The 57,548-nt window shown below is 58.2% G+C and carries 54 protein-coding genes (1 of these 54 running past the window's edge); 39 read left to right on the top strand and 15 right to left on the bottom strand.

Going from position 1 to position 57,548, the window contains the following annotated elements; all coding sequences use genetic code 11:
• From E6W33_RS00270 to E6W33_RS00240, 7 genes are all read left to right on the top strand, one after another.
• A protein-coding gene (locus tag E6W33_RS00270) for a sigma-54 dependent transcriptional regulator (RefSeq protein ID WP_136413168.1) crosses the window boundary here: on the top strand, positions 1-192 show its final stretch. Its footprint begins 1,254 nt before the window's first position; the window shows 192 of its 1,446 coding nt (coding positions 1,255-1,446); its start codon lies beyond the left edge, outside the window; its stop codon occupies positions 190-192.
• Positions 189-785, top strand: coding sequence for a 1,6-anhydro-N-acetylmuramyl-L-alanine amidase AmpD (gene ampD, locus E6W33_RS00265; RefSeq protein WP_136413167.1), 597 nt, complete (start codon positions 189-191; stop codon positions 783-785). Before E6W33_RS00270 ends, ampD begins: the two co-directional genes overlap by 4 nt.
• A gap of 360 nt (positions 786-1,145) precedes the next feature.
• Entirely contained in the window at positions 1,146-4,055 is a 2,910-nt protein-coding gene (locus E6W33_RS00260) for a ribonucleoside-diphosphate reductase subunit alpha (RefSeq protein ID WP_136413166.1), read from the top strand.
• A 119-nt stretch (positions 4,056-4,174) separates the two neighbouring features.
• The gene (locus E6W33_RS00255; RefSeq protein ID WP_136413165.1) at positions 4,175-5,374 is read left to right on the top strand and encodes a ribonucleotide-diphosphate reductase subunit beta; all 1,200 of its coding nucleotides are present in this window, start codon (positions 4,175-4,177) and stop codon (positions 5,372-5,374) included.
• A gap of 521 nt (positions 5,375-5,895) precedes the next feature.
• Positions 5,896-6,483: a histone H1-like DNA-binding protein gene (locus tag E6W33_RS00250; protein WP_136413164.1), complete on the top strand. Its 588-nt coding sequence runs from the start codon at positions 5,896-5,898 to the stop codon at positions 6,481-6,483.
• Between the two features lie 95 nt (positions 6,484-6,578).
• The gene (locus tag E6W33_RS00245) at positions 6,579-7,121 is read left to right on the top strand and encodes a YggT family protein (protein ID WP_136413163.1); all 543 of its coding nucleotides are present in this window, start codon (positions 6,579-6,581) and stop codon (positions 7,119-7,121) included.
• Positions 7,118-7,426 (top strand): DUF167 domain-containing protein, encoded by a 309-nt coding sequence (locus E6W33_RS00240; RefSeq protein ID WP_136413162.1) that lies wholly within the window; start codon positions 7,118-7,120, stop codon positions 7,424-7,426. The genes E6W33_RS00245 and E6W33_RS00240 overlap by 4 nt, the downstream gene beginning before the upstream one ends.
• Before the next feature lie 8 nt (positions 7,427-7,434).
• Here the strand turns inward: E6W33_RS00240 and E6W33_RS00235 are convergent, their stop codons facing one another.
• The 9 genes from E6W33_RS00235 to E6W33_RS00195 form a co-directional block, all read right to left on the bottom strand.
• The gene (locus tag E6W33_RS00235) at positions 7,435-7,884 is read right to left on the bottom strand and encodes a glycine zipper 2TM domain-containing protein (protein ID WP_136413161.1); all 450 of its coding nucleotides are present in this window, start codon (positions 7,882-7,884) and stop codon (positions 7,435-7,437) included.
• A 50-nt stretch (positions 7,885-7,934) separates the two neighbouring features.
• Positions 7,935-8,867 carry a carbohydrate kinase family protein gene (locus E6W33_RS00230; RefSeq protein ID WP_136413160.1) on the bottom strand — a complete coding sequence of 311 codons (933 nt, stop codon included), beginning with the start codon at positions 8,865-8,867 and terminating at the stop codon, positions 7,935-7,937.
• Positions 8,868-8,945: 78 nt separating this feature from the next.
• Positions 8,946-10,064 carry a DUF3426 domain-containing protein gene (locus E6W33_RS00225; RefSeq protein ID WP_136413159.1) on the bottom strand — a complete coding sequence of 373 codons (1,119 nt, stop codon included), beginning with the start codon at positions 10,062-10,064 and terminating at the stop codon, positions 8,946-8,948.
• A gap of 6 nt (positions 10,065-10,070) precedes the next feature.
• The gene (gene prmA / locus E6W33_RS00220) at positions 10,071-10,982 is read right to left on the bottom strand and encodes a 50S ribosomal protein L11 methyltransferase (protein ID WP_136413158.1); all 912 of its coding nucleotides are present in this window, start codon (positions 10,980-10,982) and stop codon (positions 10,071-10,073) included.
• A 13-nt stretch (positions 10,983-10,995) separates the two neighbouring features.
• Positions 10,996-12,375, bottom strand: a complete 1,380-nt coding sequence (gene accC / locus E6W33_RS00215; protein ID WP_136413157.1) for an acetyl-CoA carboxylase biotin carboxylase subunit — start codon at positions 12,373-12,375, stop codon at positions 10,996-10,998.
• A gap of 78 nt (positions 12,376-12,453) precedes the next feature.
• A complete protein-coding gene (gene accB / locus E6W33_RS00210; protein WP_136413156.1) occupies positions 12,454-12,921 on the bottom strand; it encodes an acetyl-CoA carboxylase biotin carboxyl carrier protein in 468 nt (155 codons plus the stop codon).
• Positions 12,922-13,002: 81 nt separating this feature from the next.
• Positions 13,003-13,440 carry a type II 3-dehydroquinate dehydratase gene (gene aroQ / locus E6W33_RS00205; RefSeq protein ID WP_136413155.1) on the bottom strand — a complete coding sequence of 146 codons (438 nt, stop codon included), beginning with the start codon at positions 13,438-13,440 and terminating at the stop codon, positions 13,003-13,005.
• 84 nt (positions 13,441-13,524) lie between these two features.
• Entirely contained in the window at positions 13,525-14,046 is a 522-nt protein-coding gene (locus E6W33_RS00200) for a TlpA disulfide reductase family protein (RefSeq protein ID WP_136413154.1), read from the bottom strand.
• Positions 14,043-14,654 carry a hypothetical protein gene (locus E6W33_RS00195; protein ID WP_136413153.1) on the bottom strand — a complete coding sequence of 204 codons (612 nt, stop codon included), beginning with the start codon at positions 14,652-14,654 and terminating at the stop codon, positions 14,043-14,045. The genes E6W33_RS00200 and E6W33_RS00195 overlap by 4 nt, the downstream gene beginning before the upstream one ends.
• A gap of 227 nt (positions 14,655-14,881) precedes the next feature.
• Between E6W33_RS00195 and mpl the strand changes: the two genes are divergently transcribed.
• The 9 genes from mpl (at position 14,882) to corA (ending at position 23,663) form a co-directional block, all read left to right on the top strand.
• Positions 14,882-16,258: a UDP-N-acetylmuramate:L-alanyl-gamma-D-glutamyl-meso-diaminopimelate ligase gene (gene mpl, locus E6W33_RS00190; RefSeq protein WP_136413152.1), complete on the top strand. Its 1,377-nt coding sequence runs from the start codon at positions 14,882-14,884 to the stop codon at positions 16,256-16,258.
• Positions 16,255-16,839, top strand: coding sequence for a YqiA/YcfP family alpha/beta fold hydrolase (locus E6W33_RS00185; protein ID WP_136413151.1), 585 nt, complete (start codon positions 16,255-16,257; stop codon positions 16,837-16,839). The genes mpl and E6W33_RS00185 overlap by 4 nt, the downstream gene beginning before the upstream one ends.
• On the top strand, positions 16,836-17,405 hold the full coding sequence (locus tag E6W33_RS00180) for a chorismate lyase (protein WP_247869471.1): 570 nt from the start codon (positions 16,836-16,838) through the stop codon (positions 17,403-17,405). The genes E6W33_RS00185 and E6W33_RS00180 overlap by 4 nt, the downstream gene beginning before the upstream one ends.
• Before the next feature lie 55 nt (positions 17,406-17,460).
• The gene (locus E6W33_RS00175; RefSeq protein ID WP_136413150.1) at positions 17,461-19,449 is read left to right on the top strand and encodes an RNB domain-containing ribonuclease; all 1,989 of its coding nucleotides are present in this window, start codon (positions 17,461-17,463) and stop codon (positions 19,447-19,449) included.
• Between the two features lie 73 nt (positions 19,450-19,522).
• Positions 19,523-20,413, top strand: coding sequence for a TonB C-terminal domain-containing protein (locus tag E6W33_RS00170; protein WP_136414309.1), 891 nt, complete (start codon positions 19,523-19,525; stop codon positions 20,411-20,413).
• Positions 20,410-21,231 carry a shikimate dehydrogenase gene (aroE, locus tag E6W33_RS00165; RefSeq protein WP_136413149.1) on the top strand — a complete coding sequence of 274 codons (822 nt, stop codon included), beginning with the start codon at positions 20,410-20,412 and terminating at the stop codon, positions 21,229-21,231. Before E6W33_RS00170 ends, aroE begins: the two co-directional genes overlap by 4 nt.
• Positions 21,232-21,235: 4 nt before the next feature.
• Positions 21,236-21,931, top strand: a complete 696-nt coding sequence (gene mtgA / locus E6W33_RS00160) for a monofunctional biosynthetic peptidoglycan transglycosylase (protein WP_136413148.1) — start codon at positions 21,236-21,238, stop codon at positions 21,929-21,931.
• Positions 21,932-21,948: 17 nt separating this feature from the next.
• A complete protein-coding gene (locus tag E6W33_RS00155; protein ID WP_136413147.1) occupies positions 21,949-22,362 on the top strand; it encodes a hypothetical protein in 414 nt (137 codons plus the stop codon).
• Between the two features lie 335 nt (positions 22,363-22,697).
• Positions 22,698-23,663, top strand: coding sequence for a magnesium/cobalt transporter CorA (gene corA / locus E6W33_RS00150; protein ID WP_136413146.1), 966 nt, complete (start codon positions 22,698-22,700; stop codon positions 23,661-23,663).
• A gap of 39 nt (positions 23,664-23,702) precedes the next feature.
• Here the strand turns inward: corA and E6W33_RS00145 are convergent, their stop codons facing one another.
• The 3 genes from E6W33_RS00145 to E6W33_RS00135 form a co-directional block, all read right to left on the bottom strand.
• Complete coding sequence (locus E6W33_RS00145; RefSeq protein ID WP_136413145.1) at positions 23,703-24,980, bottom strand: divalent metal cation transporter; 1,278 nt, start codon at positions 24,978-24,980, stop codon at positions 23,703-23,705.
• Between the two features lie 170 nt (positions 24,981-25,150).
• On the bottom strand, positions 25,151-26,434 hold the full coding sequence (gene hemL, locus E6W33_RS00140; protein WP_136413144.1) for a glutamate-1-semialdehyde 2,1-aminomutase: 1,284 nt from the start codon (positions 26,432-26,434) through the stop codon (positions 25,151-25,153).
• 18 nt (positions 26,435-26,452) lie between these two features.
• On the bottom strand, positions 26,453-27,283 hold the full coding sequence (locus E6W33_RS00135) for a hydroxymethylpyrimidine/phosphomethylpyrimidine kinase (RefSeq protein WP_136413143.1): 831 nt from the start codon (positions 27,281-27,283) through the stop codon (positions 26,453-26,455).
• A gap of 57 nt (positions 27,284-27,340) precedes the next feature.
• Between E6W33_RS00135 and E6W33_RS00130 the strand changes: the two genes are divergently transcribed.
• The 6 genes from E6W33_RS00130 (at position 27,341) to E6W33_RS00105 (ending at position 37,593) form a co-directional block, all read left to right on the top strand.
• On the top strand, positions 27,341-27,535 hold the full coding sequence (locus E6W33_RS00130; protein ID WP_168798473.1) for a rubredoxin: 195 nt from the start codon (positions 27,341-27,343) through the stop codon (positions 27,533-27,535).
• A gap of 164 nt (positions 27,536-27,699) precedes the next feature.
• Complete coding sequence (locus E6W33_RS00125) at positions 27,700-28,101, top strand: response regulator (RefSeq protein ID WP_136413142.1); 402 nt, start codon at positions 27,700-27,702, stop codon at positions 28,099-28,101.
• A 23-nt stretch (positions 28,102-28,124) separates the two neighbouring features.
• Positions 28,125-28,490 carry a response regulator gene (locus E6W33_RS00120; RefSeq protein ID WP_136413141.1) on the top strand — a complete coding sequence of 122 codons (366 nt, stop codon included), beginning with the start codon at positions 28,125-28,127 and terminating at the stop codon, positions 28,488-28,490.
• A 9-nt stretch (positions 28,491-28,499) separates the two neighbouring features.
• Positions 28,500-29,075, top strand: coding sequence for a chemotaxis protein CheW (locus tag E6W33_RS00115; RefSeq protein ID WP_136413140.1), 576 nt, complete (start codon positions 28,500-28,502; stop codon positions 29,073-29,075).
• 54 nt (positions 29,076-29,129) lie between these two features.
• Positions 29,130-31,457, top strand: coding sequence for a methyl-accepting chemotaxis protein (locus E6W33_RS00110; protein ID WP_136413139.1), 2,328 nt, complete (start codon positions 29,130-29,132; stop codon positions 31,455-31,457).
• A gap of 100 nt (positions 31,458-31,557) precedes the next feature.
• Positions 31,558-37,593: an Hpt domain-containing protein gene (locus E6W33_RS00105; protein ID WP_136413138.1), complete on the top strand. Its 6,036-nt coding sequence runs from the start codon at positions 31,558-31,560 to the stop codon at positions 37,591-37,593.
• Between the two features lie 83 nt (positions 37,594-37,676).
• Here the strand turns inward: E6W33_RS00105 and E6W33_RS00100 are convergent, their stop codons facing one another.
• Entirely contained in the window at positions 37,677-39,137 is a 1,461-nt protein-coding gene (locus E6W33_RS00100) for a deoxyribodipyrimidine photo-lyase (RefSeq protein WP_136413137.1), read from the bottom strand.
• Positions 39,138-39,223: 86 nt separating this feature from the next.
• Between E6W33_RS00100 and E6W33_RS00095 the strand changes: the two genes are divergently transcribed.
• From E6W33_RS00095 to E6W33_RS00070, 6 genes are read left to right on the top strand one after another with little or no spacing between them, the layout of a single operon-like run.
• The gene (locus tag E6W33_RS00095) at positions 39,224-39,889 is read left to right on the top strand and encodes a YqgE/AlgH family protein (protein ID WP_136413136.1); all 666 of its coding nucleotides are present in this window, start codon (positions 39,224-39,226) and stop codon (positions 39,887-39,889) included.
• On the top strand, positions 39,882-40,274 hold the full coding sequence (gene ruvX / locus E6W33_RS00090; protein ID WP_136413135.1) for a Holliday junction resolvase RuvX: 393 nt from the start codon (positions 39,882-39,884) through the stop codon (positions 40,272-40,274). Before E6W33_RS00095 ends, ruvX begins: the two co-directional genes overlap by 8 nt.
• Positions 40,261-40,767, top strand: a complete 507-nt coding sequence (gene pyrR, locus E6W33_RS00085) for a bifunctional pyr operon transcriptional regulator/uracil phosphoribosyltransferase PyrR (RefSeq protein ID WP_136413134.1) — start codon at positions 40,261-40,263, stop codon at positions 40,765-40,767. Before ruvX ends, pyrR begins: the two co-directional genes overlap by 14 nt.
• A complete protein-coding gene (locus E6W33_RS00080) occupies positions 40,760-41,719 on the top strand; it encodes an aspartate carbamoyltransferase catalytic subunit (protein WP_136413133.1) in 960 nt (319 codons plus the stop codon). Before pyrR ends, E6W33_RS00080 begins: the two co-directional genes overlap by 8 nt.
• 3 nt (positions 41,720-41,722) lie before the next feature.
• On the top strand, positions 41,723-43,009 hold the full coding sequence (locus E6W33_RS00075) for a dihydroorotase (protein ID WP_136413132.1): 1,287 nt from the start codon (positions 41,723-41,725) through the stop codon (positions 43,007-43,009).
• Between the two features lie 11 nt (positions 43,010-43,020).
• Positions 43,021-43,788 (top strand): lysophospholipid acyltransferase family protein, encoded by a 768-nt coding sequence (locus E6W33_RS00070; RefSeq protein ID WP_136413131.1) that lies wholly within the window; start codon positions 43,021-43,023, stop codon positions 43,786-43,788.
• Here the strand turns inward: E6W33_RS00070 and E6W33_RS00065 are convergent.
• Positions 43,767-44,591 carry a symmetrical bis(5'-nucleosyl)-tetraphosphatase gene (locus E6W33_RS00065; RefSeq protein WP_136413130.1) on the bottom strand — a complete coding sequence of 275 codons (825 nt, stop codon included), beginning with the start codon at positions 44,589-44,591 and terminating at the stop codon, positions 43,767-43,769. The genes E6W33_RS00070 and E6W33_RS00065 overlap by 22 nt on opposite strands.
• 229 nt (positions 44,592-44,820) lie before the next feature.
• Here E6W33_RS00065 and rfbB point away from each other — a divergent pair, with 229 nt between their 5' ends.
• The 10 genes from rfbB (at position 44,821) to E6W33_RS00015 (ending at position 54,845) form a co-directional block, all read left to right on the top strand.
• Positions 44,821-45,894 carry a dTDP-glucose 4,6-dehydratase gene (gene rfbB, locus E6W33_RS00060; protein ID WP_136413129.1) on the top strand — a complete coding sequence of 358 codons (1,074 nt, stop codon included), beginning with the start codon at positions 44,821-44,823 and terminating at the stop codon, positions 45,892-45,894.
• Entirely contained in the window at positions 45,891-46,778 is an 888-nt protein-coding gene (gene rfbA / locus E6W33_RS00055) for a glucose-1-phosphate thymidylyltransferase RfbA (RefSeq protein WP_136413128.1), read from the top strand. Before rfbB ends, rfbA begins: the two co-directional genes overlap by 4 nt.
• A complete protein-coding gene (gene rfbC / locus E6W33_RS00050; RefSeq protein ID WP_211097217.1) occupies positions 46,775-47,329 on the top strand; it encodes a dTDP-4-dehydrorhamnose 3,5-epimerase in 555 nt (184 codons plus the stop codon). Before rfbA ends, rfbC begins: the two co-directional genes overlap by 4 nt.
• Complete coding sequence (rfbD, locus tag E6W33_RS00045; RefSeq protein ID WP_136413126.1) at positions 47,326-48,207, top strand: dTDP-4-dehydrorhamnose reductase; 882 nt, start codon at positions 47,326-47,328, stop codon at positions 48,205-48,207. The genes rfbC and rfbD overlap by 4 nt, the downstream gene beginning before the upstream one ends.
• A gap of 79 nt (positions 48,208-48,286) precedes the next feature.
• The gene (locus E6W33_RS00040; protein WP_136413125.1) at positions 48,287-49,696 is read left to right on the top strand and encodes a mannose-1-phosphate guanylyltransferase/mannose-6-phosphate isomerase; all 1,410 of its coding nucleotides are present in this window, start codon (positions 48,287-48,289) and stop codon (positions 49,694-49,696) included.
• Positions 49,697-49,707: 11 nt separating this feature from the next.
• Positions 49,708-50,493: an ABC transporter permease gene (locus E6W33_RS00035; protein WP_168798472.1), complete on the top strand. Its 786-nt coding sequence runs from the start codon at positions 49,708-49,710 to the stop codon at positions 50,491-50,493.
• A gap of 115 nt (positions 50,494-50,608) precedes the next feature.
• Positions 50,609-51,652: a GDP-mannose 4,6-dehydratase gene (gene gmd, locus E6W33_RS00030; protein ID WP_136413123.1), complete on the top strand. Its 1,044-nt coding sequence runs from the start codon at positions 50,609-50,611 to the stop codon at positions 51,650-51,652.
• Entirely contained in the window at positions 51,636-52,556 is a 921-nt protein-coding gene (locus E6W33_RS00025; protein WP_247869470.1) for a GDP-mannose 4,6-dehydratase, read from the top strand. Before gmd ends, E6W33_RS00025 begins: the two co-directional genes overlap by 17 nt.
• Complete coding sequence (locus E6W33_RS00020; RefSeq protein ID WP_136413122.1) at positions 52,553-53,695, top strand: glycosyltransferase family 1 protein; 1,143 nt, start codon at positions 52,553-52,555, stop codon at positions 53,693-53,695. Before E6W33_RS00025 ends, E6W33_RS00020 begins: the two co-directional genes overlap by 4 nt.
• Position 53,696: 1 nt before the next feature.
• A complete protein-coding gene (locus E6W33_RS00015) occupies positions 53,697-54,845 on the top strand; it encodes a glycosyltransferase family 4 protein (protein WP_282183671.1) in 1,149 nt (382 codons plus the stop codon).
• Positions 54,846-54,862: 17 nt separating this feature from the next.
• On the opposite strand, the gene galE is transcribed toward E6W33_RS00015, so the two are convergent.
• Complete coding sequence (galE, locus tag E6W33_RS00010) at positions 54,863-55,888, bottom strand: UDP-glucose 4-epimerase GalE (RefSeq protein WP_136413121.1); 1,026 nt, start codon at positions 55,886-55,888, stop codon at positions 54,863-54,865.
• Between the two features lie 435 nt (positions 55,889-56,323).
• On the opposite strand from galE, the gene E6W33_RS00005 reads away from it, so the two are divergent.
• Entirely contained in the window at positions 56,324-57,418 is a 1,095-nt protein-coding gene (locus tag E6W33_RS00005) for a glycosyltransferase (RefSeq protein ID WP_136413120.1), read from the top strand.
• Positions 57,419-57,548: the final 130 nt, after the last annotated feature.

Below are 57,548 nucleotides of genomic sequence, written 5' to 3'. Positions count from 1 at the left end.
GCGCTTCCTGTCGAAGTCGAGCTGCCATGTTCACTGCCAGAGCATCTCGATCATGTCGAGCGCGAGATCATTCGTCGGGCACTGGCAAGAACCCATTTCAACCGGACGCAGGCGGCTGAATTGCTCGGCATCAGCTTCCGCCAGCTGCGTTATCGCATGCAGCGACTATCCATTCACGAACCGGATTCATGAACCGATTCCAGATAGGCGAGGACGGTTGGAGCAGTGGCGTGCAGCGCCTGCCGTCGCCCAACTTCGATGCACGCTCCGCCGATGCCACGATCGATCTGCTGGTGATTCACAACATCAGCCTTCCGCCCGGCCAGTTCGGCGGAACGTACATCGCCGATCTTTTCACCAACCGGCTCGACTGCGATGCACATCCGTATTTCGACCAGCTGCGCACCCTGCGTGTTTCCTCCCATTTCCTGATCCGGCGCGACGGCACGGTGATGCAGTTTGTCTCCGCCAACGAGCGTGCATGGCATGCGGGTGCGTCGTCGTTTTGCGGGCGAGAGCGCTGCAATGATTTTTCGATAGGCATCGAACTGGAAGGCACCGATTTTGAACCGTTCGAAGGCGCGCAATACGATGCCTTGGCCGAGCTCACCCACGCGCTGCGAGCCCGCTATCCTCTCACCGATGTTGCCGGTCATGAACACATCGCACCCGGCCGCAAGACGGACCCTGGTCCGTTCTTCGACTGGGATGGCTACCGCAAGTGCTTGATTCAAAAAGAACCACATTCGTTGGCGCTGCACACACTTCGGTTTCTGCACGGATAAAAGAAAAAGTCAACGCAGAAATTGCTAAAAAAATTAATGCAGATCAAGTAAAAAAGATATTGCATCCTCCCGGACCTGACACTAGAATTAGTCTCAATCGCAGCGCATGCCACTACATATAGTGGTGCTGCGATTTCCCATTGATGGGCTGTTCAGGTTGTTCCTCGATATACAGATTGTGATGGTGGGCGAGCCGTGAACAGCTCTCCCTATTGGATGGGCATTGCGCGGCGCACTCGGATTCACCGAAACGCCGCCGTACACCGTCCGCGTCAATTCGCGAACCCCGGTTTTCCTGGGCGTTCTAATTTAATAACCATAAGCAGCAACGCTGCCAGCAATACAGTCTTAGGAGGCTAGATGCATACTACTCAAGAGGTTTCCCACAAGTCCCCCGGCGAACTCGGCCTGGTCTCCCCGCAAATCAGCACGTCTTCTTCCTCCTCGAATCTGTCTGTCAGTCTTGGCGATTACAAGGTCATCCGTCGCAACGGCGCGGTTGTCGGATTCGAGCCTTCGAAGATTTCCATCGCGGTGACCAAGGCATTCCTCGCCGTGAACGGCGGGCAGGGTGCCGCATCCGCACGCGTGCGTGAACTGGTCGAGCAACTGACCTCCAATGTGGTGTCCGCCCTGGTGCGTCGCCAGCCGGCCGGCGGCACCTTCCATATCGAAGACGTGCAGGACCAGGTTGAACTGGCGCTGATGCGCTCGGGCGAACATGACGTCGCCCGCGCCTATGTGCTGTATCGCGCGAAGCGCATGGAAGAGCGTGCGCAGCAGCAAGCCGCCAAACCCTCCGATATGCCGCAGCTGCATGTCACCGAAGACGGCCAGCGTCGTCCGCTCGATCTCAATCAGGTGCGCAACCTGATTACCGCTGCCTGCGTCGGCCTGGAAAAGCATGTCGATGCGGAAGCGATCCTTGCTGAAACCGTGAAAAACCTGTACGACGGCGTGCCGGTCGAAGAGCTGCACAAGTCCGCCATCCTGGCTGCCCGCGCGCTGATGGAAAAGGACCCGGCCTACAGCAAGGTCACCGCTCGCCTGCTGATGCATACTATCCGCAAGGAAGTGTTCGGCCAGGAAGTGGCGCAGGCTGATGCCGCTGCACACTATATTGATTACTTTCCGAAATACATCAAGAAGGGCATCGAAGCCGACCTGCTCGATGCCAAGCTGGCCCAGTTCGACCTACGACAACTGGCCGACGCGCTCAAGCCGGAACGCGATCTGCAATTCGGCTACCTCGGCCTGCAGACGCTGTACGACCGCTACTTCCTGCACATCGACGGCACCCGCATTGAAATGCCACAAGCCTTCTACATGCGCGTGGCGATGGGCCTGGCACTGAACGAGATCGACCGCGAAGCGCGCGCCATCGAGTTCTACAACCTGCTGTCGTCCTTTGACTTCATGAGCTCGACGCCGACCCTGTTCAATTCCGGCACCCAGCGCTCGCAGCTGTCCTCTTGCTACCTGACCACGGTGTCGGATGACCTGGACGGCATCTACGAAGCCATCAAGGAAAACGCGCTGCTGGCCAAGTTCGCCGGCGGCCTGGGTAACGACTGGACCCCGGTGCGCGCGCTGGGTGCCCACATCAAGGGCACCAACGGCAAATCGCAGGGCGTGGTTCCCTTCCTCAAGGTTGTGAATGACACCGCCGTCGCCGTCAACCAGGGCGGCAAGCGCAAGGGCGCAGTCTGTGCCTACCTGGAAACCTGGCACATGGACATCGAGGAATTCCTCGACCTGCGCAAGAACACCGGCGACGACCGCCGCCGCACACATGACATGAACACCGCGAACTGGATTCCCGACCTGTTCATGAAGCGCGTGATGGAAAAGGGTGAGTGGACGCTGTTCTCCCCGAGCGACGTGCCGGACCTGCACGACAAAGTCGGCCGCGCCTTCGAGGAAGCCTACACCGGCTATGAAGCCAAGGCTGCCCGCGGCGAACTGAAGCTGTTCAAGAAGATCCAGGCGCTCGACCTGTGGCGCAAGATGCTGTCCATGCTGTTCGAAACCGGCCATCCGTGGATCACCTTCAAGGATCCGTGCAACATCCGTTCCCCGCAGCAGCATGTCGGCGTCGTCCACAGCTCCAACCTGTGCACCGAGATCACGCTGAACACCAACGACTCCGAAATCGCGGTCTGCAATTTGGGTTCGGTCAACCTGCCGGCCCATATGAAGGATGGCAAACTCGACCACGCCAAGCTGCAGCGCACCATCCGTACCGCGATGCGCATGCTGGACAACGTGATCGACATCAATTATTACGCCGTGAAGAAGGCGCGCGACTCCAACCTGCGCCACCGTCCGGTCGGCCTGGGCATCATGGGTTTCCAGGACTGCCTGCACATGACGCGCGTTCCATACGGCTCCATGGAAGCGGTCGAGTTCGCCGACCGTTCGATGGAAGCGGTGTGCTACTTCGCCTACTGGGCCTCGACCGAACTGGCGGAAGAGCGCGGCCGTTACAGCTCCTACCGCGGCTCGCTGTGGGATCGCGGCATCCTGCCGCAGGACTCGCTCAAGCTGCTGGCGGAGGAGCGCGGCGGCTACCTGGAAGTCGACACCAGCGAAACCATGGACTGGCCGGCCCTGCGCGAGCGCATCAAGCAGCACGGCATGCGCAATTCGAACTGCGTGGCCATTGCACCGACCGCGACGATCTCCAACATCATCGATGTGTCGGCCTGCATCGAGCCGACCTATCAGAACCTGTACGTCAAGTCGAACCTGTCTGGCGAATTTACCGAGATCAACGAGAATCTGGTGCGTGAATTGAAGGCGCGTGGTCTGTGGGACGAGGTCATGGTCGCCGACCTGAAGTACTTTGACGGCAGCCTGGCCAAGATCGACCGCATCCCGCAGGACCTGCGCGATATCTACGCAACCGCCTTCGAGGTCGATCCGAAGTGGCTGGTGGAAGCGGCGTCGCGTCGTCAAAAATGGATTGATCAAGCGCAATCGCTCAACATTTACATGGCGGGTGCATCCGGCAAGAAGCTGGACGAGACCTACAAGCTGGCCTGGCTGCGCGGCCTGAAGACCACTTACTACCTGCGTACCATCGGCGCCACGCATGCCGAGAAGTCGACCTCCAAGGCTGGTGCACTGAATGCCGTGTCGGCAAATGGCGGGGTCGGCAGCATGGCGTCGGCTGCTCCGGCAGCAGCGTCAGCAGATGATGTCGCCGGCCCGGCTTGCATGCTGCGTCCGGGCGATCCCGGCTTCGAAGAGTGCGAGGCCTGCCAGTAACACGACACGCGATCGGTACGGCACGTGGCCATACCGATCGCCGACGACATGCGAGGCGCTGCCGCGCCGACTTGAACATCACGCAACTGCAACTACAATACTCGTAAGGAAGATCAGCCATGCTAAGTTGGGATGACGAAGTAACCCCTGTCGCAAAACCTGCCCAAGCTCCGCAACCGCAATTGCAGCCGGCGCTGGCCGCCGTGACGCCGTCGGCTTCGCGCACTCCCCAATTCAACGACATCGCGTTCGATCCCGCGCTGGTCAGCAAGCCGCAAGCCGCCTCGCCGGAAGCAGCAGCGCGCCGCGTGAACGCCGCCGACAAGCGCATCATCAACGGCCAGACCGACGTCAACCAGCTTGTTCCGTTCAAATACAAATGGGCGTGGGACAAATACCTGGCCGGTTGCGCCAACCATTGGATGCCGCAGGAAATCAACATGCAGCGCGACATCGAGCTGTGGAAGAACCCGAACGGCCTGACCGAGGACGAACGTCGCATCATCAAGCGCAACCTCGGCTTCTTTGTGACCGCCGATTCTCTTGCCGCCAATAACATCGTGCTTGGCACCTACCGCCACATTACCGCGCCGGAGTGCCGCCAGTACCTGCTGCGCCAGGCATTCGAAGAAGCGATTCACACCCATGCCTACCAGTACATCGTGGAATCGCTCGGACTCGACGAAGCCGAGATCTTCAACGCCTATCAGGAAATCGCGTCCATCCGCGACAAGGACGAGTTCCTGATTCCGTTCATCGACGTACTCACCAACCCGGAATTCAAGACCGGCACGATCGAAGCCGATCAGACGCTGCTGCGCTCGCTGATCGTGTTCGCCTGTCTGATGGAGGGATTGTTCTTCTATGTCGGCTTCACGCAGATCCTCGCGCTCGGTCGCCAGAACAAGATGATGGGAGCGGCGGAGCAGTATCAATACATCTTGCGCGACGAGTCGATGCACTGCAATTTCGGGATCGATCTGATCAACACGATCAAGCTCGAGAATCCGCATTTGTGGACTGCTGCATTTCGTGACGAGATCAAATCGTTGTTTTTACGTGCAGTGGAGTTGGAATATCGCTACGCAGAGGATACAATGCCGCGTGGAGTGCTCGGTTTGAATGCGCCGATGTTTAAAGGGTACTTGCGATTCATCGCAAATCGTCGCGCGCAGCAGATCGGTCTCGATCCGATGTTCCCGCAGGAAGAAAACCCTTTCCCGTGGATGAGCGAGATGATCGACCTGAAAAAAGAGCGCAACTTCTTCGAGACACGCGTGATCGAATACCAAACCGGCGGTGCGCTGAGCTGGGAATAAAAGAAGCAAAAAAGCTCAAAGCGATTAGCGAGGTGGGGAGAGACGGCAGTCAGCACATATCGACCCGATAGGCTGCTGCAAACTGAAGGGCTATAACCAAGTTTAATGAACAGTAGACGAACGCATCGATCTTCTACGTTATTTCCGCTGACCCCGACTCAGTCGGGCAAGGCAGCGTTTGCTCTGAAAAACCTGTTGGTTTTTGACAAACTGTATTCCGACGCCGGCATTGTTGCCGGCGTTTTTTTTGGCTACGACTGCCGCAGCGCCATTTGAGCGCGTGGCTTGCACCTCCCTCACCGCCGACGCGCGGCGGTGATTTGCAGAAGAGAGGCGTAGCTGATTGAGGCTGAAGTGCTGCATGAATGAGGTGATGCAGCAGTTCAGCTGGTGCCGAATTCATTAGCGCAAACAGAAGCTTGCTTGTGCCGATGAATAATCCGCCAGGCCCATCGCGATGGACCGGGCGGGTTTCCAAAACCTCGAAGTTTGAACTTTCTCATCACGTGAAGGAGAAACAAATGGCAACAGCAAAGAAAGCAGCAGCGAAGAAACCCGCTGCAAAGAAAGCCCCGGCGAAGAAGCCGGCAGCCGCCAAGAAGCCGGTAGCGAAGAAAGCAGCAGCCGCCAAGAAGCCGGTAGCGAAGAAAGCAGCAGCCGCCAAGAAGCCGGTAGCGAAGAAGGCAGCAGCCGCCAAGAAGCCGGTAGCGAAGAAGGCAGTAGCCGCCAAGAAGCCGGTAGCGAAGAAAGCAGCAGCCGCCAAGAAGCCGGTAGCGAAGAAGGCAGCAGCTGCCAAGAAGCCGGTAGCGAAGAAAGCAGCAGCTGCCAAGAAGCCGGTAGCGAAGAAAGCAGCAGCCGCCAAGAAGCCGGCAGCCAAGAAAGCAGCAGCTCCTAAGAAAGCAGCAGCTCCTAAGAAAGCAGCTGCCAAGAAGGCCGCCAAGCCTGCAGCGAAAAAAGCTGCGGCTCCCAAGAAGGCTGCCCCGAAAAAAGCAGCAGCTAAGAAGCCGGCTGCCAAGCCTGCTGCTAAGCCTGCCGCTGCAGCGCCTGCTGTGAAGACTGTGCTGAACCCGGCAGCGGCCTGGCCGTTCCCGACCGGCACTCGTCCGTAATAGCCGAGCTCGCTTGGATGCCTGATTAAGTTCAGGCAAAATGCCCGTTGTGTGGCCTTGGTCGCGCGACGGGCTTTTTCTTTGGAGATCACATAGTGCTGAATAGCATTCTTACTTTGATTGTCGATAGTATTGCCGGCGTGCTGGGCGGTGTGCTGTTGTTGCGATTCTGGATGCAGGTGGTGCGGGTGCGACCTCCGTTGGCACTCGGCCAGTTCATCTTTCAGTTGACGGACTGGCTGGTGCGCCCATTGCGTCGCGTGTTGCCGGGCGTTGGTGGATATGATTGGGCCAGCCTGATTGGGGCATGCCTGGTCATTATTCTCGCGGTAGCAATCGACCTGGTGTTGTTCTCGCGCTTTTCTCCGCAGTTTCTTGTCCTGCTGTCGCTTCTGCGCTTTGTCGAATGGGTGTTTTACGGCTTCATGGGCCTCATCATCGTTGAAGCGATTTTTAGCTGGGTGAATCCGCATGCGCCGTTGGCGCCATTCATCGGCGCGCTCAACGAACCCTTGTTGCGGCCGCTGCGCAGAGTAATCCCGCTGGCCGGCAGTATCGATTTGTCGCCGCTGGTGGCGCTGGTGCTGTTGCGCATCGGCTTGATGCTGGTAACCACCATGCTGGGTTCTCTCGCATGAGCAAGGACTGGTGTTGCGCTGTCGCGAAGGGCGTGCGGATTACGGTGCAAATCACCCCGAATGCGAAGAAAAGCGAAGTGATTGGTGTGCTTGACGATGCCTTGAAGATTCGCCTGCAAGCGCAGCCGATCGAAGGCAAGGCTAATGAAGCACTGATCCGTTACCTCGCCGATACCCTGGATGTGCCGAAGAGTGCGATCTCCATCACGCACGGTCAGACAAGCAAGCGCAAGATCATCGAGATTTCGAATCCGAAAGTGGCGGTGGATGATGTGCGGCGCACTCTCTCGCCGGTCGACGGATAAGCCCGCCGCTAGTGCGTAATGCGGGTGATGCCACGGTTGGTCGTGACCTTCACGGTATCGCCAACCCGGAAGCTTTCATCCGGGGCGACTTGATAGGTGCGGATCGCTCCGTCTGCGAAGCGCAGCGTCAATTCAATGCTGGAACGGCTGGCATTGCTTTGTTCCATATGTTGACCGGCCAGACTTCCGCCGACCGCCCCGGCAACGGTCGCCACCGCATTTCCGTTGCCGCCGCCAATGGCGTTGCCGGTCACGCCTCCGAGTATGGCGCCGACGAACGATCCCAGACCCGTGCTGTGCCCGTCGTGAACCGTAATATCGCGTACGTTCATGACCTCTGCTGTTTGCACCACGGTCGTTCCTTCGGTCGACAGCTTGTCTGATTGCGGCCGCTCAGATGCGCAGCCGACCAGTAGCGTTGCCGCCATCAATGCAGAAATCGGAGCGCCAGCGCGCATAACATCCTCCACGGAAAAGGATCGTTGCCGCAACACGGCGTCGGGTATTCTCAAAAACGATAGCCGAATGCCTTATGGAAGCGCTCTTCGATTTCTTCGCGGGAAGGGTGATGGTTTTGCCCACCCTCATGCGCGATCTTGATTGCGCCCATCAAACTTGCGAGCCGGCCGGTCGTGGTCCAGTCCATGCCATGCGTCAAACCATAAAGCAAGCCAGCGCGGAACGCATCACCGCATCCGGTGGGATCAACCACTTTGTCGGCCGTCACGCAGGGAATGTCGATTTGCTTTCCGTCGGTATAGATCTCCGCGCCTTGCTCGCCGCGCGTCACGATCAATGCCGATACGCGCTTGCCGATTTGCTCCAGCGGCAGCTTGGTTCGCTCGGTCAGCAATTCGGCTTCATAATCATTGACAGCTACATAGGTTGCCAGTTCAATAAAGTGCTCCAGCTCCGGGCCACTGAACATCGGCAGTCCCTGGCCTGGGTCGAATATGAAGGGAATATTCAGGTCGACGCAGTCGATCGCATGCTGCAGCATCCCGTCCCGGCCGTCCGGAGCGACAATTGCCAGTTTTACGGGGCCTGCATCGGTAACCTTGTTGTGATGCGAGAGCGCCATTGCCCCGGGGTGGAATGCCGTGATCTGGTTGCTGTTGGCGTCGGTGGTGATGAAGGCTTGCGCGGTGTACGAACTTTCAATGGTGCGCACGCAGCGTCGCGAGATCTGCAGGCGATCGAGGCGATCCAGGTAAGGACCGCCGTCCATGCCAATCGTCGCCATGATGAGTGGATCGCCCTCCAGCAATTTCAGGTTGTACGCGATGTTTCCCGCGCAGCCGCCAAACTCGCGCCGGATTTCAGGCACCAGGAAGGCGACGTTGATCTTGTGCAGCTGGTCGGCGAGAAGTGCTTCGGAAAAGCGACCGCCGAACAGCATGATGGTGTCGAAAGCGAGCGAACCGCAGATGAGGGATGTCATGGATGGCTGCCAGATAGATAAAGAAGGAATTGTAAGGGGAGTCTGGGTGAACGAAGCAGAACGCTGCCTTCCAGCGCGTCAAGGATAAAACAGATACAAGCGGTAGCCTGACGGTTTCAGTTGCGATACTTCAAAAAACAGTTTGATCGGCTGTTCCGATTTGGGAGCGAAGCCCTTTTGCCCATCCTGAATAGCCGACAGGTAGTCGCGCGGCACAAATATGCGGCGCGCAATGGGTTTGTCGTTGCTGTCGTTGAGCGTCAGCTCGATATTCGGCCAGGCTTGCGCGGTCGCTCCATGATTTCGGAGCAGAGCAGTCAGGGTAAAGATATTGCTATCGGTGCTGATGGTCTGCAATTCGCTGGATTCAATCGAGACATATTCGATTTGCGCCGGTAAGCCGACCCGGCAACCGATGTAAGCGCATGCTTCCGCCAGAACCGGTTTTGTCTGCGGAAACCAGGCTGCGATCCGGTCGCGGAATACATAAGCGCTTTGGGCGAGCAATCCGATCAGCAATAGCACCGAACCGCCCGACATGACCACCCGCAGCAGGCGGCCGATGCGCTGCTTGCGTCGACCCTGTTTGACGAAGCTTGGCTCTTCGTATTCGGCGGTATCAGCGGCGTCCAGTTCGTCGGTTTCGACTGATTCGGATTCCGCTTTGTTGCGCCAAGGTTTGCTCTGGAGGTCGTCGATTGCGCGCTCCACCGCGTCCGGTTCGTCCCGGGCAGCCGGCTTGCTGCTTTCATCCCTGATCGGACGCACCTGCTCGTGGGTGAAATCCATCAGCGTCATGCGCAGCAAGGGATCCTGTGGCGTCGTATTACCGCCCTCGGCCGCTTGCGTGCCCTGTTCCTCCGATACGGCGGGCTCTGCCGGCATCTCGTCCGGTGCTTGGGCTGATTCTTCGGGCGAAGGTGCTTCCTTTTCCGCCTCCGGCGCCGGCAGGTTTGCAGTGGAAGCCTCGCTCGGCGGTAGCGCCTGCGGTGCGGGCTCGGATTGTGACCCTTGGAGTGCCGGCGTGGGTATCTGCGCGCTCGGCGGCTCAAGATCATCGGGCCGCAGCAGGTTCTCGATACCGTTGAAGATCTGTTTGCAGGCACCGCAGCGCACCAGTCCGGCGCGCAGCTTCAGTTGATCATGCGCGACCCGAAATGTCGTATGGCAATGCGGACATTGGGTTGCGAGTGCCATTGTGGTTTACGCGGTGCCGTCGGATTGGCCGGACAAGGCTACCCAGCCTTCATGTTCCGCCCACACCGACATCTTCATGAATGGCGCGTACGCGGCTGCCACCTCGTCGGCCTGGCGGGCCAGAATTCCGGACAGCACCAGTTTGCCTCCGGCGGCGACGCGCGAGGTAAGCATCGGTGCCATCAGCTTCAGCGGGCTCGAAAGGATATTGGCGACCACGATATCAAAGCGTTGCGGATGGGAAGAGGTGGCAAATTCTTCGGGCAGATAATAGTCGATTTCGCAGTGATTGCGTTCGCTGTTGTAGCGGGCGGACTCGATCGCCTGAGGATCGATATCGACACCGATGACCTGCGCTGCACCGAGTTTTTTCGCGACCATCGCGAGGATGCCCGAACCACAACCATAGTCGAGCACCGTCAGTCCCTGTGGCGCATGCGCCTCCAGCCATTCCATGCACAGCCGGGTCGTCGGATGGCTGCCGGTGCCGAAGGCGAGACCCGGGTCCAGTTCAAGAACCAGGCCGTTCGGGTCCGGCGCGTCATGCCAGCTCGGCACGACCCAGATGTTCTTGCCGATATGGATCGGCTCGAACTGCGATTGCGTCAGGCGCACCCAGTCCTGCTCTGCGACCGGCCGCAATGAATAGTTTGGCGTTGCAATGCCGCACGCGGCAGCAGCTTGGGAGACGATGGACGCGTGATCCGCATCTTCGTCCGCAAGCGCCACGACGCGACTGCGCTCCCAGGCGGCCTCCGCGGGTTCCATCCCGGGCTCGCCGAACAGCGGGCGTTCGGCTTCGGTGCCTTCGTCCGCGTCTTCTACCGACACCGATAGTGCGCCCGCATCCATTAATGCATCGGACAGGGCTTCGGCCTGGTCGCGCGCGACTTCGATGACGATTTCGGTCCAGCTCATGGGAATACCTTGTTTACTTGGCTGTCTTGCCGGTTGCCTTTTGCAAGTCCGGCTTGTCTGCCAGCTTTTGTTCCAGATAATGGATATTCGTGCCGCCTTCGATGAAACGCGCGTCGACCATCAACTCGCGATGCAAGGCGATGTTGGTCTGAATGCCTTCGACCACCATTTCCGACAGCGCAATCTGCATCCGGCGGATGGCCTGGTCGCGCGTGGCACCATAGGAGATCACCTTGCCCACCATCGAATCATAGGTCGGCGGCACGAAATATCCTGCATAGGCGTGGGAATCGACACGAATGCCGGGGCCGCCCGGCGCATGCCACGCGATGATCCTTCCCGGGGACGGAGTGAACTTGAACGGATCTTCCGCATTGATGCGGCATTCGATCGCGTGTCCGGAAAGTTCGATGTCTCGCTGGCGGAAGCGCAGCTTTTCGCCGGCCGCGACACGGATCTGTTCCTGCACCAAGTCGACGCCGGTGATCATTTCGGTCACCGGATGCTCCACCTGGATACGCGTATTCATTTCGATGAAATAGAATTCGCCGTTTTCGTACAGGAATTCAAACGTGCCGGCGCCGCGGTAACCGATCTTGCGGCAAGCTTCCGCGCAGCGGTCGCCAATGCGCTCGATCAACTTGCGTGGAATGCCCGGCGCCGGTGCTTCTTCGATCACTTTCTGGTGGCGGCGCTGCATGGAGCAGTCGCGCTCGCCCAGCCAGACCGCGTTCTTGAACTCGTCGGCGAGCACCTGGATTTCCACGTGGCGCGGATTTTCCAGGTACTTCTCCATATAGACTTCCGGATTGCCGAATGCCGAGCCGGCTTCCGTTTTGGTCATGGTGACCGCGTTCAGCAGAGCCGCCTCGGTGTGCACGACGCGCATGCCGCGCCCGCCACCGCCGCCGGCTGCCTTGATAATGACCGGGTAGCCGATCTTGCGTGCGATGCGAATGACTTCCTTTGGGTCTTCCGGCAACGCGCCTTCGGAACCGGGCACGCAGGGCACGCCGGCCTTGATCATTGCCTGCTTGGCGGAAACCTTGTCGCCCATCAGGCGAATCGATTCCGGACGCGGTCCGATGAACACGAAGCCGGATTTCTCGACGCGCTCGGCGAAGTCAGCGTTCTCGGAGAGGAAGCCATAGCCAGGATGAATCGCCTCCGCGTCGGTCACTTCCGCCGCGCTGATAATGGCGGGCATGTTGAGGTAGCTTTGTGACGATGGGGCTGGGCCGATGCAGACCGACTCGTCAGCCAGCTTGACGTACTTTGCTTCGCGGTCGGCTTCCGAGTGCACGACCACGGTTTTGATGCCCATTTCGCGGCAGGCGCGCTGGACACGCAGCGCGATTTCACCACGATTGGCAATGAGAATTTTTTCGAACATAGTGGAAGGAGTGATTCGTTAAGGGGCAGCGTTACCGGAAGTGCGCGGCACACTGGATAGCGGCCGAACGCGCAGCGCTTAACCGATCACGAACAACGGTTGGCCGAATTCCACCGGCTGGCCGTTTTCCACCAGGATTTGCTTGATCACGCCGGATGCGTCGGCGTCGATCTCATTGAGCAGTTTCATTGCTTCGATGATGCACAGCGTATCACCTTCCTTGACGGTCGATCCGATCTCGACGAAGGGAGGGTTGCCGGGGGCCGAAGCGCGATAGAAGGTGCCGACCATCGGGGACTTGACGATATGGCCTTCCGGCACGGCCGGTGCTGCTGCAACCGGTGCACTGGCCGCTTGCGGCACGGAGGCGGACGGTGCCGAAACGGTTTGCGGCATCGAATGCGGCTGCATCATCACGACCTGGCTTTGCGGCGCTCCGGAGGATTTGACGATACGGACTTTGCTTTCGCCTTCAGTGACTTCAAGTTCGGCGATATCTGATTCGGCAACTAGGTCGATCAGCGTTTTGAGTTTTCGTAGATCCATATGAAATCCCTCAGATTTATGTATTTATTGCAATCGGAATTCGCCGCAATTATAAGTGGGTTCGCGGCAGAACGATAAAAATTACAACTTTTTGAGCGCGTAATCGATCGCTGCGCCATATCCTTCGACTCCCAGTCCGCAGATCACGCCGATGGCGATTCCGGACAGGTAGGAATGATGGCGAAACGCTTCGCGCTTGTGGATATTGGAGATATGTACTTCGATAAACGGAATGGCCACGCCTGCCAATGCATCGCGCAAGGCGACACTGGTATGTGTGAATCCACCCGGATTGATGATGATCGCATCCACGCCCTCGGTTTTGGCGGCTTGAATGCGGTCGATCAGAGCACCTTCATGGTTGCTCTGAAAGCAGCTCAGCGTCGCACCAGCAGCGCCTGCCTGCGCAGTCGCCGCGCGCTCGACATCGGTGAGCGTCGTTGATCCATACACCTCCGGTTCACGTGTGCCCAGCAGATTCAGGTTCGGGCCATTGACCAGAAGAAGTTTTTTTGCCATGGAGATACAACTCCGTTTGACGAGGATGCCGCATTTTGCCGCCAAATGATGCTGATTGGCAAGGGGAAAGATTTTTCGAAACAACTAGAGTGATGCGAGATCCTTTTTGAGTTCATTCATCTTCAGACGACCGAGGTAAGTCTTTTTTACTTGCCCATCGCGGCCAATCAACACCGTATAGGGCAAGCCGCCTGCCTGGTTGCCGAATTGGCGAGACAGCTCGGTACCACTAACCCCTGCTACAAAAAGAGGGTAGCGGATATGATATTTAGATGCAAATTCCGTGATATTCGTAGCGGAATCAATGCCGATCCCGAGAATCTGGATTTTTTGGGGCTCAATTTCCGACTGCAGGGCGGATAACTCCGGCATTTCGTCGACACAAGGTGTACACCATGTTGCCCAAAAGTTAACGACCAGCGCCCGGCCCTTCCATTGATCCAGCGGCTGCGGTTTCCCGCTGATGTCGGGCATGGATTGGGACAGCAAATAGTCAACTGCAGACGCGTCGACCTTGTTCGATTCGGTTTGGCGGTATCCGAAAAATACGCCGAGCAATGCAAACAGCACTGCTGCAATGCCGAATATTACAATATTCTTTTTCATGTTCCTTCTGTTTCCGCAATAAGCGTTCGAACCAGGTCCACGCCGGCACGCGCGATCTTGCCTTCGGTCGAACCCTTGACGGCACCGCGCAAGTCATCCATTTCATACAAGGCAAGATGTACGCCTTCCTTTTGCCACATGAAGCTGACGGTTTCGACGGGTTCGCCGTGTTTGAAGTGGGCGGTCTCGGACACCTCAAAATCCACATTCTTGTTAATCAGATATATTTCGACATCCTTGGGGCTTTCGGCAAAGAGCTGCAAATGGATATCAGAATGCTCCCCGGCCGTCCCGTTAAGCACGGCGCCAGTCAGATAGGGTGAAAAACGGGCCAGTTCTTCCATGAGGCGCAAGGCCAGTTTGCGAAGATGCAAGAGCCGGGCCGGCTGCGTATCGGAAAAAAAGAGCTCATTGTACGCGCGGACTTCTTCCTCGATCTGGGCGTTGTCCGGCATGATTTCGCCGCGAATTTTCGCGTTTCCGAGGACCTGCCTGGCCGCCTTGCGCTTTGCGGTCGCATAATCAGCTCCGTCTTCGGCGATCAGGCGAGCCGCCGCTGCTGCAATTTCCGCGCGCAGCATGTCTGTATTGCTTGTGTAATTACTCATGGTATCGATGATACTCCGTAAGACTGACGGACCAGACCGATATGGAAGGTCGCGGTGGTCGCGGTGTTTCGCAAAGCCGATGCTTGTTGCCGGTCGCCGATATTGTGCGGGTTCACAGACCGCGGGTCAGGTAAAATCTCGGATCGGCTGAAAAATGCCCCAGCGCTTCGTTGTTGGACTCCCTGTTCGGCATTTCAGTCAGTTTTTTATTCCATTTGAAACAGCACATGCATATCCATATTCTCGGCATCTGCGGCACCTTCATGGGTGGACTCGCAGTGCTGGCCAAGGAGGCCGGGCATAAAGTCACCGGATGCGACGCCAACGTCTATCCTCCGATGAGTACCCAGCTCCAGGCGCAAGGCATCGAACTGATCGAGGGTTTCGGCACCGACCAACTCAGTTTGCAGCCGGACCTGTACGTCATAGGCAACGTTGTCTCGCGCGGCAATCCGCTTATGGAAGAGATCCTGAACCGCGGCTTGCCTTATACCTCCGGTCCCCAATGGATCGGCGAGTATATCCTGCGCAACAAGTGGGTGCTTGCCGTTGCCGGTACGCACGGCAAGACCACCACCTCGTCCATGCTGGCCTGGATTCTGGAGGAGGCGGGCTACCATCCCGGCTTTCTTATTGGCGGCGTGCCGATGAACTTTGGTATTTCCGCGCGCCTGTCGGGCAAGGCGACGGAGTCGAATTTCTTCGTGATCGAAGCCGACGAGTACGACACCGCGTTCTTCGACAAGCGCAGCAAGTTTGTTCATTACCGTCCGAAAACCGCGATCCTGAACAACCTGGAATACGACCATGCGGACATCTTTCCCGATCTCGCAGCGATTGAAACCCAGTTCCACCACCTGGTCCGCACGGTGCCGCGCGTGGGGCGATTGATTGTCAATGGACGGGAAGAGTCCCTGCAGCGCGTGATTGCACGCGGTTGCTGGGGTGAAAACGAATGGTTTGGCGTTAGCGGTGCTGCGGGCTGGACGCTCAAGGAGCATGAAGACGGCAGCTTCGACGTACGCTTCAACGGTGAAATTCAAGGAACAGTGGACTGGTCCCTGACGGGAGAGCACAATCGTCTGAACGCACTCGCGTCAATTGCCGCCGCCCGCCATGTCGGCGTGCCGCCGGCACTGGCGATTGAGGCCTTGTCGAAGTTCGAAAACGTGAAGCGCCGCATGGAAGTGCGCGGCGTGGTGAATGACATTACCGTGTATGACGACTTCGCGCATCATCCGACCGCGATTGCAACGACGGTGGGCGGCTTGCGCAGGAAAGTGGGCAGCGCCCGCATTCTGGCGGTGCTGGAGCCGCGGTCGAACACGATGAAACTCGGGACGATGAAGGATGCCTTGCCCGGTAGCCTGGTCGACGCCGACCTGGTGTTCGGATATGGCGCCAAATCGGGCAAGGACGCGCTTGGATGGAATTTGGGGGAAGCGCTGTCGCCCCTGGGCGCGAAGGCAAGTGCTTATGATGAGTTGAATACGCTGGTGCAGGCGATCGTCAATGCGGCGCAGCCAGGTGATCATATTCTGGTGATGAGCAACGGCGGCTTCGGCGGCGTGCATCAGAAGATTCTGGACGCGCTGGCGCAATGATTCTGTATTTACACGGCTTTCGCTCGTCGCCGCTGTCGTTCAAGGCGCGTCTGCTGGCACAGCGGATGCAGGAGCTGGGGCGCGCCGATGAATTCCAATGCCCGCAGCTGCCGGCATCGCCGCGCGGCGCCATTGCGCTGGCCACGGAACTTGCGGACAAGGTCGCGCCCGAACAACTGAGCTTGATCGGATCGTCGCTCGGCGGTTATTACGCAACCTGGCTCGCAGAACGCATCGGCTGCCGCGCGGTATTGCTGAATCCCGCAGTCAAGCCGCCAAGAGAGCTGGAAAAATATGTCGGCGTGACGACCGCTTACCATACGGATGAACCGTTCGAGTTCAAGCATGAATATGTCGACGAACTGAAAGCGCTCGCGGTGGAAAGGATCACGCGTCCGGAACGATATTTCCTGGTGGCGGCAACCGGAGACGAACTGCTGGATTGGCGCGAGATGGTCGCGCATTATCCCGGAGCGAGGCAGTGCATTATCCAGGGCAGCGACCACGGCATTTCGGAATTCGGCGAATACGTCGACCAGGTGCTGGCATTCTGCGGAATCGGGCCGGGAGCGGGCGAGTGAGGCTTGATTCGATTGGGTATGCGCGCTGGTGCAACCACGTCAACGGTGTCAATCCGACGCCCGAGATGCGAAGCTGGCTTACGGATACTGTTTCGCTGACAAAGAAATTGGTGGCGCACAGCAGCCATTTTCGCGTGCGTCGTTTGCGACAGGAGCGCGGCTTGTGTCTGGCCGATGAATTCGCGCAGCTCGAATTGCCGCGGCGTGCCTGCGTGCAGGAACGGGAAGTATTGCTCCAGTGCGATGGCCGCTCCATGGTGTATGCGCATACTGTCGTGCCTTTGAGCGCGACGGCGTCGGACTGGCCGTTTTTCGGTACGCTTGGCGAGCGTTCGCTCGGTACGACGTTGTTCAGCGATCCACGCGTGCAGCGGGGCAAGCTGCAGTACGCCCGCTTGGGTGCCCGCCATCCTCTGGCACGGCGCGCACATGCGGCGATTGGCCGCGAGGAATGCGCTTCGCTCTTGTTTGCGCGTCGCTGCCTCTACCGCCGCAAGAACGGCGTGCTGCTCGTGACGGAGCTATTCTTGCCTGCGATCGCCGAACTCGCATCGCAACGCACATAAACGCGATAACACCGCGCCCTTAACGACTTAACTCGCTGAAAAGCAAAAGCAAGCAATGAATTTATTTTTCGAGGAATCAGGCGACTTCAAAGCCGGTAGTGTCTTGCAACAGCAAGGCGAGGCGTATCAGGTCGAGATGCAAACCGGCAAGCGCACCAAGGTCAAGGCGCGCGATGTGCTTCTGCAGTTTGCTTCTCCCGAGCCCGCGCAATTACTGAACGAAGCGCAAGCGATCGCCGATGACATCGATCTGGACTTCCTGTGGGAAGTGGCGGGCGAGGAAGAATTCTGTTTCGCCGACTTGGGCACGGAGTATTTCGGCCATGCACCCAAGCCGCAGGAAGCTGCCGGGCTGCTTCTGCGATTGCATAACGCGCCGATCTATTTCTACAAAAAGGGGAAAGGCCGCTACAAGGCCGCGCCCGAGGCTTCGCTGAAAGCCGCACTGGCAGGCATCGAAAAGAAGAAGCAGCAGGCCGCGGTGCAGGCGCAGTACGTCGAGGAATTGAAATCGCGTCATCTGCCGGAGGCGTTCAAACCGATCGCACTGCAGCTCCTGTTCAAGCCCGACAAGAACAGCATCGAATACAAGGCGCTGGATGCGGCATGCTCCGAATTGCAGACCACACCGCAACGGCTGATGCTGGAGGTGGGCGGGATCGGAACGCCGAAGCAATTGCACCTGGCAAAATTTCTTTACGAATATTTTCCGAAGGGGACCGGCTTTCCGACGATCGCCATTCCGAGTGTTTCCTCCTTGCCGCTTGCTGATGTGCAGGCATTCTCCATCGATGATGTGACCACGACTGAAATCGACGACGCGTTCTCGGTTGTACGTACGATCGACGGCAAGGTACGGGTCGGTATTCATATTGCGGCACCGGCGCTCGGCATCAAACGCGACGATGTGATTGACGCAATTGCGCGCCAGCGCCTCTCCACGGTCTATATGCCGGGCGACAAGATCACCATGCTGCCGGACGAACTGGTTGAATCGTTTACCCTCGCCGAGGGCAAGACCTGCCCGGCATTGTCGCTCTACGCGACACTGGATCCGGCAGACTGGACAGTGCTGTCGACGGAAACCCGGGCGGAAGCGGTGCCGATCGCGGCCAACTTGCGTCACAACGATCTGGATGAAATCGTCACTGAAGAAAACCTGGCCGCCGATGCGGGTGAATATCCGCACAAGGCGGACATCGCGCTGCTGTGGCAGTGGGCGCAAGTACTCGAAAAAGCTCGCATGGCCAAGCGCGAAAGTTTCGGCCTGAAACCGGAGCAGACCAACCGCGTCGATTTCAATTTCTATGTCGAGGATGACGTCGTGACCATCGTGCGTCGCAAGCGCGGCGCACCGCTCGACAAGATCGTGGCCGAATTGATGATCTTTGCCAACAGCACCTGGGGCAAGCTGATGCATGACCATGGCGTGCCCGGCATTTATCGCAGCCAGGGCGGTGGCGGAGGTGGCTGGGCGGCCAAGATGCAGGTGCGCATGGTCACGCACGCCGCGCCGCACCAGGGCTTGGGCGTGGACCAGTATGCGTGGAGTACTTCGCCATTGCGACGCTATACCGACCTGGTCAATCAATGGCAGATCCTGGCATGCGCCGAGCATGGTGTCACCGCGCCGCTGGTGGCGCCATTCAAGCCGAGGGACGCCGATCTGTTTGCCATTGTGTCTGCATTTGATGCAGCCTACTCGGCATATGCCGATTTTCAGAACAACATGGAACGCTACTGGTGCCTGCGCTGGCTGGCGCAGGAGAATGCGAAGCATGTCGATGCGGTCGTGTTGAAGGACGAGGTCCTGCGCCTGGTTGATATCCCGCTAATCATTCGATTGCCCGGCATGCCGCAAGCGCCGCGCGGCACGCAAGTCAGGCTGGACATGATCCGCTGGGATGAAATTGACCTGACCGTGGAAGCAAGGCTGATCGAAATGACAACCGAACGCACGGCGGAAATCGATGCCGCAGTGGTGGAAGATGAAGAAATCGCCATTAGTGAGACAGAGGCAGATGCGGAATCCGTGCAGGAGTGAAAAGTTCGCTTAATGGCGTCGGGCTTTATCGTAAAATTCAAAGCTTCTGCAATTGCTGGATTGTTTGGGCGTGATGCTACTTTCTGAAAACCGCACGTTGTCCATCGCTGTCGCAGCGTCGGTATTAGTGCATGGTGCGCTGCTGGCGGTGCGATTCGCGGCACCTGACGCCTTTCAATTCAAGCCGATGGATCCTGGTCTGGAAGTCATTCTTGTCAATGCCAAGCATGACAAGAAACCGATCAAGGCCGAGGCGCTGGCGCAAGCCAATCTCGATGGCGGCGGGAATGCCGACGCAGGCCGTTCGAAGTCGCCCTTGCCGGACATGCGCAAGACCGAGAACGGCGAGGGCTTGCAAGCCATTCAACGTCGCATCGAAGAGCTGGAAAAGCAGCAGCGCATGCTGGCGCATCTGAACAGGAAATCGCCATTCGCAACGACGAAGGATCCCGTCAAGCCAAGGGAATCGCGGTCGAAACAGGACGCCGTCGATGCAACTGACAGCGACAGCGCGATCGCGCGGCGCGAGGCGGAAATTTCCAGGCGCATCGAGGATGAAAACAAGCGACCGAAAAAAACCTTCATTTCGCCCAGCACGCGGGAAGTCGGCTACGCCATGTATTTCGATAGCGTGCGCCAGCGTATCGAAAAGTTCGGCACCTTGAATTTCCCGCAAAAAGACGGCAAGAAGCTCTACGGCGAACTGACGATGTCGATCTCAATTTTCCAGGACGGGAAGATCTATACCAAAGACCGGGACGAAGGCATTACCGTGGAGCGCTCCTCCGGCAATCCCGCGCTCGATGAAGCGGCGCGACGCATCGTACGCCGCGCAGCGCCGTTCGGCGCCTTCGCAAAGAACATGCGGTCTGCCGACAAGGATGACGTCTGGGTGATGACGACACGTTTCAAATTCACACGCGACGATGCGCTCGAGGCACAACTGCAAGGGGGAATCAATTGATTGGCGTACCGGATCGCTACACCGTAATCGGCAACCCGATTGCGCACAGCAAATCGCCGGAGATCCACGCGCGTTTCGCAGTGCAGACCGGACAGCAATTGACCTATGAGCGCGTACTCGCACCGCTCGATGGCTTCGCGCGGACGGTCCGGGAATTGATTCGGCAAGGCGTGAAGGGGACGAATGTTACCCTGCCGTTCAAGCTGGAGGCGTATGCGCTGGCCGATTCGCTCACCGAACGAGCGAAGGCGGCAGGTGCTGTCAACACCTTGTCCTTCGAGGGCGGAATGATCGGCGGCGATAACACGGACGGCGCAGGACTGGTTCGGGATATCGTCGTCAATGCTGGCGTGAGCATCAAGGGCAAGAGCGTTCTTCTGCTTGGCGCCGGCGGCGCTGCACGCGGTGTGTTGTTGCCGATTTTGAACGAGCATCCAGTCGAGATCGTGATCGCCAACCGCACCGTGGAGAAGGCCGCCGAGCTCGCCGCGCAGTTTGCGAACCGCGGACCGGTGACTTCCAGCAGTTTCGAAGCGCTGCAGCGGCGATTCGATATAGTCATCAACGCCACGTCCGCGAGCCTTGCGGACGATGTGCCGCCGATTGCGCCGGTGGTCTTCGGCGGCAATGCATTTGCCTACGACATGATGTACGGGAAGGCACCGACTGTTTTCATGCGCTTCGCGGAGCAGCACGGTGCACGCGTGCGCGATGGTCTGGGCATGCTGGTCGAGCAGGCAGCGGAGTCCTTCTTCGTCTGGCGCGGCGTGCGCCCGGATACCGCGCCTGTATACGCGGACCTGCGCGCCAAGCTGTAAGCGCATGAAGACCCTGCGCAAGTTGCTTCTATGGCTTGTGTTTGCCCCGATCGCCATCGTGCTCGCGATGCAGCTCTATTTCGCCCTACAGATCTGGTGGTGGGTCGACCACAATCCGACCTCGACCAGCTTCATGGACCGGCAGCTTTCACTGCTGCGCGAGAGAGATCCGAACGCCCGCTTGAAGCACAAGTGGGTTCCCTACGACCGCATTTCGAATAATCTCAAGCGCGCCATCATCGCCTCCGAAGATTCGCATTTCTCGGAACACGAAGGTGTTGACTGGGAGGCCATGCAAAAGGCGTACGAGAAGAATACGAAGAAAGGCAAAGTAGTCGCCGGCGGATCCACCATCACCCAGCAGCTTGCCAAGAACCTGTTTCTGTCGGGCGAGCGCAGCTATTTGCGCAAGGGGCAGGAAGTCGTGATTACCTACATGCTCGAATACATGATGGACAAGGAGCGGATCTTCGAAATCTATCTCAATGTGGTCGAGTGGGGCGTGGGCGTATTCGGAGCGGAAGCGGCGGCGCAGCATTATTACGGCGTATCGGCGGCAAACCTGACCGCCGCACAGGCAGCACGGCTGGCCGTGATGTTGCCAAAACCTCGCTTTTACGACAAGAATCGTGGATCATCCTATCTGGCGCGCCGCACCGATTTGATCCTGCGGCGCATGGGAGCGGCCGAACTGCCTTGAAAAGAAAGGGAGCGCACATGCAGATGAAGTATCAGCGGGGTGAGTTGAGCTTGTTTTGGGCAGCAGTATTCGTCGGAGTCGTTGCACTTGCCGCGATGGTAGCCCTGATGTCGGCGCGTCATGAGCGCAATTATTTCGCGGACGCGTGGAAGCGCGCTACGAAAACCGAAGCCGGTCAGGCCCTGCAGCAAACCCAGAAGGTGGTCGAAAAGGCAGCCAAGCCAGAGGCGGCGGCGATCCGCAAGTGCATGGTGGACGGCAAGCCTGTCTATTCCAACGTGGAGTGCGATACCAAGAACCCGTCCAGCCGCAAGGTCGAACTGCACGATACGAGCGGCATCGACGCGCCGAAGCTTCCAGCACCGGCCGCTTCGCAAACGGACTCCCCGCAGAACATGCAAGAAAAGATGATTGAAAAGGCGACCCGCTAGACCTGATTCTGACGCCTCGTTTATGTGCAGGAATTTCTCGCCGGTGCCAAGCGTGACCCTTGCCTGCTGCCATCGATATCAGTACACTTGCGCTGTTTTCGTTTCTGGAGACCCGTCTTGGGTAGTCCTAGTACACATTGTCTGCCGTCAGCCGACGGCCAAACGGCGAGATAGCGCTTTCTTCGCACGCTTCCCAAAGCGCCTCTCGCCAATAACTGGTGGGTGGGCGCGTCCTGGCCAACTTCGCGGCCGCGTTCCCTGTAATTCAATCTACCTGCGGGTACCCGCCGCAGGTTGGCTGCGCCGTTACAAGACAGGCGCGGCCGGGAGAACACATGATTAATGTATTCGTCTTGCAGAATGGACGACTGAACCAGGTCAATATTGAGACCAGGAACGACCTGGAGAATGTCGCGCCGGTCTGGGTCGACCTCACCGATCCGAACGACGATGAGCGCGCGTGGGTGAAAAGCATTTACGGCGTCACTCTGCCGGGCGAAGACGAAGTCAAGGACATCGAAGCATCCGCCCGTTACTACGAAGCGGAAAACGGTGACTTGCATCTGCGCACCGACTTCCTGCTCGAGGAAGATGCCGGTCCTTCGCGCGTGGTCACGGTGGCATTCATCCTTGCCAGGAATATGCTGTTCTCGGTGCATACCGACGATTTGCCGGTGTTCAGGCTGGTACGCATGCGGGCGCGTTCGCGCCCCGGTTCGATCGTCGACTACAAGGATGTGTTGCTCGATTTGTATGCAACCGACGCCGAGTATTCGGCGGATGCCCTCGAAGGCATTTACCAGAACCTGGAAGACGTCAGTCGCAGTGTGCTGCAAAAAGAGCTCACCGACCAGGACGCTGCTGCGGCGCTGAATGCGATTGCGCAGGAAGAAGACTTGAACGGCCGCATCCGTCGCAACATGATGGATACGCGGCGCGCGGTGAGTTTCCTGATGCGAGGCCGTCTGCTGAATGGTGAACAATTCGAAGAAGCCCGCCAGATTCTGCGCGATATCGAATCGCTGGACGGACACACCGCCTTCCTGTTCGACAAGATCAACTTCCTGATGGATGCGACCGTCGGTTTCATCAACATCAACCAGAACAAGATCATCAAGATCTTCTCGGTGGCCTCCGTTGCGTTCCTGCCGCCGACACTGATCGCCAGCATTTACGGGATGAACTTCGAGATCCTGCCGGAACTGAAGTGGACCTTGGGGTATCCATTTTCGATCGGATTGATGGTGATTAGCGCCGTGGCGCCATTCTGGTATTTCCGCCGTCGCGGCTGGCTCAAGTGATCCTGCTCTTCCGGGCGCAAAGCGCGCCCGGAAGCCTTGCTACATCGTCACAAACATGGCGACCACTGCGACCAGCATGATTGCGACGCCGATCCACCCGATCAGGGTATGCCGGCGTGACAGCGTGAATCTTCCCATTACACGTGACTCGTGCGCCAGCAGCATCATGACGATCATGATCGGTACCGCGATCACGCCATTGATCAGCGCTGCCCAGAACAGTTCCTTGATCGGATCGGCGGGCGTGAAATTGAGCAGCATGCCTCCCACCGTCGCAAGCGAAATGATTGCGTAAAACTCGCGCGCCTCCAGAATTTTCAGGTCCAGTCCATTCGGCCAGCGAAAGCTCTCCGTCACCGCATAGGCCGCCGACCCGGCGAGCACCGGAACTGCCAGCATGCCCGTTCCGATAATGCCGAGCGCAAACAGTGCGAACGCAAATTCGCCTGCCACAGGCCGCAATGCCTCGGCCGCCTCTGCCGAAGTCTGGATATTGGTAACACCATGCGCCGCAAGTGTCGCGGCCGTCGTCAGGATGATGCAGAACGCCACCAGGTTCGAGAAACCCATTCCGATGAATGTATCGATCTTGATCCGCTTCATGTGTGCGGAATAGTCTTCGGTTTCCGTATAGGCGGTCTTGTTCGCGGAACCAGAGCGCAATTCTTCCACTTCCTGCGATGCCTGCCAGAAGAACAGGTAGGGGCTGATCGTGGTGCCGAATATGGCGACAATCAGCGTGATCGAGTCGTTATTCCATTCAAAACGCGGCAGCAAGGTGCGGACCACCACGTCACTCCAATGCACATGGATTGCGAACATGGTTGCCACGTAAGCCAGCAGGCCCAAGGTCAGCCATTTCAGATACTTTACGTACTTGCGGTACGGCAGGAATATCTGCAGGGACAGGCACAGAAATCCGAATCCGAGTGAATAGATGTGCGCTGAACCGGTCCCGGCCATCAACCGCGCGGCTTCACCCATGGCGGCAACGTCGGCGGCAATATTGATGATGTTTGCAACCAGCAGCAAAAGTACGATGCCATACACCAGCCAGGACGGGTAGACGCGCCGAATATTGGCCGCAAGCCCTTTGCCGGTGACGCAACCGATCCTCGCCGACACCATCTGAATGCCAACCATGAACGGATACGTCAGCACGACCGTCCACAACATGTTGAAGCCGAATTGGGCGCCGGCCTGCGAATAGGTGGCAATGCCGGACGGATCGTCGTCCGCCGCACCGGTGATCAAACCGGGACCAAGGGCTTTGAAAGTGCCGCTTTTCTTGAAACGGAAATAGAGTTTTCTGACCATGCTGGCCTCCGCAAAACATCAGCGGCCAGCCAGTGGATGCGCCGCGATTATGTCAGATCGGGTAAGGGGTAAATGTCCATTGCCGGCGGAGTTTACCAGTGATTGCTTGCGCGTTGTCGCAAAAATTGTTTCAGAAAATGAAGGGCCTGGTGGACAGGCCCTTCCACTCGTCACCGCAGTGAGGCAAACGCTTTGCGCGCGGCAGCGAGCGTCTCATCGATTACTGCGTCATCGTGTTGCGCCGATACGAAACCGGCCTCGAACGCGGATGGTGCCAGGTAGACACCGAGATCCAGCATCGCATGGAAGAACACGTTGAACTTGTTCTTGTCACAGGCCATTACCTCAGCGTAGCTAGCCGGTACGCGTTCGCTGAAATAAAGGCCGAACATGCCACCGACAGAGTCGGCGCAGAACGCGACGCCGGCATCCTTCGCGGCTGCGGACAGGCCTTGCGCAAGTTTGGCCGTTTGGGTTGACAGGGACTCGTAGAAACCGGGGGCCTGAATCAATTTGAGCGTCGTCATGCCGGCGGCGACTGCGACCGGGTTGCCGGACAAGGTACCGGCCTGATAAACCGGACCAAGCGGCGCCAGATGCTTCATGAGATCCTTGCGTCCGCCGAACGCAGCAACAGGCATGCCGCCACCGATCACTTTGCCCATGACCGTCAGATCCGGCGTGATGCCGTACAGCGTCTGGGCGCCGCCAAGTCCTACGCGGAAGCCGCACATCACTTCGTCGAAAATCAACACGGTGCCATGTTGCGAGCACAGGCGACGCATCGTTTGCAGGAACTCGGGTGTTGCGCGCACCAGATTCATGTTTCCGGCTACCGGTTCGACGATCACGCACGCAATTTTGTCGCCCATTCGTGCGAAGATGTCTTCCAGTTGCTGCGGGTTGTTGTAGTCAAGCACCAGCGTATGCTTGGCGAAGTCCTCCGGAACGCCTGCCGACGTGGGATTGCCGAAGGTGAGCAAGCCGCTTCCCGCCTTGACCAGGAGGGAGTCCGCATGTCCGTGATAGCAGCCTTCGAACTTGATGATCGTGTCGCGGCCTGTTGCACCGCGCGCCAGCCGTAGCGCGCTCATGCCTGCTTCAGTGCCGCTGGACACCAGTCGCACCTGTTCCACGGACGGGAGGATGCGGCAGATCTCCTCGGCCATCTCGATTTCGCCTTCGGTCGGCGCGCCGAAACTCAGACCGCGCGCTGCTGCATCCTGCACCGCCTTGACCACGGCAGGATGTGTATGGCCGACGATGGCCGGTCCCCAGGATCCGATATAGTCGATATAGCGGCGATCGTCGGCGTCCCAGAAATAGGGGCCTTGCGCGCGCGTGATGAAGCGCGGCGTACCGCCGACGGAACGAAATGCGCGAACAGGCGAGTTCACGCCGCCCGGCGTGCTGATTTGCGCCCGGGAAAAAAGGGTGTCGTTTTTGGAAGTCATGGCAAAAAGAGGAGTGGGTTATTGGTTGGCGTTCGGATCGGGTTCGCGCGCCCAGAAATAGCGATCCGGCGTCAGCTTTCCCATCCCTAGTCGATGCGCGTTGGCCAGCGCCGCATGGGTGAATTCCTGCGCCTCGAAGACCGCCTCCGGTGCGTCCACGCCATTTGCGAGCATGGCTGCAATGGTGGCGGACAAGGTGCTGCCCGCACCGTTGAACGACCCGGGCAGGCGTTGCCATGCATCGTTGCGCAGCATGCCGGATTCGTCGAACAGCATGTTGGACACCTCATGCACGTCACCTGGAGTCCCTGTCACAAACAGGTATTCGCAGCCCATGTCGATGATGCGCATCGCATCCAGGGCCAGCATGTCCTCCGTCGATGGCTCACGCCAAGTTTCGGCGAGTCGTGCGAGTTCGACTGCGGAGGCGAGGAAAAGCGTCGTCTGCGGAATCAGCAGCTCGCGGATTGCTACCAGCATGTCTTCGCTATCCTGCCCCTGGTCTGGCATCGACGAAAGAAACGGATCAAGTATCAGGGGAACGTCGGGATAATCCGACACGATCTCCGCAATGACGGAGACGTTTTCGATGCTGCCGACGGCACCGACCTTGAAGGCGGCGACCGGCATGTCTTCCAGCACGACACGCGCCTGATCGGCGACCCAATCGGCGTCGGTTATCTGCATGTCTTCAATGCGCGCCGTATCGGCGATCAGAATCGACGTGATGACGGACAATCCGTAGCATCCCATGGCCGCAAATGAGGCGAGATCAGCCTGTATGCCGATTGCGCCAATTGGATCCGCAGCGCCGAAAGTCAGAATCAGGGGGGAAGTTTGGTTTTGCACGGCCGGTAGATTAAGATAATCGACTTTGCATTTTACTTGATTGAAGGGCAGTCAACTGTGAGTAATAACGAAACGTCGAGCGGAGAATTCAAAACCTGGATGTGCCTGATTTGCGGCTGGGTCTATGACGAGGCCGCTGGCCTGCCGGATGAAGGCATTGCGCCCGGGACGCGCTGGGAGGATGTTCCGATGAACTGGACCTGTCCGGAATGCGGGGCGCGCAAGGAGGATTTCGAGATGGTCGCGATCTGATAAGAAAGTAATCGGACACGATTCCAGTAGTCAATGTTAGAATTTTATTAAGTTTCGCAGAAAAACCACGTAGGCCGAAAACTGTAGAGGGTGTTGTTCTAAAGCACCTTGCTTTTTGTTACAGTAGCGCCGTATAGTGGGCGGAAGTTTAATGAGATTACGTCATGACAACATCACTGGATAACAGCAGCCTCAAGATCATGGTCATCGACGACAGCAGCACGATACGTCGTTCGGCAGAGATCTTTCTGGGGCAGGCTGGATATCAGGTCGTTCTTGCCGATGATGGCTTTGATGCGCTTGCCAAGATGAATGATCACAAGCCGGCCTTGATTTTTTGCGACATCCTGATGCCGAGGCTCGATGGCTATCAGACTTGCGCACTGATCAAGAAAAGCGCGAAGTTTCATTCAACGCCGGTAATCATGTTGTCCTCGAAGGATGGCCTGTTTGATCGGGCGCGCGGCGCGATGGTTGGATCAGATGCCTATCTCACTAAACCGTTTACCAAGGACAGTCTGCTCAAGACCGTGCGCGAATACACCGCTCAGGTACTTTCCAAGTAATTTTTCTGCGTTAAAGGTTCAAGATGCCCATACAAAAAATTCTTGTTGTGGACGACTCTCCGACAGAACGTTATTTCTTGACAGATATTTTGATCAAGAACGGGTATTCCGTTTCTACCGCTGAAAACGGCGAGGAAGCGATGCTGAAGGTGAAGGCGGACAAGCCTCAACTCATTCTCATGGACGTCGTGATGCCGGGTCAGAACGGTTTTCAGATTACCCGTGCCATCGCACGCGATCCGGAAACGCAAGACGTGCCTATCATCATCTGTACGAGCAAGAATCAGGAAACCGACCGTATCTGGGGTTTGCGCCAAGGTGCGCGTGATTACATCGTCAAGCCGGTCGATCCCCAGGAATTGCTGTCGAAAATCGCGGCACTTGGCTAACCGCACCAAATGACCACGTCCAATTTGGATCTTGCGTCGCAAACCGCCCCGAAAGAGCACGACATCGGTGCTCGTCGTACTCGCTTGCGCGAGTTTCAGGCGCGGCTTGTCGAACGCATGCATGCGGCGAGCACTGGCGCGCAAGCAACCGCCAGTCAGCTCGGTGTCATGATTGGCCAAACCCGCTGGCTGCTGAAACTGCAGGAAGCGGGCGAAATCGTGTCGGTGGGTACCATTACCAAGGTGCCACTGACGCAGGACTGGTTCCTCGGATTGACCAACATCCGGGGCAACCTGATCAGCGTGATCGACCTCGCGCATTTCCGCGGAATGCCGCCAACTCCGATCGACAAGGAAAGTCGGATTATCGCGTTTGCTCCTTCCTTGTCTTTCAATAGCGGCCTCCTGGTTTCGCGCGTCATGGGCTTGCGCAATGTTACTGAAATGGAGCCGCAGAGCGACTCCGGCACAGCTGACACGCCATGGGCGCTGCAACGCTATCTCGATCGAGAGTCCCAAGTCTGGACAGAACTCGACCTTTCTTTGATCGTACAAGATCCGCAATTCTTGCACGTGGGTTTATAAGCCGCCGGGTCAAACTGCCGGGCCGCATACCGTAATTGATGAGGAGACTCAGTAATGGCGTTTAATCTTCCGTTCTCGTCCAAGAGCAATGATGCTGGACTTGCTGAAGTAGCCGATTTGGCCGAGCGCGAGCCGGTGGCGTCCAGCAGTCAAGTTGAAGCTGCCAATACCGTGCTTGCCGAGGTCGACCTCGCTGCTTCGGGAGCTGCAGCCGTGCCGCTGGCCCAGATTGCGCCCGAGCGCAATCTGAACGCAACCTTTATCGGTGATGCGCTCCAGAAATCGGGCGATATTCGTCTGCCACTGATTGGTCACTTGCCTTTGCAGCAGCAAGTGCGGGCCTTGCTGGGAATGCTCGGCGCGTCGCTTGTTCTCGGCGGTGTTTTCGTGTGGATGAATTCCACGCATTCGATTCTGGCGTCAACCCAGACCCAGATTGCCGGTGATGCGCTGATGCACTCGCAACGTATCGGTAAAGCGGCGCCGAACGCGATCCAGGGCAATCCGGAGGCGTTCAAGCAGCTCGAGGAAAGCCGCAAGGACTTCAATCGCGATCTGACGGTTCTTTCCAAAGGCGGTGATTATCAGGGACGTGCGATCGACGCTCCGAACGCGCAGATGGAAGCGATGCTGAAGGATACGCAGAAGGTTTGGAGCAACTCCGATAAAGCCGCCGACACCATCCTGAAGCTGAAGAAGGAATTGACCGGTTTTGGCACAACCCTGCAGAAACTGAATGCCTTGTCACCGGTTCTGCTGGAGTTGACGGAACAGATTGCCACATTGAAAGCGCAGGGCGGTGCTACGCCGCGTGAAATTTCTGCAGCTGGCCAGCTCGTCATGTTGACCCAGCGTTTGGGCCGTAGTGCGAACGAATTCCTGACGTCCGAAGGTGTGAACCCGGAAACGGCGTTCCTGCTGGGCAAGGATACCAACACCTTCCGTGACATTACCGAGGGCTTCCTGAATGGCAGCGACGTGTTGCGTCTGTCTGCGACTAAGGATCAGGATACGCGCGAGAAACTCACAGAGCTGCAGACCGCTTTCGCTGAATACCAACAATCGGTCGCGTCGATTCTCGGCAACCTCCAAAACTTCATCGCTGCAAAACAATCTGAACAACTGATCTTCGCTGAGAACGAGACGCTGAAGCAGCGCATCACCAATCTGCAGCAAGCCTATCGTGGCGAGGAAGACTCGCTGCACTGGTCGTTCTGGCTGATGGGCGTCAGTGCCCTGGCCGCGTTGCTTGCGGCGGTCGGTATCGCGCTGGTCCTGCTGCAAGACAGCCGCAACCGCACCAAGGAAGCGGACCAGCGGCGTCAGGAAGCGGAAGACCAGCGTCTGCTCGCACTCCAGAAGGAGGAAGAGGCCAAGCGCGCCAATGACCAGAACCAGGCTGCTATTTTGCGGCTGATGAATGAATTGCAGGAAGTGGCGGACGGCGACTTGACGGTGCAGGCAACCGTGTCGGAAGACATTACAGGTGCGATCGCCGACTCGGTGAACTATACGGTGGAAGAGCTGCGCGGTCTGGTCGGACGTGTGACGAAAACCGCCGAACAGGTTACTGCCGCATCCGACCAGGCGCAGAATATTTCCAACGAATTGTTGATGGCATCACAGAAACAATCGCGCGAGATTCAGGAAACCGGTCAGGCGGTACTTGAAATGGCTGTGCAGATTACCGATGTGTCGAAATCCGCAAATGAGTCCGCCGAAGTGGCGCGGCAGTCGGTGACGGCTGCGGAACAAGGCGCGAAGGCGGTGGAAGACGCGATCAAGGGCATGAACGAAATTCGCGAACAGATCCAGGAAACCTCCAAGCGAATCAAGCGGCTGGGCGAATCATCCCAGGAGATTGGCGAAATCACCGAACTGATTTCAGACATTACCGAGCAGACCAACGTGCTGGCATTGAACGCTGCGATTCAGGCGGCGTCTGCGGGCGAAGCGGGCCGCGGCTTCTCGGTGGTTGCAGAAGAAGTTCAGCGTCTTGCGGAACGTTCCGGCGAGGCGACCAAGCAGATCGGTGCGCTGGTGCGCACCATTCAGACCGATACGCACGATGCGGTAGCCGCTATGGAAAAATCGACGCAGGGTGTGGTTGAAGGGGCCAAGCTGTCGGACGCTGCCGGTGCCGCGCTGGCCGAGATCCGAAGCGTGTCGAACCGTCTCGCGGACCTGATTCAAAGCATTTCTGCGGCGACCGAGCAGCAGGCAACGTCGGCCAACGGTGTTGCGCAAAACATCCAGAACATTCTGACGGTGACCGAGCAGACGCAACAGGGTACGCAGCAGACCGCGCAGTCCATTCGCGAACTCTCCAAGCTGGCCGAAGAACTCAAGAACTCGGTGTCTCGTTTCCGCGTAGCTGCTTGAAACGAATCGTATTGTCGGCGACCGGCCTGATGACCCATTAGTGATGCTTGGCGGCTGGCCGTTATGACGGCTTGCCGCCATTTGACCCCGCGAGGCAGTCATGACCACCTCTTCTTCCAATTCATCGCAAGGCGCCCGGGTCAACTTCGATACCGGACCGCTGTCTTGGGTGATAGGTGAAATCCGCGAAGCGCTTAACCGCTCCAAGGCGGCGATCCACGACGCCATCGCACAGGATGCAGAGGCGCAGATGACGTCCATGCGTCATGCGAAGACTTACCTGCACCAGGCGCATGGTGCGCTGCAAATTGTCGATGTCGACGGTATCGCGATTATTACGGAAACCGTCGAAGACTTGCTTGACCGTGTGGATGCCGGGCAGCTGCCGCTCAGCCAGGAGTTGGCCCAAGCCATCGACAACGGCTACCAGGCATTGATCGAATATCTCGACGAACTGATGTCAGGCATGCCGCATCAGCCGGTGCGCCTGTTCCCTTACTACCGGGCGCTGCTTGAAGCGCGCGGCGCTGAACGCATCCATCCGGCCGATCTGTTTTTCCCTAACTTGGCAATTCGACCGCAACTGCCGGGTACCGGCCCTGCCACACCACCGGCATCGGCACGGTTCGTCAGTCTACGCAAACGCTTCGAGCAGGCACTTCTGCCGTTCTTGAAGAGCTCGGATCGTAGTACCGAGCTGAAAAATGCCGCAGTCATGCGTGACATTGTTGGCGAGATCGAAAGCCTGCAGGGAAACCAGCAGGCACGGGCCTTCTGGTGGGTCATGCATGGCTTGTCCGAAGCAGTTTCGGCTGGACAGATTTCGAATGAGATCTATGTCAAGCAGCTGTTTGCGCGCATCAATCTCCAGATCCGCCGCCTGTGTCAGGGCTCTTCCAGCATTGCGGAAAGACTGCTGCGCGATGCGTTATTTTTTATTGCAAAGACGCCCGACCCATCTCCGCGTGCGCGGCAAATTCGCGCTGCCTACCAATTGGATGGACTGGTGCCGTCCGATTACGACACCAAACGTTACGGGCAGATCGATGTCGATGCACTCGCCGCAGCGAAAGAGCGGCTGTCGCAGGCGAAAAACATGTGGAACCGGATCGCAGGTGGTGACGCCAGTGTCGCGGAGTCCTTCGAGCATGAAATGCGTGCTCTGGCTGAAGCAGGCGCCAGGCTGAACTCCATTCCATTGACAAAGCTGTTGCGTGAACTGAAGGGGATTGCACGCCATGCGGCGCGCGCCAAGCCCGGTGACATGCTGGGGCTGGAAATGGCGACCAGCTTGCTGTTCGTAGAAAATTCCTTGAATCAAATCGGCCGTCTGTCGCCCAACTTCGCGGAGCGGGCCGATGCAATGACCGCGCGCCTTCTGGCGGTCGTTTCAGGGGAGACGCCGACACAGGCGGCCGACTGGCTGGACGACATGTCGCGCGAAGCGCAGCAGCGGCAGACAATGACAGCGCTGGCCGGCGAAATGCAGGCAAGTCTGCGTCAGGTCGAGAAAATGCTCGACGAATATTTCCGTGACCCGTCGCAGCGCAACTCGCTGGGCCAACTGGATTTGATTTTGCATCAGATCGAAGGCGCACTGGCGGTGCTCGATCAGACGGACGCCGTCCGCACCATTCAGCACACCAGAGCCGCGGTACGGCGATTCATTGACTCTGAAGAAGAAAATGCGCCGCCTGTGCAGGAGTTCCAGCTGGTGGCACAAAACGTCGGGGCGCTGAGCTTCTTCATCGAGACCTTGGAGCATCAATCTGACGAGGCGAAGAAGCGATTCTCGTTTGACGAAGGCCAAGGCGTATTTCATGCCAAGCTGGTCGAAAGAAATTCCACTCCTGACCCTTTTCTCCCTGACACGGTAGCGGAGCCGGAGTCTGTTGCGGGTTTCGATCTTCCGCCCGCCGAGGCCGCGTCGCCGGAGCTGCCTACCGTGGAGGATGAGCTGGCGTTTTCGCAGCAGCATTCAGCTGAACTGGCGATGTCTTTGACTGCGGAGCCCGGCAATCAGGTGCTGCAGGAGCAACTGAAGGAATCGCTCGAACAGATACGGCTGGACGCGACGCTGGTCGACAATCCCGAGGCGAATGATCGTGCAAAGGCAGGCATTGAAATCCTGGAACGTCCGGATTTCTCGGCCTCGCAAGAGGCACTGGTGGACATCATTTCTGCAACGGTCCCGGTTATGCCCGCGGCCGATACCTTGCCACCCGTCGTCACCCCTTCGAGCGATGCGGCGGTCGACGCAGAGCTTCTTGAGATTTTTTTGTCCGAAGCAGAAGAAGTGCTTGGCACCGTAATGCAGACGTTGCCGGAGTCGCGCAACCAGTCGCATAACCAGGAACATCTCACCACACTTCGTCGTTCGTTTCACACCTTGAAGGGTAGCAGCCGCATGGTCGGCCTGGTTGCTTTTGGCGAGGCAGCGTGGAGTATCGAACAGGTGCTGAACCTGCGCTTGTCGGAGGCGCGCGGTGGCGATGCGGAACTGTACGCTCTGCTGGACAAGGCAGCGGATGTGCTGGGGGACTGGGTGCAGGACCTCAAGCACGAGGGCAAGTCGAGCCATACGCAAGATGCGTTGGTTGCAGCCGCCGAGCGCGTCAAGTCGGGCGGCCAGTTTGTCTATGAGGATGAAACTAGGGGAGAAGGGACATCCGAGCCCGCTTTGAATGTCGCGCAAACACCTGTTGATGACATCGCCACCGATTTCGAGGATAGGCAGGTCGTCGAGGACGTAACGGTAGACGATCAAGAATTTCAGGTTGACGCACCGGTGGTGGACTCTGATTCGGGGACGATTGCGCCAGCCGAAATGACGGCCGACAGTACCGCATCCTGCGACGACGAGTTTGACATGGCGACTGAGCCCGGGACGGCATTGCCGCAGGCCGAGGAGGTCAACTTGTCGGACGCCGACATGGCGATGTTCGATGCGGAGAGAGATGCGGTGGCGTCTGTCGACCCGGTCTGCGTGCCTGTTGCAGAATCGCTCGCGCCGACTGCCCCCGTCGTTGCAATCGCCGAAGTGATTGAATTCCCGACAATGCACGCGCCGGAGGTCAAGCACAACGACAACGTCAAACGCATTGGCGACCTGGAAATCAGCGTTCCGCTCCATAACATTTATCTGGCTGAGACGGATGAATTGGTCCGGATTCTGGCGCAGGATCTCGCCGAGTGGCGGCATGAGCCGGACCGCCATGTCAGCGTGCAGTCGGTGCATGCGGCACATTCACTCTCCGGCAGTTCCGCAACCGTCGGTTTTACGGCGCTTCAGGAAGTGGCCCACGCGCTCGAAATCGCACTGCAATCCCTGATGCGAAAGCCGGTTCGGCTGACCGATTACAATTTCGACACGCTCGAGCAAAGCATCGAATGGATGAAGTTGATGCTGCAGAAGTTCGCCTTGGGTGAGCTGCCGACACATCAGCCAGAGTACGTGCGGCTTCTGAACGGCATTGTGCAGGACATCGAGACGCGCGCGTCCCAGAGCGAAGTGCCAATGGCGGCATTTACACACGCTTCTCATGAACACAGTCCGGCTCCGCGGGCAACGGACATCAGCGAACCAATGGCCGCCGTTGAACCGGAGACAGTTCCTGAGCTTGGACGGGAAGAGCCGTTCTCGCAAGACCGGGCTGGAACCGAACCGCCGGTCGCCATGCCGGAGCCGGTGAGCACTTTACCCTTTGTGGAGCCAGTATTTGCTGGCGAGTCCGATACAACAACAGATCCTGCGCTTGTCCTCAAAGATGAGCTTGATGCCGACCTCCTGCCGGTTTTCTTCGAAGAGGGGCGCGACATCCTGCCGCAACTCGGAGCAGCGCTGCGTGGCTGGCAGGATCAGCCTGCAAACCTCAGTTTGCCGCACTCGACGCTGCGTTCCTTGCATACCCTCAAGGGAAGTGCGCGCATGGCGGGTGCCATGGGCCTCGGACAGCATTTGCACGATATGGAGACGCGCATCGAGAACATCATGCGCCTCGGCGTGCCCTCGCCGCTTGCCATTGAGGATCTGCTGATTCGATATGACCAGGGCCTGCAAATGTTCGAGCAATTGCAGAACCCGCAGGCAGCGACGGCCCAGCCGGCACCGGCAGACCCGGCTGGGGATGCTGCCACAGAATTGCCGGCAGTCGCGGAACCCGTGGTTTTGGCACCGCTGATGCCGATTCAGGCAGGGCGGCTGGCATCGGTCAAGACGCCGGCGGCACGCCCCCTTGCGGCGCCAACAGGGCCCGCGCCCCTGGTTCGCGTGCGTGCTGACATTCTGGATCGCCTCGTCAACCAGGCCGGTGAAGTTTCCATTTCCCGATCCAAGCTGGAGACGGAAGTCGATACCTTGAAGCAGTCCCTGGGCGAATTGACCGAAAACGTGGTGCGGCTGCGCGATCAGTTGCGCGAAATTGAAATGCAGGCCGAAACGCAGATCACTTCGCGCATGGCGCACTCGGCCGATCGTGAATTCGACCCTCTGGAATTCGACCGTTTCACGCGCTTGCAGGAACTGACCCGCATGATGGCGGAAAGCGTGAACGACGTCGGCTCGGTGCATCAAAACCTGGTCAAGACACTGGACAGCGCATCGGATGACTTGTCGGCACAGGCTCGTTTGACGCGCGATCTGCAGCAAGACCTGATGCGGGTGCGCATGGTCCAGTTTGCGAGCATCTCGGAACGCCTGTACCGCGTTACACGGCAGACCGCCAAGGAAATGGACAAGCGGGTCAATCTCGACATCCGCGGCAGCGCAGTGGAAATCGACCGTAGCGTGCTGGAGAAGATGACCGGTCCGTTCGAGCATCTGCTGCGCAATGCGATTGTTCACGGTATCGAACAGCGCGAGGCACGTCGCGCTGCAGGAAAGAATGAAACCGGCGAATTGCTGGTGGAAATTCGCCAGGACGGTAACGAGGTTGTGATCGAGTTCTCTGATGACGGGCAGGGCCTGAACATCGGGCGGATACGCGACAAGGCGCGACACATTGGTTTGCTGACCAACGATAGCGACATGTCGGACGAAGAAGTGACCGACCTGATTTTTCATCCTGGGTTCTCCACTGCGGAGGAAATTACCGAACTCGCCGGGCGCGGGATCGGGATGGACGTGGTCCGCTCTGAGGCGGCAGCCTTGGGTGGACGTGTTTCGACCTGGTCGGAACCGGGCAAGGGAACGCACTTCACTATTCATCTGCCGTTGACGCTGGCGGTTACCCAGGTGGTGCTGCTCTCCACGGGCGGCAAGACATATGCAGTGCCTTCGGTACTGGTGGAGCAGGTGCAGCAGCTCAAGACCAATGCGCTCGCCTCGGCCTATAACGATGGCGCGGTTATCTGGCAGGGGCAGCGCGTTCCGATGTATTACCTGTCGACCTTGCTGGGCGATACTACGGCTTCGCCGGTGTCCCAGCATTATTCGCCCTTGATGATCTTGAAGAGCGGCCATGATCGCGTCGCGGTCCACGTGGACGAAATCATCGGCAACCGCGAGGTGGTGGTCAAGAATATCGGCCCGCAATTGGCCCGTTTAATCGGCATTGCCGGCGCGACCGTGCTGGGCTCCGGCGACATCGTGCTCATCCTGAATCCGGTGCCGCTGTCACAGCGTTCAGTTCAAGAGAACATACGCGCGCCGCGGATCATTGCTTCCGATGCGCCTGCGTCGATGGGTGCAGTCGCCGAAATGGCGGCGCAGACACCATCCACGCCCACGGCAGAGCCGGTGCAAGGCCTGCGCACACAAAGCATCGTGATGGTGGTCGATGATTCACTGACGGTGCGGCGGGTGACGCAGCGCTTGCTGGCGCGTGAGGGATATCAGGTCGTGCTGGCGAAAGATGGCGTGGATGCGCTTGAGCACCTGCAATCCTTGACGCCGGATGTGATGCTGGTCGATATCGAAATGCCGCGTATGGACGGGTTCGATCTGACCCGCAACGTGCGCGGTGATGAGCGGACGCGTCATATTCCTATCATCATGATTACTTCCCGCACTGCCGGCAAACATCGCAACTACGCACTGGAGCTTGGCGTGAACGAGTATCTTGGGAAACCGTATCAGGAAGAACAACTGCTTGGCCTGATTGCGGAATTCGTCAAGAAGGAAACGCCGATCGCCTGAGGCTCGGACACAACTTTCAATCGCAAAAGCCCGCCAAACGGCGGGCTTTTGTTTTCCAGCAGTCAGGCATTACGGCCGAACGATCAGCGATTCGACCGGACGACTGCATATCGCTCCAGCGTGCGCATGCGCGCTTCTTCGTGCTGCACAATCGGGAGTGGGTAGTCGGCGCCCAAGCCTGACTCACGCGCATCCATGGCAGGCATTAACCAAGGCGCATGGATATACTTTGTCGGTACTTTGCTGAGTTGCGGCAGGTAACGGCGGATGAACTTTCCTTCGGCGTCGAATTTCTCCGACTGCGCGACCGGATTGAAGATTCTGAAATAGGGCTGCGCATCGCAACCTGATGATGCTGCCCATTGCCATCCACCGTTATTGGCAGCCAAATCGTAGTCGTTCAGTCGCTCCGCGAAATAGCGCTCGCCCCAGCGCCAGTCAATGCCAAGATCCTTGATCAGGAAGCTTGCAGTGACCATGCGCAGCCGATTGTGCATATAGCCGGTCTGGTTCAATTGAAGCATGGCCGCGTCCACCAACGGATAACCGGTTCGGGCTTCGCACCACGCCTTGAAAAGTTGCATTGCATACGCGCCGCGTTCCCACTGAATGGCGTCGTACTCCGGCTTGAATGCGCCAGTGACGACATGCGGATGGTGGTGCAGGATCATGAAATAGAAGTCGCGCCAGATGAGTTCCGAGAGCCAGGCCGCCGCACCGTCGCTGTCCGGACTGCGTAGGGCATTCAACGCTTCGCGCGCCAGGCCGCGGATCGATATCGTGCCGAATCGCAAGTGGACCGACAGGTAGGATGGCCCCTTGATCGCCGGGAAGTCGCGTGCGCGCCGGTAGTTGCTCATACGACCGCAAAAATCCTTGAACAATACCTGCGCACCAGACATGCCGGTGGGAAGATCAAGTCGGGACAGCCCGGTCTGCTTGAAGCCGAGATCGGTAAGGGATGGCATCGGCTCCGAAACACTGTCGGGTGCGGGCGCAAGCCGCGCCGAGTGCGACTCGACCGGAAAGGATGCCAGAAACAAATCCTCGCCGGAGTGCACCTTCTTCAGCCACGCGTTCTTGTAGGGGGTGAACACCGAAAACGGCTTGCCGGACTGGGTCAGGACTTCCGCTCTTTCGAGAATCACCTGATCCTTGAAGCTGAGCCAGACCCGTCCGGATTCCCTCAACTTGCATGCGACTTCGGCGTCGCGGGCAATGGCGGCCGGCTCGTAGTCGTGGTTGGCAAAGACCGCATCGACGCCAAGTTGTGCGGCCAGGCGAGGAATCTCTTCGGACGCAGCGGCGTGGCGCACAATCAGGCCGCCGCCGAGTTCGCGCAATGCAGTATCGAGTTCGGCCACGCACGCAAGAATGAACTCGACCCGCCTGTCTTTGCGCGGCAGTTGATCCAGTATATTCTTGTCAAAAATGAAAGCGCAGAAGACCTGGCGGCTTTGCATGAGCGCATGATGCAGCGCTGCATGGTCGAAAGTCCGCAAATCGCGGCGAAACCATACGAGAGACTTGTCAAACTTGTTCATGGATACTCTTGAATCCGTCGCCGGCTTTCTTTACCTTGATCGTTTTCGCGGCCGAGATTGCCGCCAAAACTGTTAAAATGCTTATTATGGTGAAACCAAGAAAGACTCGCTCGTTTTCCTCGACGCCTGGGTCACCCCAGGACACTCCAGATTTTTCCGCTTCTTCCGATACCGCTCCCGCTTCCGAGTTGAATCTGGTCGATCATTTTCTGATTGCCATGCCGTCCATGCTGGATCCTGTATTCGGCGGCACCGTAATCTATTTGTGTGAACACAATACCAGCGGCGCCTTGGGTGTGATCATCAACAAGGCCACCGACATGACGATGGATGTGCTGTTCGAGCGCATCGATCTGAAGTTGGAGATTGCCGCAAACCGCGGACCATTCGATAGCAAGCCGGTCATGTTTGGCGGCCCCGTGCAGGTTGAGCGCGGCTTCGTGCTGCATTCGCCGCATGGCGGATTCTCGTCGATGATGAAGGTGACGGACGACATTGCAATGACTACGTCCAAGGATGTGCTGGAATCGGTGGCGGCCGGCGACGGACCCAGACGCATTCTTGTCAGCCTTGGCTGCGCCGGATGGAGCGCCGGGCAACTGGAAGAAGAAATCGCCCGCAATGGGTGGCTGACGGTACGCGCTGATCCGGCGATCATCTTCGATCTTCCGATCGAGGAGCGTTTTTCAGCGGCGATGAAGTTGCTGGGTTTCGACCCGGCCATGCTGGCGGGTGACGCGGGGCATGCCTAAGACGGTCCTCGCTTTCGATTTCGGCTTGAAACGTATTGGTGTTGCCGTCGGCAATACATTGGTCAGGCAGGCGCAACCGCTGACTGTCATTTCCGCCGCCACCAACGACGCGAAATTCGAGGCAATTGCCGTCCTGTTGAAAGAATGGCAGCCGGCTTGCTGCGTGGTGGGTTTGCCGAGCCATCCGGACGGCGCCGAGCATGAAATGACGGTGCGTTGCCGCCGATTCGCCAATCAGCTGAATGGCCGTTTCGGCGTGCCGACCGTGCTGGTGGACGAGCGGTATTCGTCCGCCGTGATTTCCCAACAGCGCGGCGAAACGATCGACGCCGAAGCTGCCGCAATTATTTTGCAACAATACTTCAATGACTATGCCGAATCCTAAATTCGATGCCGAGGCACTGTACAAGGTGCTCGCGGAGCGCGTGAAAGCGAGCCTCGCGAACGCCGAAAACGTGGCCATTGTCGGCATTTATTCCGGTGGCGCCTGGCTGGCCGAACGGCTGGCGGCCGAGTTGCAGCTTCAGGAACGTCTCGGCTTCATCGACGTGTCGTTCTACCGCGACGATTATGCGGAGAAGGGACTGCACGCCGAGGTGAAGCCGACGCACATTCCGTTCGAGGTCGAGGGCGCGACCATCGTGCTGGTGGATGATGTCCTGTACACCGGGCGAACCACGCGTGCTGCGATCAACGAGCTGTTCGACTACGGGCGCCCCGCGAAAATCATGCTCGCTGCCCTTGTCGATCGCGGTGGTCGCGAGCTGCCGATTGCCGCCGATTTTGTGGCGGATACGGTCACGCTGACCGACGGTCAACAACTTGTCCTGCAACGCGCCGACGACGGCCGACTATCCCTGACGGTGGATCATGCTTAATCCCCAACTGAACAAGAACGGTGAGCTGCAGCATCTTCTCACTATCGAAGGACTGCCCAAAGCGATCATCAACCACATCCTCGACACGGCATCGTCATTCGTTTCCGTCAGTGACCGCGAGGTGAAGAAGGTCCCGCTGATGCGCGGCAAGAGCGTATTCAACCTGTTCTTCGAGAACTCGACACGCACCCGCACAACCTTCGAGATTGCTTCCAAGCGGCTGTCTGCCGACGTGATCAATCTGAACATCGCAGCGTCGAGCACAACCAAGGGCGAATCCCTGCTCGACACGATCGACAACCTGGCGGCGATGCATGCCGACATGTTCGTCGTGCGCCATGCGCAGTCGGGCGCACCGTACCTGATCGCGAAGCACCTGGTGGACACCAACCGGCCGCATGTGCATGTCGTGAATGCGGGCGATGGCCGCCATGCGCATCCGACGCAAGGCCTGCTGGACATGTACACCATCCGCCATTACAAGAAGGACTTCACCAACCTGACGGTGGCAATCGTCGGCGACATCTTGCACAGTCGCGTTGCGCGCTCCGACATACACGCGTTGACGACGCTGGGTGTGCCCGAGGTACGCGCAGTAGGGCCGCAGACCTTGCTGCCGGGCGGCATGGAGCAGATGGGCGTGCGCGTTTTCACGGATATCAACGAGGGTTTGAAAGGCGTTGACGTGATCATCATGTTGCGCTTGCAAAATGAGCGCATGAGCGGCGCGCTGCTGCCATCCGCGCAGGAGTTCTTCAAGAGCTATGGACTGACGCCGGAGCGTTTGGCACTGGCCAAACCGGACGCTATCGTGATGCACCCGGGGCCGATGAACCGCGGCGTCGAGATCGATTCCGCGGTGGCAGATGGTGCGCAGGCCGTGATCCTGCCGCAGGTCACATTCGGCATTGCGGTGCGCATGGCGGTGATGAGCATATTGGCGGGAAATTAAACGATGAAAATCCACATTAAGAATGGCCGCGTCATCGATCCGGCCAACGGCATCGACGCGCAGCAGGATGTCTATATCGTTGCTGGCAAGATCGCCGCAACAGGGACGGCACCAGAGGGGTTTGCAGCAAGCCGGACGATTGATGCCAGCGGCATGGTCGTGGCTCCGGGACTGGTCGACTTGAGCGCGCGCTTGCGCGAACCTGGTTACGAATACAAGGCGACCCTCGAATCCGAAATGCAGGCCGCGATGCAAGGCGGCGTGACCAGCCTGGTGTGTCCGCCCGACACCGAACCTGTGCTCGACGAACCGGGGCTGGTCGAAATGCTGAAACACCGCGCCAAGAGCTTGAACCAGGCGCATGTCTATCCGCTCGGCGCCCTTACGGCGGACTTGAAAGGGGAAGCACTGACCGAGATGGCCGAACTGACGGAAGCCGGATGCATCGGCTTTTCGCAGGCGGATTCCCCGATATTCGACACCACCGTACTGATGCGCGCCATGCAGTATGCGAAGACCTTCGGATATACCGTCTGGCTGCGACCGCAGGATCCGCATCTTGGCAGCGGCGGGATCGCGCATAGCGGGGCTGTCGCTTCGCGCCTGGGGCTGCCCGGCGTTCCTGTGATAGCGGAAACGGTCGCGCTGCATACGATATTCGAGCTGGTGCGGGCCACCGGAGCACGGGTCCATCTGTGCCGCATCTCGTCCGCAGCGGGGATCGAGCTTGTCCGCGCGGCCAAGAAGGAAGGCCTGCCGGTGACCTGCGATGTTGGCGCTCACCATGTGCACCTGACCGACGTGGACATCGGCTTCTTCGATTCCAACGCACGCGTTACGCCGCCGTTCCGCGCCCAGCGCGATCGCGACGCAATTCGTCAGGGCTTGCTGGACGGGACGATTGACGTCATCTGTTCCGACCATACGCCGGTCGATGACGACGAGAAGTTGCTGCCCTTCGGAGAAGCCTCGCCAGGCGCGACCGGACTGGAATTGCTTCTGTCGCTGGCCTTGAAATGGGCGGACGAGTATGTCGACAAGTCGCAACAGCCGTTGAGCAAGGCTGTGGCGAAAGTGACGTGCGATCCGGCGCGTGTCGTGGGCCTGGCATCGGGCAGACTGAGCGTCGGCAGCGTCGCCGATGTTTGCGTATTCGATCCTGCCGCACGCTGGAAAGTGGAAGCGAAAACACTGGCCAGCCAAGGCAAGCACACACCTTTCCTTGGCTATGAGTTGCTCGGACAGGTGAGGGCGACCATTGTTTCCGGCCATATCGCCTTCGAACGCTGACCACCGCGCGCATGGTTGCTTTTCGCTTGCTGCGCGTGGTGCTTCATTTGTTTCGAGGACTGGCGGTTTGCGCGTTGATCTTTCCACTGATCGACGCGGCCGGGCGGCAGGGGCATGTGCGGCGATGGTCGCGCGAGCTGCTTGCGCTCTGCAATGTCGCGGTTCAGATCCGGCATGCGCAGGGCGTGCAGGACGCTCCACGCGCGTTGATCGTCGCCAATCATGTCTCCTGGCTCGATATCTTCGTCATCAACATGTTTCACCCCTGCCGGTTCGTGGCAAAGTCGGACATTCGTGACTGGCCGCTGATCGGGTGGCTATGCGAAAAGACCGGCACTATCTTCATCTCGCGCGGCAAGTTGCGCGACGTGAGGAGGATTTACCAAGGCTTGGTTACCAGCCTTCATGCCGGCGACCACGTCGCGTTTTTCCCTGAAGGCACAACTGCGCCGCAGGGGACGCTGCTGCCTTTTCATGCCAATCTGTTCGAAGCGGCAATTGAAGCGGAAGTGCCAGTTCAACCTTACGCCGTGCGTTACGTCGACAAGGAAGGGCGGTTGCATCCTGCTGCGGATTTCGTCGGCGAGATGAGTTTCCTGGAAAGCATGCTGACAGTACTGAAAGCTGGCGGCATGATCGTGCAGTTGACACTTCTGCCGACCATCGAAACCGGTACTGCGTCGCACCGGCGCGAACTCGCCGACGCGGCGCGTCGCGCGATTGCATCGGCGCTCGGTCCTGCCGAACGCGTCGTTGATCAAATCGATCCAGGGCGCTGATATTGCGGGCAGTCGACCTGCACCACGCGCCGATCTTCCAGGCAGACAGCGCTGAGCTTGCCGCCCCACAGGCAGCCGGTATCGAGGCTGATCAGATTGGGCCGCATGATCAGCCCCAGCGTGGACCAGTGGCCGAACACGACCGGCACATCTTCGGTCTTCCTGCCCGGCACATCAAACCAGCGCATATAGCCGGGCAATTCGGTTTCGACGCCCTTTGATACGGACAGGTCCATCTTTCCGTCGGCGGTGCAGAAACGAATCCGGGTCAATGCATTCACAATGCAGCGCAGGCGATCGGCGCCTTCCAGTGCATCATCCCATTTTGCCGGTTCGTTACCGTACATCTGCGCGAGAAAATCAACCCAGCGTGGGCTGCGCAGCACGTCTTCGACTTCGCCAGCGAGTGCCATCGTCTGCGGCGCAGTCCACTGCGGCGGCACGCCGGCGTGGACCAATAGATGACCGTTCTCGAACAGAGCCAGAGGCCGTCGGCGCAGCCAGTCGAGCAATTCGTCCCGGTCGGGGGCGTTCAGTACATCGTCGAGCGTGTCGGAGCGGTGCTGCTTGCGCAGGCCGCATGCGACCGCGAGCAGATGCAGGTCATGGTTTCCGAGCACTACTTCGGCGCGATCGCCAAGATCTCGCACCTCGCGGAGGGTCTCCAGTGAGTTCGGTCCGCGATTGACGAGATCGCCGACGAAGATCAGTCGCGGGGCGGGCGAGATGGCGTGAATGTGTTCCAGGAGTTCGGTCAGCTTTGGGCGGCAGCCCTGCAGGTCGCCGATGGCGTAAGTGGTCATAAAAACGATGCTGGTCAACAAGAAATCCAACAAAGCATTGCTTTTTCGCAAGATGCTCGCCGAAATGAAGGATTATATAAGCAGGTTATCCGGTTTTCCGGAGGAATGTCGCCGTAACAATTCTTTACCCATACAGCGGAAGAATCCTGTTGTAATGGAGTCGTAAGATTTTATTAATTAATTTCGAGTAAAATCATAGGTTTACTGTTTTTACTGAGCACAGGGATAAATGATTTTCGTGACAGGTGGGGCGGGCTTTATTGGCTCGAACTTTGTTCTCGACTGGCTGGCAAACGGTGACGAGTCAGTTGTGAACCTGGATAAGCTGACCTATGCGGGTAATCTGAATAACCTGTTGTCACTAAGGCAAGATACGCGCCATATTTTCGTTAAAGGCGATATTGGCGATACGGCGCTGGTGACCAGTCTGCTCAACAAGCACAGGCCGCGCGCCATCCTGCATTTTGCAGCTGAAAGCCATGTTGATCGCTCCATCCATGGCCCGGGCGAATTCATCAAGACCAATGTCAACGGCACATTCAGCCTGCTTGAAGCGGCACGTGCCTATTACGCGGAATTGAGCGAACCGGAACGTGCCGGGTTTCGCTTTCTGCATGTCTCCACCGATGAGGTATACGGGTCACTCGGCCCGGCCGATGCGCCCTTCACCGAGCAGACGGCCTATGCGCCCAACAGTCCGTATTCGGCTTCCAAGGCAGCCTCGGACCACCTTGTACGCGCCTACCACCATACCTATGGTCTGCCGACGCTGACCACCAATTGTTCCAATAATTACGGTCCGTATCATTTCCCGGAAAAGCTGATCCCGCTCGTCATCACTAATGCCCTTGCTGGCAAGGCTTTACCGATTTATGGCGATGGAAAGAACGTGAGGGACTGGCTGTATGTGGGCGACCACTGCGCCGCCATTCGCCGTGTACTCCAGGACGGCAGGCCGGGTGAAACCTATAACATCGGGGGATGGAACGAAAAAACCAATCTTGAAGTCGTGCACACGCTGTGCGACATCCTCGACAAGCTTGCGCCCAGGAAGGCCGGCAGCTATCGTGATCAAATCACTTTTGTGACGGACAGGCCGGGGCACGACCGCCGCTATGCAATCGATGCCGGCAAGATCGAGCGCGAGCTCGGATGGAAGCCTGCCGAAACCTTCGAGACCGGGATTCAAAAAACCGTGCAATGGTATCTCGACCACCAAGACTGGGTGTGCGACGTGCAGTCTGGCGAGTATCTGAAATGGGTCGAGAAGAACTACGCGCAGCGTGAGGGGGCGGGGGAATGACGAGCCAGCGCAAGGGCATCATTCTGGCAGGCGGCTCTGGCACTCGGCTGTACCCGGTGACGACGTCGGTTTCCAAGCAGTTGCTGCCAGTTTACGACAAGCCGATGATCTACTATCCGCTTACCACGCTGATGCTGGCGGGCATACGCGATATCCTGTTGATCTCCACGCCGCAGGACACGCCGCGCTTCAGCGAGTTGCTCGGCGATGGCAGCCAATGGGGGATCAATATCCACTACGCGGTTCAGCCCGCACCGGAGGGGCTGGCACAGGCCTTCATCATCGGGCGCGAATTTGTCGGCAATGCCTTGTCCGCGCTGATCCTTGGCGACAACATCTATTACGGCCACGATTTCGATGCGCAACTGCGCAAGGCTGCAGCCTGCGTAGACGGGGCAACGGTATTTGCCTACCACGTGCAGGATCCAGAACGGTATGGTGTGGTCGAGTTCGACGGCAACCGTCGCGCGATCAGCATTGTCGAGAAACCGAAGGCGCCGAAGTCGAACTATGCAGTGACCGGGCTCTATTTCTACGACCAGCAGGTGTGTGACATTGCCGCGGATATTCGCCCTTCCGCTCGCGGCGAGCTCGAAATTACCGACGTTAACCGGGCGTACCTCGAGCGCGGCAGCCTGAATGTCGAAGTCATGGGGCGCGGCATGGCGTGGCTCGATACGGGCACGCATGAATCGCTGATGGATGCGGGTCAATTCATCGCCACGATTGAAAAACGCCAGGGCTTGAAAGTCGCATGTCCGGAGGAAATCGCTTACCGCAAACGTTATATCAGCGCCGAGCAGCTTGAAAAGCTAGCGCAGCCGCTGCAGAAAAACGCCTACGGCCAGTATCTGCTGCAGATACTCAAAGACAAAGTATTCTGACGATGAAGCTCATTACGACATCCATCCGCGACGTTGCCATCCTCGAACCCAATGTGTTCGGTGATGCGCGCGGGTTTTTTTTCGAAAGCTTCAACGAGCGCGAATTCATGGCGCTCACCGGGGCGAAGGATATTCGCTTCGTGCAGGATAACCATTCCCGCTCAGCCAGGAATGTCTTGCGTGGGCTGCATTACCAGATTCAGCAGCCGCAAGGAAAACTCGTGCGTGTGGTCGCGGGCGAAGTCTTTGATGTTGCGGTCGACATCCGCAAGAGTTCGCCGACCTTCGGCAAGTGGGTAGGTGCGACACTTTCGGCGGACAACAAGCGGCAGATGTGGGTTCCCCCCGGATTTGCGCATGGCTTCATCGTGACCAGCGATTCGGCGGAATTTCTCTACAAGACCACGGATTATTGGGCTCCCGGATACGAACGCTGCATCGCATGGAATGATCCGGCAATCGGTATCGACTGGCCGCCCGGCATCGAGCCGGTGCTCTCCGAGAAAGACCGCAATGGCAAGCGTCTCGCCGAGGCGGAGGTGTTCGCGTGAGAATTCTTCTGACAGGAAGAACCGGTCAGGTCGGCTATGAGCTTGAACGCAGCCTGCAAGGCCTGGGCGAGATCGTTACGCTGGATCGCGCACAGATGGATCTGGCGGATCTTGACAGTGTGCGCGAGTCCATTCGCAACGTGCGACCGCATCTTATCGTCAATCCTGCAGCGTATACGGCGGTGGACAAGGCCGAGAGCGAGGCGGAACTGGCATTGCGCATCAATGGCGAGGCCCCGGCAGTGATGGCCGAAGAAGCCAGCAAGCTCGGTGCGGCGATGATTCACTTTTCTACGGATTATGTGTTTGACGGCAGAAAGAGTGGCGCCTATTCCGAGGAAGACCCGACCTGCCCGATCAATGTCTACGGTCGAAGCAAGCTGGCCGGCGAGCAGGCGATTCAGGCGAGCGGCATTCCGCACTTGATCTTTCGCACCAGCTGGGTCTATGGCCTGCGCGGCAAGAACTTCCTGCTGACGGTGCGGCGCCTGGCCGAAGAGCGCGACGAGTTGCGCATTGTTGTCGATCAGCACGGCGCGCCCACCTGGTGCCGTACCATTTCCGATGCAACCGCGCATGTTGTGGCGTTTCTCGGTGCGGGTAAAAAGCTTGTTGGCCTGGATCAGGATCTGTGGCGGGAGAAATCCGGTCTTTACCATCTTGCTGCGCAAGGTCAAACCACATGGCATGGTTTTGCTCAGACTATTGTTGCGCATTGGTCAGTAAACAGAAAGCCGGTAGTCACGCCAATTGCAACACAGGATTATCCGCTACCCGCCAGACGGCCCGCCAATTCGGTGCTGTCATGCGAGCGGTTTGTGAACACATTCTGCGGCCTGCCCGACTGGCGCGGTGCGCTGCGTTTGTGCATGGAGTAGGAACGACAGTCCGGAATTGAGACAGCATGTCTCCGCCCGACGCAGGGCGCCCTAACAACATAAACAGTGAGATAGCATCATGTTGATCCCCATTATTCTCTCAGGTGGCGCCGGAACCCGGTTGTGGCCGGTATCGCGGGAGGCCCATCCGAAACCGTTCATGCGTATCGGCGGCGGCAAGAGCCTGCTGACGCAAACCCATGAACGCGCGCTGGCCGTATCCAATAATACGGCGCCGTTGATCGTCACCAATCGCGACTACTATTTTCTCTCCCATGACGAGTTGGCCGACCAGGCGGTCAAGCCGAGCTACCTGCTGGAACCGGTCGGGCGCAATACCGCGCCGGCGATCGCGTTAGCCGCGCTGTGGGCGGTGGAGCAGAAAAGCGATGCCTGCATGCTGGTCATGCCTGCCGATCACCTGATCAAGGACACGCCCTCGTTCTATACATCGGTGCGCCACGCGGAAGCGCTCGCGAAAGACGGCTTCCTGGTGCTGTTCGGCATCAAGCCCAAGGCACCCGAAACCGGCTTTGGCTACATCGAGATGGGCGACCAAGTGAGCCAGCATGCGCAGGTGGTGCAGCGCTTCGTGGAAAAGCCCGACGCCGTCACGGCGGGGCGTTATCTTGCACAAGGCAATTACGTCTGGAACAGCGGCATGTTCTGCTTCAAGGCCAGCGCGATCCTGGATGCCTTCGCAACCTACAACCCGGTCCTGCTGGATGCGGCACGCGCGGTATGGGCAAGCACCAAGGCCGATGGCGACAAGATGGAATTGCCGAGCACGTTCTCTGCACTCGAAAACATCTCTATTGACTACGCAGTCATGGAAAAAGCCAAGAACATTGCCGTCATTCCCGGTGACTTCGACTGGAGCGATATCGGCGCATGGAATGCGGTGGCGGACGCCATTCCGGCCGATCAAGACGGCAATACCAACAACAATTGCCAGACCATTGTCATTGACAGCCGCAATACGCATATCGAGACCAGGGACCGGCTGGTCGCGATCATCGGCCTGGACAACCTGCTGGTGATCGATACGCCGGATGCGCTGCTGGTGGCGGACAAGTCGAAGAGCCAGGAAGTGAAGGAAGTTGTCAACCGCCTCAGGGCCAGCGGCCACGATGCGCACAAGGTGCATCGCACCGTTGCCCGCCCATGGGGAACCTACACTGTGCTGCAGGAAGCGCCGGGCTTCAAGATCAAACGCATCGCCGTCAAACCCGGCGCATCGCTGTCGCTCCAAATGCATCATCATCGCAGTGAGCATTGGGTCGTGGTCTCCGGTACCGCGCAGGTCATCAATGGCGAACAAACCATCAAGCTCGAGGCAAACCAGTCGACCTATATCCCGGCCGGGAGCAAGCACCGTTTGACTAATGTCGGTGATACGGAATTGGCATTGATAGAGGTACAATGCGGGTCTTACCTGGGCGAGGATGACATCGTCCGCTTTGATGACGTATACGGCAGGGTTCAATAATGGCAGTAGGCATGTTGCGTTCGGTATGGAGCTATCGCGGCTTCATTTCGGGCAGCGTCAAGCGCGAATTCCAGACGCGCTATCGCAATTCGCTGTTGGGCGCAGCATGGACCATATTGAATCCGCTGGCGATGATCGTGGTCTATACCGTGATTTTTTCGCAGGTGATGAAGGCCAAGCTGCCGGGCGTGGACAACGGGTTCGCCTACAGCATCTATCTGTGCGCCGGCGTTCTAACTTGGGGACTGTTTGCTGAAATCGTCGGGCGTGCGCAGAACGTTTTTATCGAGAACGCCAACCTGATCAAGAAAATCAGCTTTCCGCGTATCTGCCTGCCGGTCATCGTGGTCCTCAATGCTGGGGTGAATTTCGCGATCATTTTCGGGCTGTTCGTGCTGTTCCTGATTTTTTCCGGCACGTTCCCCGGGCCAAGTTTTATTGCGATGTTTCCTGTGCTGGCGATCCAGGTCATCTTTTCGATCGGCCTCGGTATTTCGGTCGGTGTGCTGAATGTGTTCTTTCGCGATGTCGGACAGGCGTTCGCAGTGCTGCTGCAGTTCTGGTTCTGGTTCACCCCGGTGGTGTACCCGGCCTCTATCCTGCCGTCCGCGGTCAAGCCTTACGTCAACTGGAATCCGATGGTGCCCTTGATCGCGGCATACCAGGACATACTGGTGCATGGACGATGGCCACAATGGGAGAGTCTGCTGGTCCCGGCAGCGCTGGCAGTCCTGTTCTGCATAGTGGGCATGCACCTGTTTCGCAAGCGGGTAGGTGAAATCGTCGATGAACTTTGAAGCGCATCATGCGCTGCGTCAACATCGTTGATACGGTCAAGCGCTACAACATCGGCTGGTTACGCGCAGCACGGTAGCTATGTCTCTATAATTCCTTCAAGAACTCCTATTAAAAATGAATAAACCATCTACAGCGATTATTACCGGCATCACCGGCCAGGATGGCGCCTATCTCGCCGAGCTTCTGCTGAGCAAGGGCTATCAAGTGGTCGGCACCTACCGCCGCACCAGTTCCGTGAATTTCTGGCGCATCGAAGAGCTTGGCATCGACAAGCATCCGAATCTGCAGCTGGTTGAATATGACCTGACCGATTTGAGCGCCAGCATCCGTCTGCTGCAATCGACCGGCGCGACCGAGGTGTACAACCTGGCGGCCCAGAGCTTTGTCGGCGTCTCTTTCGATCAGCCGGTGACCACGGCGGAAATTACCGGGATCGGGCCGCTCAACCTGCTGGAAGCGATTCGCATCGTCAATCCGGCAGTGCGCTTCTACCAGGCATCGACCTCCGAAATGTTCGGCAAGGTGCAGGCCATTCCGCAAATCGAGAGCACGCCGTTCTACCCGCGCAGCCCCTATGGCGTGGCCAAGCTCTACGCGCACTGGATCACCATCAATTATCGCGAGTCGTACAACATCTTCGGCTGCAGCGGTATTCTGTTCAATCATGAATCCCCCTTGCGCGGTCGCGAGTTCGTCACCCGCAAGATCACTGACACCGTTGCCAAGATCCGCCTCGGCAAGGCAAGCATGCTGGAGCTCGGCAACATGGATGCCAAACGCGACTGGGGCTATGCGAAGGAATACGTGGAAGGCATGTGGCGCATGCTGCAGGCTGCCGAGCCGGATACTTACGTGCTCGCAACCAACCGTACCGAAACCGTGCGCGACTTTGTGACCATGGCCTTCAAGGCGGCGGATTACCAGCTCGAATGGCGCGGCAAGGGCGAGCAGGAAGTCGCCCTGGATGCTGCCACCGGCAAAACGCTGGTGCGGGTGAATCCCCGGTTCTACCGGCCGTCGGAAGTCGACCTCTTGATCGGTGACCCTGCCAAGGCAAAGGCCAAGCTCGGCTGGGCACCCGCAACCACGCTGGAACAGCTTTGCCAGATGATGGTACAGGCCGATTTGCGCAGAAACGAGCGTGGCTTCTCTTTCTGAAAAGACATTTGTGACTGAACAGCGTCGTGTATTGCTGACTGGCGTCAACGGTTTTACCGGCAAATATGTCCGGGCGGAGCTGGAGGCGGCCGGGTATACCGTGATCGGGGCCGTGGTCGGCGCCCCCTCGGGGCCGAATGAGGTGATCCTTGACATTACCTCATTGGACAATTGCCGCCGTGTGATGGAAACAGTGCGGCCTGATTACGTGATTCACCTGGCCGCAATCAGCTTCGTACAGCATGCGGATGTGGAGGCGTTTTATCATGTGAACGTGATCGGCACGCTCAATCTGATACAGGCGATTGCCGATGCCGGGCTTTCACCGCAGCGCGTACTGGTGGCAAGCAGCGCCAACATCTACGGCAATGCCAAGGCGGGTGTCATCTCCGAGGAACAGCCGCCCGAGCCGGTCAATCACTACGCGACCAGCAAGCTTGCCATGGAGTACATGGTCCGGACCTGGTGCGATCGCCTGCCGATCGTCATCACGCGTCCGTTCAATTACACCGGCGTCGGACAGGCGCCGCATTTCCTGATCCCGAAGATCGTTTCGCACTTCACGCGCCGCGCCGCAGTGATCGAACTCGGGAACCTGGATGTGGAGCGCGATTTCTCGGATGTCCGTATGGTGGCACGCGCCTATCGCGGATTGCTCGAGCATGATTGCGCGGGGCAGGTGGTGAATATCTGCAGCGGTCGTCCATACGCCATACGCGACATCCTTGGGCTCATGCGCGAGATCGCCGGCTATGAAATCGACGTACGGGTGAACCCGGCTTTTGTGAGACATTCGGAGGTCAAGACGCTGGTGGGTTCGACCGAGAAGTTGCGCAGGCTGATCGGTGAACTTAACTATATTCCGCTGGAAGAGACGCTGCGGTGGATGGTCAGCGCGAAATGAGCTCGATCCGCGTGGGCTTGAGCACGACGACGGTTGAGCCGATATTGACGAAGGGTTGTCTGGACGGGATTGGCGTCTATTCCAATGCCTTGCTGCGGGGCTTGCCCGCTTTCGGTTGCGAAGTGACGGGGTATTCGTTTTCCACGCTGCCCGGCAAAGGATCAAAGGGCAAGTTTCGCCTGGGCCGGGCGATGTCGCACTCGTACAGCGCACTGTCGATACGGGATTTTTTGACGCCGGGTTCGGTGAGAAGCGATCTGCCGGTCGATGTGTATCATGCGACCGACTATCGAATCATCAGGATGCATTGCCCGGTGATTGCGACCTTGCACGACGCGATCCCGCTGACGCATCCCGAATGGACCAGAAAGAACCTGAGAGGCATCAAGAACTGGGTGCAGAAGAATGCAGCGCACAAGGCGGACCATGTGATTGCGCTCTCGCGTTTCGCCGTCAAGGAACTGGTGGAGTCGTACGGCATTGATGAACGTCGGATCACGGTCGTGCATTGCGGCGTGGATCCGGCTTGGCAGGAACGTCCGGAGCAGTCCGCGATTGACGAAACATGCAAGATGTATGGCTTGCGTCCGGGATATTTTCTTTTTGTCGGCACGCTGCAACCGCGAAAAAATGTTGAACGAATCGTCGATGCGTACCTGAGCTTGCCGATGGATATGCAGCGTGATCGGCAACTGGTCATCGTCGGGCGGGCTGGCTGGGGATGCGAGGTTTTGTTGAGCAAACTCCGGGCTGCGGTCCAGGATGGCGCCAATATTGTATGGATCAACGACTTGACGCAGGAAGAACGCCTGCGGCACGTGTATGCGGAAGCGGGCGTTTTTGTCTTTCCTTCGCTCTATGAAGGCTTCGGTATTCCTGTTGTCGAGGCCTTTGCATCGGGAGTGCCGGTCGTGACTTCCAGCACGACCTCCTTGCCGGAAGTTTCCGAGGGTGCCGCGCTGGAAGTGGATCCGTTGTCCACTGGCGAGATAAGGGACGCGATGCTGAAACTGGCGACCGATGATATCTTGCGGAGGAAGTGCATTGCCGCCGGTCGCGAACGCGCCGCGCAACTGACCTGGAATCGCACAATGGAAGAGACGGTGGCCGTGTATCGCTCAGTGATCGGAAGCGTGTGACATGTCGGGGACAATCAAGGTTCTTCACGTTTTCAAGACTTACTACCCGGACTCGATGGGCGGCGTGGAGGCGGTCATTCGTCAATTGACGGCGGCCACTGCGCCGATGGGCGTCTCGAACCGGATATTTACACTGAGCTGGCAGGGAAATGCGAGTCCCGTGCTGCGCGAGGGCACCGTGGAGGTGTTGCGGGCGCAGACACATCTGGAAATCGCGTCAACGCCGATCTCCTTCAATGCCCTGCATCTGTTCCGCGATTCGGTGGCGCGCGCCGACCTGGTTCACTATCACTATCCCTGGCCATTCGGGGATGTGCTGAACCTGCTTGCCGGCCATGCCAAGCCTGCGATCCTGACTTACCACTCCGATATCGTTCGCCAGCGCATGCTGATGCCGGCCTACCGGCCGCTGATGCGACGCTTCTTCGCCAACGTGGACATGATTGTGCCGACCTCGCCCAACTACCTCCAGAGCAGCGAGATACTGCAGGAATATCGGGACAAGGCGACCGTCATTCCGATCGGCCTGGATGAAACTTGTTATCCGGAGCCGACGCCCGAGCGATTGCGTTACTGGCGCGAGCAGGAAGGCGAAGGATTTTTCCTGTTTGTCGGTGTGCTGCGTTATTACAAGGGCTTGCATATTCTGCTCGATGCCTGTGCCAATAACAACAGCCGGGTCGTGATTGTCGGCGCCGGTCCGGTCGAAGCGAGTCTGCGACAGCAGGCCACGCGCCTGGGCCTGACGAACGTGCGCTTCGTCGGCGCGGTACCGGACGAGGACAAGGTGGCGCTGCTGAAGTTGTGCAAGGCGGTTGTCTTTCCTTCGCATCTGCGCTCCGAGGCGTTCGGTGTGACCCTGCTCGAAGGCGCCATGTATGGCAAGCCGCTCATCTCATCCGAAATCGGTACGGGCAGCAGCTATGTGAATGTCGACGGGCTGACAGGGATTGTCGTGCCGCCGAGCGATCCGGTGGCGCTGCGAGAGGCGATGCAGCGCCTGGAACATGACCCGGCACTGGCGGAGCAAATGGGGCAACGGGCGCGAGAACGTTTTGTCAGCCTGTTTACGGCGCAGAAAATGGCCAAGGCCTATGTCGAATTGTATGAGCGGGTTCTCGATCAGCGGCAGTTGATGCGTGCAGCGTAGCCAGCGTCAGCTGGGTGTCAGTCCTGATATCCACGAGGATTCGTGTTCTGCCAGCGCCAGTGATCCGCGCACATTTCTTCCAGGCCTTTGCGCGCTTTCCAGTCGAGCAGGGCTTCCGCGTGTGACGGATCGGAATAGCATGTTGCAACATCGCCGGGGCGTCGCTGCGTGATTTCATAGGGAATCGTGATACCGCTTGCTGATTCGAATGCACGGACCACATCGAGCACGCTGTAGCCGCGACCGGTACCCAGGTTCAGCGTAAAGCTGTCGGCAGCGTCGAAGAGGCATGCGAGTGCTGCCACATGCCCTTGCGCGAGATCGACGACATGGATGTAGTCACGGACCCCGGTTCCGTCCGGTGTGGGATAGTCGTCGCCAAACACCATCAGCCGCGGCATGCGTCCCACCGCCACCTGCGCGACATAAGGCATCAGGTTGTTCGGCACGCCGCGCGGGTCTTCGCCGATCAAGCCACTGGGATGCGCACCGACCGGGTTGAAGTAGCGCAGCACTCCCATGGCCCAGGACGGGTCCGATTGGACCAGGTCATGCAATATTTGTTCGACCATCAGCTTCGATCGACCGTATGGGTTGGTCGGCGACAAGGGCGCCGCTTCGGTGATGGGAACGGATTGCGGCGCACCGTAGACGGTTGCAGAGGAACTGAACAGAAAGCGCTTGACCCCTGCCTGCGACAGCGCCTGCAACAGCGTGACCGTGCCGGAGACATTGTTGTCGAAGTACGCGAGCGGTTCTTTGACGGACTCGCCGACGGCCTTGAGTCCTGCGAAGTGGATGGCCGCATCAATTTGATGTTTGACGAGGAGAGCGTCCAGCGCGATCCTGTCGCGGACGTCGACTTGATAAAAATGAATCGGTTTAGCGGTGATTTTCTCGACACGCGACAGCGATACCCGCGAGCTGTTGCAGAGGTTGTCGACCGCGACAACCGCATAGCCTGCAGAAAGCAATTCGACGCAGGTGTGCGAGCCGATATAGCCCGCGGCGCCGGTGACCAGAACCGTTTTGTCCGTATGCATGAATTGACCGCGATTTCGTTGAAAAGCTTGCTGCCAGGAGGCATTCCGAGCGCCGGTGCCGTCGCCAGCACGATTTTCCTGAAAACCTGATCGTGCGAGCTTATGGCCTGATGGTTTCTCCTATATTATAGAGAGTTGGCAATATTTAAATTAAATAAGAATCAGGCGGTTTCGACATTCGTAGCCCGAGGCTGCACAATCGACGCGAACCAGAGATTTCGGGTCTTGCAATACCGGCCAATGCAGGCTAACGCATCGGGCCGAACCGGCATCTTCCGTATGCCGCCTGACGGTATGAATGCGTTTTTCAAGTCTCCAGCAGACCGGCTTTGCCTGCATGGCTCCCGGCAACAAGATTAATTTTTCCGGTGCAAGATCGACATTGAAAACGTGGAGCGGGAAAACCGCTTTTCTTCCGGTTCAAACACAGCATACATGCATTCAATCATAGTCAGCTTTTTCGTCGCATTGATGGTGGGTTTCTTCATCATCAAGCTGTCAGTCGTTAACGAAAAAACCCTGGACTACGAACTGAATGGCGCGCAAAAATTCCACTCCCATCCGGTTCCCCGCATCGGCGGACTGGCAATTTTCATTGCCGTGGCGGCGGGTGCCGGGCTTGCTTACTGGCGTGCTCCTCACATCGGCGCCTGGATATTTCTGCTGCTGTTGTCTTCGACACTCGCATTCGGTTCCGGCATACTGGAAGACTGGACCAAGAACGTCGGCGTTCTGTACCGTTTGATTTTTACGCTGCTCTCGGCGGTGGTCGGCTATTTTCTCTTGCATGCGGCGATCGTCAGGATCGACGTTTCCTTCATTGACTCCTGCCTGAAATTTGCGCCGGTATCGCTGCTTTTTACGGTGCTTTGCGTCGCCGGCATTGCCAACGGCATCAATATCATCGACGGCTTCAACGGACTGGCCGGTGCGATCTCGATATTCATCGCATTGTCGCTTGCCTATGTTTCGATGCAGGTCGGCGATGCGCATGTCACGACGGCGGCACTGGTACTTGCCGGGGCGACAGCAGGATTCATGATCTGGAACTATCCGTTCGGCCTCATTTTCCTCGGCGACGGCGGGGCTTACTTCCTCGGCTTCATGCTGGCGGAGCTGGCAGTCTTGTTGATTGCTCGCAATCCGCAAGTGTCGGCATGGTATGCAGCCCTGCTGATGATTTATCCGGCATTCGAAGTCATCTTTTCGATATACCGAAAGAAATTTGTGCGCGGCATTTCGCCCGGCATACCGGATGGCGTTCATCTGCATATGCTTGTCTTCAAACGTCTGGTACGCTGGACGCTGGGCACACAAGGAGCGCGCGCAAAAACGCGGCGCAATGCATTGACTTCTCCTTATCTCTGGCTCTTGTCCCTGACTGCCATCATCCCGGCCACTTTGTTCTGGCACAGCAAGTGGGTGCTCGTCGGATTTTGTGCACTATTTGTAGTCGGCTATACATGGCTGTATGCGCAAATCGTACGATTCAATGCGCCGCAGTGGATGATCCTGCGGAAGAAGAAATAACGTTTTGCTTTTAGTTGATTTTGAGGTTTTGTTTTATGTCCGTACTTTCACCGAGCATTTTCAAGGCATACGATATCCGCGGCATCGTGGGCAAGACACTGGACATCGGCATCGCCCGCCAGATCGGCCA

Source organism: Herbaspirillum sp. ST 5-3 (assembly GCF_004804275.1).
Lineage (GTDB): Bacteria > Pseudomonadota > Gammaproteobacteria > Burkholderiales > Burkholderiaceae_D > Noviherbaspirillum.
Note: the sequence above shows the minus strand (reverse complement) of the source record. Positions and strands in the feature narration are given on the sequence as shown.

Bases quoted from the DNA above. Each gene is read 5' to 3' on its own strand.
- ampD (WP_136413167.1), top strand. From the start codon at position 189: ATGAACCGATTCCAGATAGGCGAGGACGGTTGGAGCAGTGGCGTGCAG.
- E6W33_RS00260 (WP_136413166.1), top strand. From the start codon at position 1,146: ATGCATACTACTCAAGAGGTTTCCCACAAGTCCCCCGGCGAACTCGGC.
- E6W33_RS00255 (WP_136413165.1), top strand. From the start codon at position 4,175: ATGCTAAGTTGGGATGACGAAGTAACCCCTGTCGCAAAACCTGCCCAA.
- E6W33_RS00250 (WP_136413164.1), top strand. From the start codon at position 5,896: ATGGCAACAGCAAAGAAAGCAGCAGCGAAGAAACCCGCTGCAAAGAAA.
- E6W33_RS00240 (WP_136413162.1), top strand. From the start codon at position 7,118: ATGAGCAAGGACTGGTGTTGCGCTGTCGCGAAGGGCGTGCGGATTACG.
- E6W33_RS00235 (WP_136413161.1), bottom strand. From the start codon at position 7,884: ATGCGCGCTGGCGCTCCGATTTCTGCATTGATGGCGGCAACGCTACTG.
- E6W33_RS00230 (WP_136413160.1), bottom strand. From the start codon at position 8,867: ATGACATCCCTCATCTGCGGTTCGCTCGCTTTCGACACCATCATGCTG.
- E6W33_RS00225 (WP_136413159.1), bottom strand. From the start codon at position 10,064: ATGGCACTCGCAACCCAATGTCCGCATTGCCATACGACATTTCGGGTC.
- prmA (WP_136413158.1), bottom strand. From the start codon at position 10,982: ATGAGCTGGACCGAAATCGTCATCGAAGTCGCGCGCGACCAGGCCGAA.
- accC (WP_136413157.1), bottom strand. From the start codon at position 12,375: ATGTTCGAAAAAATTCTCATTGCCAATCGTGGTGAAATCGCGCTGCGT.
- accB (WP_136413156.1), bottom strand. From the start codon at position 12,921: ATGGATCTACGAAAACTCAAAACGCTGATCGACCTAGTTGCCGAATCA.
- aroQ (WP_136413155.1), bottom strand. From the start codon at position 13,440: ATGGCAAAAAAACTTCTTCTGGTCAATGGCCCGAACCTGAATCTGCTG.
- E6W33_RS00200 (WP_136413154.1), bottom strand. From the start codon at position 14,046: ATGAAAAAGAATATTGTAATATTCGGCATTGCAGCAGTGCTGTTTGCA.
- E6W33_RS00195 (WP_136413153.1), bottom strand. From the start codon at position 14,654: ATGAGTAATTACACAAGCAATACAGACATGCTGCGCGCGGAAATTGCA.
- mpl (WP_136413152.1), top strand. From the start codon at position 14,882: ATGCATATCCATATTCTCGGCATCTGCGGCACCTTCATGGGTGGACTC.
- E6W33_RS00185 (WP_136413151.1), top strand. From the start codon at position 16,255: ATGATTCTGTATTTACACGGCTTTCGCTCGTCGCCGCTGTCGTTCAAG.
- E6W33_RS00175 (WP_136413150.1), top strand. From the start codon at position 17,461: ATGAATTTATTTTTCGAGGAATCAGGCGACTTCAAAGCCGGTAGTGTC.
- E6W33_RS00170 (WP_136414309.1), top strand. From the start codon at position 19,523: ATGCTACTTTCTGAAAACCGCACGTTGTCCATCGCTGTCGCAGCGTCG.
- mtgA (WP_136413148.1), top strand. From the start codon at position 21,236: ATGAAGACCCTGCGCAAGTTGCTTCTATGGCTTGTGTTTGCCCCGATC.
- E6W33_RS00155 (WP_136413147.1), top strand. From the start codon at position 21,949: ATGCAGATGAAGTATCAGCGGGGTGAGTTGAGCTTGTTTTGGGCAGCA.
- corA (WP_136413146.1), top strand. From the start codon at position 22,698: ATGATTAATGTATTCGTCTTGCAGAATGGACGACTGAACCAGGTCAAT.
- E6W33_RS00145 (WP_136413145.1), bottom strand. From the start codon at position 24,980: ATGGTCAGAAAACTCTATTTCCGTTTCAAGAAAAGCGGCACTTTCAAA.
- hemL (WP_136413144.1), bottom strand. From the start codon at position 26,434: ATGACTTCCAAAAACGACACCCTTTTTTCCCGGGCGCAAATCAGCACG.
- E6W33_RS00125 (WP_136413142.1), top strand. From the start codon at position 27,700: ATGACAACATCACTGGATAACAGCAGCCTCAAGATCATGGTCATCGAC.
- E6W33_RS00120 (WP_136413141.1), top strand. From the start codon at position 28,125: ATGCCCATACAAAAAATTCTTGTTGTGGACGACTCTCCGACAGAACGT.
- E6W33_RS00115 (WP_136413140.1), top strand. From the start codon at position 28,500: ATGACCACGTCCAATTTGGATCTTGCGTCGCAAACCGCCCCGAAAGAG.
- E6W33_RS00110 (WP_136413139.1), top strand. From the start codon at position 29,130: ATGGCGTTTAATCTTCCGTTCTCGTCCAAGAGCAATGATGCTGGACTT.
- E6W33_RS00105 (WP_136413138.1), top strand. From the start codon at position 31,558: ATGACCACCTCTTCTTCCAATTCATCGCAAGGCGCCCGGGTCAACTTC.
- E6W33_RS00100 (WP_136413137.1), bottom strand. From the start codon at position 39,137: ATGAACAAGTTTGACAAGTCTCTCGTATGGTTTCGCCGCGATTTGCGG.
- E6W33_RS00095 (WP_136413136.1), top strand. From the start codon at position 39,224: ATGGTGAAACCAAGAAAGACTCGCTCGTTTTCCTCGACGCCTGGGTCA.
- ruvX (WP_136413135.1), top strand. From the start codon at position 39,882: ATGCCTAAGACGGTCCTCGCTTTCGATTTCGGCTTGAAACGTATTGGT.
- pyrR (WP_136413134.1), top strand. From the start codon at position 40,261: ATGCCGAATCCTAAATTCGATGCCGAGGCACTGTACAAGGTGCTCGCG.
- E6W33_RS00080 (WP_136413133.1), top strand. From the start codon at position 40,760: ATGCTTAATCCCCAACTGAACAAGAACGGTGAGCTGCAGCATCTTCTC.
- E6W33_RS00075 (WP_136413132.1), top strand. From the start codon at position 41,723: ATGAAAATCCACATTAAGAATGGCCGCGTCATCGATCCGGCCAACGGC.
- E6W33_RS00070 (WP_136413131.1), top strand. From the start codon at position 43,021: ATGGTTGCTTTTCGCTTGCTGCGCGTGGTGCTTCATTTGTTTCGAGGA.
- E6W33_RS00065 (WP_136413130.1), bottom strand. From the start codon at position 44,591: ATGACCACTTACGCCATCGGCGACCTGCAGGGCTGCCGCCCAAAGCTG.
- rfbB (WP_136413129.1), top strand. From the start codon at position 44,821: ATGATTTTCGTGACAGGTGGGGCGGGCTTTATTGGCTCGAACTTTGTT.
- rfbA (WP_136413128.1), top strand. From the start codon at position 45,891: ATGACGAGCCAGCGCAAGGGCATCATTCTGGCAGGCGGCTCTGGCACT.
- E6W33_RS00040 (WP_136413125.1), top strand. From the start codon at position 48,287: ATGTTGATCCCCATTATTCTCTCAGGTGGCGCCGGAACCCGGTTGTGG.
- E6W33_RS00035 (WP_168798472.1), top strand. From the start codon at position 49,708: ATGTTGCGTTCGGTATGGAGCTATCGCGGCTTCATTTCGGGCAGCGTC.
- gmd (WP_136413123.1), top strand. From the start codon at position 50,609: ATGAATAAACCATCTACAGCGATTATTACCGGCATCACCGGCCAGGAT.
- E6W33_RS00020 (WP_136413122.1), top strand. From the start codon at position 52,553: ATGAGCTCGATCCGCGTGGGCTTGAGCACGACGACGGTTGAGCCGATA.
- E6W33_RS00015 (WP_282183671.1), top strand. From the start codon at position 53,697: ATGTCGGGGACAATCAAGGTTCTTCACGTTTTCAAGACTTACTACCCG.
- galE (WP_136413121.1), bottom strand. From the start codon at position 55,888: ATGCATACGGACAAAACGGTTCTGGTCACCGGCGCCGCGGGCTATATC.
- E6W33_RS00005 (WP_136413120.1), top strand. From the start codon at position 56,324: ATGCATTCAATCATAGTCAGCTTTTTCGTCGCATTGATGGTGGGTTTC.